The organism is Gymnodinialimonas sp., from assembly GCF_059726805.1.
On the sequence record NZ_AP041059.1, the window covers coordinates 608,864 to 663,998 of the forward strand.

Annotated in this window: 55 protein-coding genes (2 of these 55 cut by a window edge); 19 read left to right on the forward strand and 36 right to left on the reverse strand. The window is 65.8% G+C overall.

Annotated elements, in window-relative coordinates; translation table 11 throughout:
* A protein-coding gene (locus AC6I9R_RS03060; protein WP_461429103.1) for a uroporphyrinogen-III synthase crosses the window boundary here: on the reverse strand, positions 1-177 show its start. Its footprint begins 519 nt before the window's first position; the window shows 177 of its 696 coding nt (coding positions 1-177); the start codon lies at positions 175-177; the stop codon falls past the left edge of the window.
* A gap of 168 nt (positions 178-345) precedes the next feature.
* On the opposite strand from AC6I9R_RS03060, the gene tsaD reads away from it, so the two are divergent.
* Genes tsaD through AC6I9R_RS03080 form a run of 4 tightly spaced genes read left to right on the forward strand, consistent with a single transcriptional unit; the run spans position 346 to position 3,034 of the window.
* The gene (tsaD, locus tag AC6I9R_RS03065; protein ID WP_461429104.1) at positions 346-1,410 is read left to right on the forward strand and encodes a tRNA (adenosine(37)-N6)-threonylcarbamoyltransferase complex transferase subunit TsaD; all 1,065 of its coding nucleotides are present in this window, start codon (positions 346-348) and stop codon (positions 1,408-1,410) included.
* Positions 1,407-2,330: an NAD(P)H-dependent glycerol-3-phosphate dehydrogenase gene (locus tag AC6I9R_RS03070; protein ID WP_461429105.1), complete on the forward strand. Its 924-nt coding sequence runs from the start codon at positions 1,407-1,409 to the stop codon at positions 2,328-2,330. The genes tsaD and AC6I9R_RS03070 overlap by 4 nt, the downstream gene beginning before the upstream one ends.
* A gap of 18 nt (positions 2,331-2,348) precedes the next feature.
* Positions 2,349-2,621, forward strand: a complete 273-nt coding sequence (locus AC6I9R_RS03075; protein WP_461429212.1) for a YciI family protein — start codon at positions 2,349-2,351, stop codon at positions 2,619-2,621.
* Complete coding sequence (locus tag AC6I9R_RS03080) at positions 2,621-3,034, forward strand: EVE domain-containing protein (protein WP_461429213.1); 414 nt, start codon at positions 2,621-2,623, stop codon at positions 3,032-3,034. The genes AC6I9R_RS03075 and AC6I9R_RS03080 overlap by 1 nt, the downstream gene beginning before the upstream one ends.
* Positions 3,035-3,061: 27 nt before the next feature.
* Here AC6I9R_RS03080 and AC6I9R_RS03085 read toward each other — a convergent pair whose 3' ends face one another.
* The 6 genes from AC6I9R_RS03085 to ahcY all read right to left on the reverse strand — a co-directional run bounded on the left by AC6I9R_RS03085 (position 3,062) and on the right by ahcY (position 8,608).
* On the reverse strand, positions 3,062-3,484 hold the full coding sequence (locus AC6I9R_RS03085; RefSeq protein ID WP_461429106.1) for a DM13 domain-containing protein: 423 nt from the start codon (positions 3,482-3,484) through the stop codon (positions 3,062-3,064).
* 351 nt (positions 3,485-3,835) lie between these two features.
* The gene (locus tag AC6I9R_RS03090; protein ID WP_461429107.1) at positions 3,836-4,177 is read right to left on the reverse strand and encodes a DUF2853 family protein; all 342 of its coding nucleotides are present in this window, start codon (positions 4,175-4,177) and stop codon (positions 3,836-3,838) included.
* A gap of 212 nt (positions 4,178-4,389) precedes the next feature.
* The gene (locus tag AC6I9R_RS03095; RefSeq protein WP_461429214.1) at positions 4,390-4,965 is read right to left on the reverse strand and encodes an HD domain-containing protein; all 576 of its coding nucleotides are present in this window, start codon (positions 4,963-4,965) and stop codon (positions 4,390-4,392) included.
* A 23-nt stretch (positions 4,966-4,988) separates the two neighbouring features.
* Complete coding sequence (locus AC6I9R_RS03100) at positions 4,989-5,849, reverse strand: phytanoyl-CoA dioxygenase family protein (protein ID WP_461429108.1); 861 nt, start codon at positions 5,847-5,849, stop codon at positions 4,989-4,991.
* A 485-nt stretch (positions 5,850-6,334) separates the two neighbouring features.
* A complete protein-coding gene (locus tag AC6I9R_RS03105) occupies positions 6,335-6,997 on the reverse strand; it encodes a PRC-barrel domain-containing protein (protein WP_461429109.1) in 663 nt (220 codons plus the stop codon).
* A 225-nt stretch (positions 6,998-7,222) separates the two neighbouring features.
* Positions 7,223-8,608, reverse strand: coding sequence for an adenosylhomocysteinase (gene ahcY / locus AC6I9R_RS03110; RefSeq protein WP_461429110.1), 1,386 nt, complete (start codon positions 8,606-8,608; stop codon positions 7,223-7,225).
* Between the two features lie 178 nt (positions 8,609-8,786).
* On the opposite strand from ahcY, the gene AC6I9R_RS03115 reads away from it, so the two are divergent.
* From AC6I9R_RS03115 to AC6I9R_RS03125, 3 genes are all read left to right on the forward strand, one after another.
* Positions 8,787-9,815, forward strand: coding sequence for a zinc-dependent alcohol dehydrogenase (locus tag AC6I9R_RS03115; RefSeq protein ID WP_461429111.1), 1,029 nt, complete (start codon positions 8,787-8,789; stop codon positions 9,813-9,815).
* 398 nt (positions 9,816-10,213) lie between these two features.
* Entirely contained in the window at positions 10,214-10,810 is a 597-nt protein-coding gene (locus AC6I9R_RS03120; protein WP_461429112.1) for an HD domain-containing protein, read from the forward strand.
* Positions 10,807-11,286 (forward strand): GNAT family N-acetyltransferase, encoded by a 480-nt coding sequence (locus AC6I9R_RS03125; RefSeq protein WP_461429113.1) that lies wholly within the window; start codon positions 10,807-10,809, stop codon positions 11,284-11,286. Before AC6I9R_RS03120 ends, AC6I9R_RS03125 begins: the two co-directional genes overlap by 4 nt.
* A 54-nt stretch (positions 11,287-11,340) precedes the next feature.
* Here the strand turns inward: AC6I9R_RS03125 and AC6I9R_RS03130 are convergent, their stop codons facing one another.
* Entirely contained in the window at positions 11,341-11,577 is a 237-nt protein-coding gene (locus tag AC6I9R_RS03130; protein WP_497863059.1) for a hypothetical protein, read from the reverse strand.
* Positions 11,578-11,596: 19 nt separating this feature from the next.
* Between AC6I9R_RS03130 and AC6I9R_RS03135 the strand changes: the two genes are divergently transcribed.
* Complete coding sequence (locus AC6I9R_RS03135) at positions 11,597-12,505, forward strand: LysR family transcriptional regulator (RefSeq protein ID WP_461429115.1); 909 nt, start codon at positions 11,597-11,599, stop codon at positions 12,503-12,505.
* Positions 12,505-12,912 (forward strand): hypothetical protein, encoded by a 408-nt coding sequence (locus tag AC6I9R_RS03140; protein WP_461429116.1) that lies wholly within the window; start codon positions 12,505-12,507, stop codon positions 12,910-12,912. Before AC6I9R_RS03135 ends, AC6I9R_RS03140 begins: the two co-directional genes overlap by 1 nt.
* 89 nt (positions 12,913-13,001) lie before the next feature.
* Here the strand turns inward: AC6I9R_RS03140 and AC6I9R_RS03145 are convergent, their stop codons facing one another.
* From AC6I9R_RS03145 to regB, 10 genes are all read right to left on the reverse strand, one after another.
* Positions 13,002-13,352 carry a hypothetical protein gene (locus AC6I9R_RS03145; protein WP_461429117.1) on the reverse strand — a complete coding sequence of 117 codons (351 nt, stop codon included), beginning with the start codon at positions 13,350-13,352 and terminating at the stop codon, positions 13,002-13,004.
* 14 nt (positions 13,353-13,366) lie between these two features.
* Positions 13,367-13,927 carry an ActR/PrrA/RegA family redox response regulator transcription factor gene (locus AC6I9R_RS03150; protein ID WP_461429118.1) on the reverse strand — a complete coding sequence of 187 codons (561 nt, stop codon included), beginning with the start codon at positions 13,925-13,927 and terminating at the stop codon, positions 13,367-13,369.
* 153 nt (positions 13,928-14,080) lie between these two features.
* Complete coding sequence (gene trxA / locus AC6I9R_RS03155) at positions 14,081-14,401, reverse strand: thioredoxin (RefSeq protein WP_461429119.1); 321 nt, start codon at positions 14,399-14,401, stop codon at positions 14,081-14,083.
* A 63-nt stretch (positions 14,402-14,464) separates the two neighbouring features.
* A complete protein-coding gene (addA, locus tag AC6I9R_RS03160; protein WP_461429120.1) occupies positions 14,465-17,833 on the reverse strand; it encodes a double-strand break repair helicase AddA in 3,369 nt (1,122 codons plus the stop codon).
* Positions 17,826-20,789 (reverse strand): double-strand break repair protein AddB, encoded by a 2,964-nt coding sequence (gene addB / locus AC6I9R_RS03165; RefSeq protein ID WP_461429121.1) that lies wholly within the window; start codon positions 20,787-20,789, stop codon positions 17,826-17,828. Before addB ends, addA begins: the two co-directional genes overlap by 8 nt.
* Positions 20,779-21,456: a nucleotidyltransferase family protein gene (locus AC6I9R_RS03170; RefSeq protein ID WP_461429122.1), complete on the reverse strand. Its 678-nt coding sequence runs from the start codon at positions 21,454-21,456 to the stop codon at positions 20,779-20,781. The genes addB and AC6I9R_RS03170 overlap by 11 nt, the downstream gene beginning before the upstream one ends.
* Positions 21,453-22,379 (reverse strand): aminoglycoside phosphotransferase family protein, encoded by a 927-nt coding sequence (locus AC6I9R_RS03175; RefSeq protein ID WP_461429123.1) that lies wholly within the window; start codon positions 22,377-22,379, stop codon positions 21,453-21,455. Before AC6I9R_RS03175 ends, AC6I9R_RS03170 begins: the two co-directional genes overlap by 4 nt.
* The gene (gene tsaE, locus AC6I9R_RS03180) at positions 22,376-22,906 is read right to left on the reverse strand and encodes a tRNA (adenosine(37)-N6)-threonylcarbamoyltransferase complex ATPase subunit type 1 TsaE (RefSeq protein WP_461429124.1); all 531 of its coding nucleotides are present in this window, start codon (positions 22,904-22,906) and stop codon (positions 22,376-22,378) included. Before tsaE ends, AC6I9R_RS03175 begins: the two co-directional genes overlap by 4 nt.
* Before the next feature lie 54 nt (positions 22,907-22,960).
* Positions 22,961-24,616 (reverse strand): PAS-domain containing protein, encoded by a 1,656-nt coding sequence (locus AC6I9R_RS03185; protein ID WP_461429125.1) that lies wholly within the window; start codon positions 24,614-24,616, stop codon positions 22,961-22,963.
* A 121-nt stretch (positions 24,617-24,737) separates the two neighbouring features.
* A complete protein-coding gene (gene regB / locus AC6I9R_RS03190; RefSeq protein WP_461429126.1) occupies positions 24,738-26,162 on the reverse strand; it encodes a sensor histidine kinase RegB in 1,425 nt (474 codons plus the stop codon).
* 102 nt (positions 26,163-26,264) lie between these two features.
* Between regB and AC6I9R_RS03195 the strand changes: the two genes are divergently transcribed.
* Positions 26,265-26,897, forward strand: coding sequence for an SCO family protein (locus AC6I9R_RS03195; protein WP_461429127.1), 633 nt, complete (start codon positions 26,265-26,267; stop codon positions 26,895-26,897).
* A gap of 57 nt (positions 26,898-26,954) precedes the next feature.
* Here the strand turns inward: AC6I9R_RS03195 and AC6I9R_RS03200 are convergent, their stop codons facing one another.
* The 3 genes from AC6I9R_RS03200 to AC6I9R_RS03210 form a co-directional block, all read right to left on the reverse strand.
* A complete protein-coding gene (locus tag AC6I9R_RS03200) occupies positions 26,955-27,740 on the reverse strand; it encodes a prephenate dehydrogenase/arogenate dehydrogenase family protein (protein WP_461429128.1) in 786 nt (261 codons plus the stop codon).
* Between the two features lie 253 nt (positions 27,741-27,993).
* Positions 27,994-29,301, reverse strand: a complete 1,308-nt coding sequence (locus AC6I9R_RS03205; protein WP_461429129.1) for an ammonium transporter — start codon at positions 29,299-29,301, stop codon at positions 27,994-27,996.
* Between the two features lie 53 nt (positions 29,302-29,354).
* Positions 29,355-29,693, reverse strand: a complete 339-nt coding sequence (locus AC6I9R_RS03210) for a P-II family nitrogen regulator (protein WP_461429130.1) — start codon at positions 29,691-29,693, stop codon at positions 29,355-29,357.
* A gap of 307 nt (positions 29,694-30,000) precedes the next feature.
* Between AC6I9R_RS03210 and AC6I9R_RS03215 the strand changes: the two genes are divergently transcribed.
* Positions 30,001-32,304 carry a transglycosylase domain-containing protein gene (locus AC6I9R_RS03215; RefSeq protein ID WP_461429131.1) on the forward strand — a complete coding sequence of 768 codons (2,304 nt, stop codon included), beginning with the start codon at positions 30,001-30,003 and terminating at the stop codon, positions 32,302-32,304.
* A gap of 107 nt (positions 32,305-32,411) precedes the next feature.
* On the opposite strand, the gene AC6I9R_RS03220 is transcribed toward AC6I9R_RS03215, so the two are convergent.
* From AC6I9R_RS03220 to AC6I9R_RS03230, 3 genes are all read right to left on the reverse strand, one after another.
* On the reverse strand, positions 32,412-33,980 hold the full coding sequence (locus AC6I9R_RS03220; protein WP_461429132.1) for a gamma-glutamyltransferase family protein: 1,569 nt from the start codon (positions 33,978-33,980) through the stop codon (positions 32,412-32,414).
* A 449-nt stretch (positions 33,981-34,429) separates the two neighbouring features.
* Positions 34,430-34,966: an ATP-binding protein gene (locus AC6I9R_RS03225; protein WP_461429133.1), complete on the reverse strand. Its 537-nt coding sequence runs from the start codon at positions 34,964-34,966 to the stop codon at positions 34,430-34,432.
* 67 nt (positions 34,967-35,033) lie between these two features.
* Positions 35,034-35,381 (reverse strand): STAS domain-containing protein, encoded by a 348-nt coding sequence (locus AC6I9R_RS03230; RefSeq protein WP_461429134.1) that lies wholly within the window; start codon positions 35,379-35,381, stop codon positions 35,034-35,036.
* A gap of 88 nt (positions 35,382-35,469) precedes the next feature.
* Here AC6I9R_RS03230 and AC6I9R_RS03235 point away from each other — a divergent pair, with 88 nt between their 5' ends.
* Both AC6I9R_RS03235 and AC6I9R_RS03240 read left to right on the forward strand, forming a co-directional pair.
* Positions 35,470-36,633, forward strand: a complete 1,164-nt coding sequence (locus AC6I9R_RS03235; protein WP_461429135.1) for a thiolase family protein — start codon at positions 35,470-35,472, stop codon at positions 36,631-36,633.
* Positions 36,634-36,752: 119 nt separating this feature from the next.
* Positions 36,753-37,202 carry a GAF domain-containing protein gene (locus AC6I9R_RS03240; protein ID WP_461429136.1) on the forward strand — a complete coding sequence of 150 codons (450 nt, stop codon included), beginning with the start codon at positions 36,753-36,755 and terminating at the stop codon, positions 37,200-37,202.
* 51 nt (positions 37,203-37,253) lie between these two features.
* Here AC6I9R_RS03240 and AC6I9R_RS03245 read toward each other — a convergent pair whose 3' ends face one another.
* The 9 genes from AC6I9R_RS03245 to AC6I9R_RS03285 all read right to left on the reverse strand — a co-directional run bounded on the left by AC6I9R_RS03245 (position 37,254) and on the right by AC6I9R_RS03285 (position 49,009).
* Positions 37,254-38,414, reverse strand: coding sequence for a DNA recombination protein RmuC (locus AC6I9R_RS03245; RefSeq protein ID WP_461429137.1), 1,161 nt, complete (start codon positions 38,412-38,414; stop codon positions 37,254-37,256).
* Positions 38,411-40,243 carry a DNA mismatch repair endonuclease MutL gene (mutL, locus tag AC6I9R_RS03250; protein ID WP_461429138.1) on the reverse strand — a complete coding sequence of 611 codons (1,833 nt, stop codon included), beginning with the start codon at positions 40,241-40,243 and terminating at the stop codon, positions 38,411-38,413. The genes AC6I9R_RS03245 and mutL overlap by 4 nt, the downstream gene beginning before the upstream one ends.
* Positions 40,244-40,340: 97 nt before the next feature.
* On the reverse strand, positions 40,341-41,660 hold the full coding sequence (locus AC6I9R_RS03255) for a M16 family metallopeptidase (RefSeq protein WP_461429139.1): 1,320 nt from the start codon (positions 41,658-41,660) through the stop codon (positions 40,341-40,343).
* Positions 41,657-43,030 carry a M16 family metallopeptidase gene (locus AC6I9R_RS03260; RefSeq protein ID WP_461429140.1) on the reverse strand — a complete coding sequence of 458 codons (1,374 nt, stop codon included), beginning with the start codon at positions 43,028-43,030 and terminating at the stop codon, positions 41,657-41,659. The genes AC6I9R_RS03255 and AC6I9R_RS03260 overlap by 4 nt, the downstream gene beginning before the upstream one ends.
* A 187-nt stretch (positions 43,031-43,217) precedes the next feature.
* Positions 43,218-43,724 (reverse strand): DUF3035 domain-containing protein, encoded by a 507-nt coding sequence (locus AC6I9R_RS03265; protein ID WP_461429141.1) that lies wholly within the window; start codon positions 43,722-43,724, stop codon positions 43,218-43,220.
* 60 nt (positions 43,725-43,784) lie between these two features.
* On the reverse strand, positions 43,785-44,258 hold the full coding sequence (lspA, locus tag AC6I9R_RS03270; RefSeq protein WP_461429142.1) for a signal peptidase II: 474 nt from the start codon (positions 44,256-44,258) through the stop codon (positions 43,785-43,787).
* Between the two features lie 70 nt (positions 44,259-44,328).
* Positions 44,329-45,939, reverse strand: coding sequence for a bifunctional phosphoribosylaminoimidazolecarboxamide formyltransferase/IMP cyclohydrolase (gene purH / locus AC6I9R_RS03275; RefSeq protein ID WP_461429143.1), 1,611 nt, complete (start codon positions 45,937-45,939; stop codon positions 44,329-44,331).
* A 46-nt stretch (positions 45,940-45,985) separates the two neighbouring features.
* Positions 45,986-47,737, reverse strand: coding sequence for a heparinase II/III family protein (locus tag AC6I9R_RS03280; protein ID WP_461429144.1), 1,752 nt, complete (start codon positions 47,735-47,737; stop codon positions 45,986-45,988).
* A 39-nt stretch (positions 47,738-47,776) separates the two neighbouring features.
* Positions 47,777-49,009, reverse strand: coding sequence for an RsmB/NOP family class I SAM-dependent RNA methyltransferase (locus AC6I9R_RS03285; RefSeq protein ID WP_461429145.1), 1,233 nt, complete (start codon positions 49,007-49,009; stop codon positions 47,777-47,779).
* A 73-nt stretch (positions 49,010-49,082) separates the two neighbouring features.
* Here AC6I9R_RS03285 and AC6I9R_RS03290 point away from each other — a divergent pair, with 73 nt between their 5' ends.
* A complete protein-coding gene (locus AC6I9R_RS03290) occupies positions 49,083-49,256 on the forward strand; it encodes a DUF1674 domain-containing protein (protein ID WP_461429146.1) in 174 nt (57 codons plus the stop codon).
* A 99-nt stretch (positions 49,257-49,355) separates the two neighbouring features.
* On the opposite strand, the gene AC6I9R_RS03295 is transcribed toward AC6I9R_RS03290, so the two are convergent.
* Entirely contained in the window at positions 49,356-49,712 is a 357-nt protein-coding gene (locus AC6I9R_RS03295) for a dihydrodipicolinate reductase (RefSeq protein ID WP_461429147.1), read from the reverse strand.
* A gap of 52 nt (positions 49,713-49,764) precedes the next feature.
* Positions 49,765-50,574 (reverse strand): 4-hydroxy-tetrahydrodipicolinate reductase, encoded by an 810-nt coding sequence (gene dapB, locus AC6I9R_RS03300; RefSeq protein ID WP_461429148.1) that lies wholly within the window; start codon positions 50,572-50,574, stop codon positions 49,765-49,767.
* A 114-nt stretch (positions 50,575-50,688) separates the two neighbouring features.
* On the opposite strand from dapB, the gene rbfA reads away from it, so the two are divergent.
* The 5 genes from rbfA (at position 50,689) to AC6I9R_RS03325 (ending at position 54,315) form a co-directional block, all read left to right on the forward strand.
* Complete coding sequence (rbfA, locus tag AC6I9R_RS03305) at positions 50,689-51,108, forward strand: 30S ribosome-binding factor RbfA (protein ID WP_461429149.1); 420 nt, start codon at positions 50,689-50,691, stop codon at positions 51,106-51,108.
* The gene (locus tag AC6I9R_RS03310; RefSeq protein ID WP_461429150.1) at positions 51,105-51,857 is read left to right on the forward strand and encodes a phosphodiester glycosidase family protein; all 753 of its coding nucleotides are present in this window, start codon (positions 51,105-51,107) and stop codon (positions 51,855-51,857) included. The genes rbfA and AC6I9R_RS03310 overlap by 4 nt, the downstream gene beginning before the upstream one ends.
* A gap of 31 nt (positions 51,858-51,888) precedes the next feature.
* On the forward strand, positions 51,889-52,794 hold the full coding sequence (truB, locus tag AC6I9R_RS03315) for a tRNA pseudouridine(55) synthase TruB (protein ID WP_461429151.1): 906 nt from the start codon (positions 51,889-51,891) through the stop codon (positions 52,792-52,794).
* 126 nt (positions 52,795-52,920) lie between these two features.
* Positions 52,921-53,430, forward strand: a complete 510-nt coding sequence (locus tag AC6I9R_RS03320) for a DUF1643 domain-containing protein (protein ID WP_461429152.1) — start codon at positions 52,921-52,923, stop codon at positions 53,428-53,430.
* Positions 53,431-53,433: 3 nt separating this feature from the next.
* Positions 53,434-54,315 carry an alpha/beta fold hydrolase gene (locus AC6I9R_RS03325; protein WP_461429153.1) on the forward strand — a complete coding sequence of 294 codons (882 nt, stop codon included), beginning with the start codon at positions 53,434-53,436 and terminating at the stop codon, positions 54,313-54,315.
* 11 nt (positions 54,316-54,326) lie between these two features.
* Here the strand turns inward: AC6I9R_RS03325 and AC6I9R_RS03330 are convergent, their stop codons facing one another.
* A protein-coding gene (locus tag AC6I9R_RS03330) for a calcium-binding protein (RefSeq protein ID WP_461429154.1) crosses the window boundary here: on the reverse strand, positions 54,327-55,135 show its end. Its footprint extends 850 nt past the window's final position; the window shows 809 of its 1,659 coding nt (coding positions 851-1,659); its start codon lies beyond the right edge, outside the window; the stop codon is at positions 54,327-54,329.

Below are 55,135 nucleotides of genomic sequence, written 5' to 3' on the forward strand. Positions count from 1 at the left end.
AGCCTCGGACGTCAGGATCAACCCCGCCACGCCGTCTAGCGCGATGTCTGTGCCCGTGCCGATGATCTCCATCAGTGGCGCAATCACTACGTCGGCGCCCTGCACGCCGGTCGCAAACCGCTCGGACGCGAGGCGCGGGCGGGTCAGCAGAAGCGTGGGCGTTTGGTGGACTTGCATGGGCGGCAGTGTTACCTCGCAGGCCACAGCCACACAATGCAACCCCGCGCTCAAGTAGCGAAGGGATAGCGCATAGAAGACCCCCGCGCTCAAGCAGCGAAGCGAGAGCGCGTAAAAAGCCCCCTCGCTCAAGCAGCGAAGCGGTAGCGCATAGACGAGAACACGCCCATGTCCCTGACGATCCTTGGCATCGAGAGCAGTTGCGACGACACGGCCGCCGCCGTCCTGCGCGGGTCGGGTGACGACGCGGCGATCCTGTCCAACGTCGTCTCCTCGCAAACAGACCTGCACGCAGCCTTCGGCGGCGTAGTGCCCGAGTTGGCCGCCCGCGCCCATGCCGAAACGCTGGATCTGGTGGTGGAAGAGGCGGTGGCCGTGGCAGGCATATCTCTGCGCGATGTGGATGCCATCGCCGTCACCGCCGGGCCGGGTTTGATTGGGGGTGTGTTGTCGGGGGTCATGGCCGCGAAGGGGTTGGCGATGGGCTTGGGAAAACCTCTGATCGGCGTGAACCACTTGGCGGGCCATGCCCTGACGCCCCGGCTGACGGATGATTTGGCATTTCCCTACCTGCTGTTGCTCGTTTCGGGTGGCCACTGTCAGTTCCTGCGCGTTGAAGGACCGGAGACGTTCATGCGCCTGGGCGGCACCATTGACGATGCGCCGGGTGAGGCCTTCGACAAGGTCGCGCGCCTTCTGGGCCTGCCCCAGCCCGGGGGGCCGTCGGTGGAACGCGCGGCGCGAGATGGGGATGCGGCGCGGTTCAAACTGCCGAAACCGCTGCTGGACCGCCCCGGATGCGACCTCAGCTTCTCGGGCCTGAAAACGGCGGTACTGCGGCTTCGGGACGGGTTGGTGGAGGCGAATGGCGGGTTGACCGAGCAAGACCGCGCCGACATTTGCGCCGCGTTCCAGGCGACCGTGGCCCAGGTCCTGGCCGAAAAATCGCGCCGCGCGCTGGCTTTGGGCGAGGTCACGGCCTTCGCCGTGGCCGGCGGCGTCGCCGCGAACCAGACCCTGCGCGCCGCTCTGGAAGACGTCACGGACCTGCCCTTCGCCGCACCGCCCCTGGCGCTTTGCACGGATAACGCCGCGATGATCGCCTACGCCGGGATGCTGGCGTTCGAGGGCGGGCGCGTGGACGGGATGGACCTGGTCGCCCGGCCCCGCTGGCCGCTGGATACGGCGGCGGCACCGATGATCGGCTCGGGCAAGAAGGGGGCCAAGGCATGAAGCTCGACGTGATCGGCGCGGGGGCCTTCGGAACGGGCCTCGCGATTGCCTACGCGCGGGCCGGGGTCGACGTGACCCTGTGGGCGCGGGATGCGGGCGCGCTGGATGGCGGGGAAAGCCCGCGGTTGCCGGGCCATGCATTGCCGCAGGGCGTGCGTGTGACGGGAGATCTGAGCGCCTGCCGGGCTGAGGTCGCCTTGATCGCGATCCCGACCCAAAGCATGGGGCGTTTTGCGCAAACCGCGCGGCTGAACGCGCGCGTCGCGGTGTCCTGCGCGAAGGGCATCGACCTCTCCTCGGGCCGTGGTCCCACGGCCCTCCTCGCAGGTGTCACGCCTTTTGTGGCGCAGCTCACCGGCCCCAGTTTCGCGGCAGATATTGCGCGGGGCCTGCCGACGGCGCTGACCATTGCCTGCGCCGATGCGGGCGAGGGCGCGGCGCTGCAAGACGCGCTCAGCACGCCATCGCTGCGGCTTTACCGGACGGAAGACGTGATCGGCGCCGAACTGGGTGGCGCCTTGAAGAACGTCATCGCCATCGCGGCGGGCGCGGTGATCGGCAAGGGCCTGGGTGACAGCGCACGCGCCGCGCTGATCGCACGCGGCTTTGCCGAGATGACGCGCTACGCCACCGCCAAGGGCGCGCTGCCGGAAACGCTCACGGGGCTCTCGGGCCTGGGGGATCTGGTGCTGACCTGCGGCTCCACCCAGTCGCGCAACTTTCGCTTTGGTCACGCGCTGGCGACGGGTGATACGCTCCCCGAAGGGACCACCGTGGAAGGCCTGCACACGGCGCGGCAACTGGCCGCCTCGCCCGAGGATACGCCGATTGCCGACACCATAGCGGCGCTGGCCGATGGCACCCTCGACATCGACGGCGCGCTCAGTCACCTTCTGTCTCGTCCCCTCAAACCGGAGTAACCGCCCATGCCCGAGAAAATGCTCTGCGCCCTGATCGCCACCGACAAACCCGGTCACCTGCAGACCCGCCTCGATAACCGCGACGCGCATCTGGCCTATGCGCGTGACAGCGGCAAGCTGGTCATGGCCGGGCCCTTCATCGACGACGAGGGCGCGATGTCCGGCACGCTTCTGGTGATCGAGGTCGAGACGATGCAAGAGGCCTACGATTTCGCCGGTAACGACCCCTACGCCAAGGCGGGCCTGTTCGAGAAGGTGCGGATCGAGCAATGGAAGAAGGTGATCGGCTGATGGCCTATTGGTTGTTCAAATCAGAACCCAACGTCTGGAGCTGGGACGATCAGGTCGCCAAGGGCGACGCGGGTGAGGAATGGGATGGTGTCCGCAATTACCAGGCCCGCAACTTCATGCGCGAGATGGCGGTGGGCGATCAGGGCTTCTTCTACCATTCGCAGAAAGAGAAATCCGTCGTCGGCATCGTGGAAGTCTGCGCCGAGGCGCATCCCGACAGCACCACCGCCGACGATCGCTGGGAATGTGTGGACATCAAGGCCGTAAAACCGCTGCCCACCCCCGTGACACTGGACACGATCAAGGGGACGGACAGCCTTGCGGATATGGTCCTGGTGAAGAACTCCCGCCTCTCGGTCCAACCCGTGACAGAGGCGGAGTGGAAGGTGGTCTGCGAACTGGGCGGGGTGTAGGGCGGGAATTATCCCGCCGTCCTTGCGCTACCGAAGCGACGCGGTGGCGAACAAGACGCTGAAATCCTCGCACCAGATCACCACGCTGCCGTAGGCGGTGGCATCCACGTTGGACGGGATCTCATAGGTCTGCGCGCCGCTGGCCGATTGCAGCGAGCCGAGCGAGACCCATTGGCTGGCCAGCACGGCAGCGGACGTGCCGGGCGCCTCATCGACGACCAGCCAAACCTCAAGGTCCGGGCCGGGCGTGACCGAGAATCCCTGGAACTGCAGCACTGTTCTGCCGTCAGAGGTCTGCGCCAGAACAGCCGTGCCCGCGCCCTGGTGGCGCGCGTCGGCATCCTGGAACTGGCCCGAGGCGACAGCGGTTGCGGTGGTCTGTGCTTGGGGGGCGGACGCGAAAGCGCCCAGGCCCGCGCAGAGGGCAAGGGTGGGAAGTAGAAGGCGCATGGGGGGTACTCCAAAGACTAAGGTTGGAGGCAGGCTACGCTTTGCCGATAGCCAAAAGCTATTCACATCTACGGCAAGACCCTGTGATGCGCTGCGCCGGTGGTACGGCTGATCGCGTACAAAAAAATGGGGGGTCCCGACCCCTCAGGACCCCCCATTCACCCACGCGTGGCCTCGCTCCACTCGTGTATCTGAATCTGGGTCCGCCGTGCTGGCCGGACGCCGCGTATGTAACGGCAAACCCTCGGGGGGCGCAAAGGAAATGCCCGCCGCATTTTAGTCAAAGGCTTCACGACAAAAGAAAAAGGCCCGCCCAATCTGGACGGACCTTTTCTTCAAGAGTTAGGCGGTTCAGCCGTAGACGCTCTCTTTGCCGAAATGCTTGGTCAGCATGTAGTAGACAACGGCGCGGTATTTGTTGCGCTCGGACTTGCCATAGGTCTCGATCACCGAATGGATGGCTTCCATCAGGTTCGGGCCGTCGGGCAGGCCCAGTTTCTTCATCAGGAAATTGGTCTTGACCGTCTCCAGCTCGGACGGCTGAGAGCCCGCCACCGTCGAGGCATCGGCGTTGTAAATCGCCGGGCCGCAGCCGATGGTCACCTTCTCAAGCAGCGCCATGTCCGGCTCCATCCCGCATTTGTTGCGCAGGTCGTCGGCATATTGTGCGATCAGTTCGTCACGTTTTCCCATTGGATTGTGGTCCCCCGTTGGTGGTTTTGTTTCTCGCACCTGACCGCTTGGGCCAAGCTTGGGCCGCACGTTAACCGCAGGGCGCGGGGGCGTGAAAGGAAAACTTGCGGGGACAACGATCCCGGCGCTCCCCTGCGTTTGTTAGGCAACAAGCCACCTGTGAATGGGGAGCGAGAGGCCCGCGCTTATGGCGCGACAAGCCCCTAGCGCGCCTACGGCGCGACCAGCCCCGAGACCTCGCCTTCCTTCACCACCGCAGGGTCATAAGCCTTGCGCGCGAACACCGCGCGGACCATCGGCTCAAAATGCGAAAGCGGCTGGCTGTCGTAGTCCGGGTCGAAACTCGCCTGATCCCAGCGCTCGCAGAAGGTGGCGCAGCTGTCGAAGCAGGGGTGATCGCGGTAGCGGTCGCGCGCGTTGGGGTCCCAGTTGTAGTGATGCGCGTAGTAGAGCATCTGGAAGATGCCATGGTGTTCCACTACCCAGGCCACGTCCCAACGCACGAAGGGGCGGATCACTTCCGCCGACATCCGGTCATGGTTCTGGGGCGCCAACCCATCGCCGATATCATGGAGCAGCGCGCCCACGATCCAGTCGATGTCCGCGCCGTCCCGCTCCGCCCGAGTGGCGCTTTGCACCGCGTGCTCCAACCGGGTGACGCGGTAGCCTTCCAGCGTGATGTGCTCTTGCCGTCGCAACTCTTCCAGCACCCGGTCGGCGGTCAACGCCAGGAACGGTTTCTCCAACCGCTCCAACAGCGCGTATTCTTCCTTTGTCCCGTCCTTCATCTGGGTGAAGCTGACCTTACCCGTCACAGCTCTGCCCCTTGATACATCGCCACGTCGCCCTCTGCCCCGGCCGCAAGTGCCACGGATTGCGCGGCCAGAACCTCTTCGTAAAGCGCCAGATCGCGGGCGTCGAACAGGCCCCTGGGTCCGGCAAGGTTGATCCATCCCTGCGCCGCGTCCTGGCCACGCACCAACATGGCGTAGTCGCGGTGCAGGCCCTGCCGCACCTCGGGCGTCACATAGCGGATCGCGCAGCCGATCCTGCGGTCGTCCGAGCGGTTGGGGGCAGAGGCATGGAAGCAGCGCCCATGGTGCAGCGACATTTCACCGGGCCGCAGCGGGCCGGGCACTGCCGCGCTCTCATCCACGCCTGCAATCTCCTGCCCGCGCGACAGCAGGTTGTCGTTCGAGAAGGTGTCCTTGTGGTCCACGATGGCGCCCGTGTGGCTGCCGGGGATGAACCGCATGCAGCCCGCCTCTACGCTCACATCCGAAAGCGCGACCCAGGCCGTGACCTCTTCATCGGTCTCGCCCATGCCCCAGTAGGTCAGGTCCTGATGCCAGCTGACCACCGTGCCGTCGCCGGGTTCCTTGATGAACAACTCCACCGACCAGACCAGCAGATTGGGGCCGAGCAGGCTTTCCACCGCATCCAGAATGGCCGGGGTCCGCGCCAGATTGGCCAGAAGCGGGATCACCAACTGTCCGTTGACCCGGAAGAACTGCTTCAGGTCATGCCCGCCCGCGCCCGCTGCGTGCTGCGCCTCCAGCGCCTCAACCGCTTGGCGTGTCGCGCGGGTTTCGGCCTCCGACAACACCGGCACGGGGTACACGACGCCGTCCCTCCCATAGGTGGCGACCTGCGACTGATCCAATCCTGCCATCTGAGCCTCCGCTTGCTGTACCGCCAGCAAAGCGCTGCCGGTGGCAGAGGTCTTTCCTGAAATCGACCGACGGAGTGTCGGTTTTTACCGATCCCGTTAACGTTTTCTCAACCCTGCCACAGGACAAAGCATGTCGGTTAACCGGTGCGGTGGGCTTTCAACCTGCCCGCACACCCCCGACGATGGTCTCTCGCCTGACCCCTCAGACCACCCCCACCCCCAATTCGGGCCGAACGGGTGCAGGATCACAGGCTCGGAACCGCGCATTTTTCCGGGCGTTTGGGGCACTTCACCCCGGGCGTCAGCGATTGTCGCATGACGCGGCGCCGCGTTCCCTTACAACTAGCATGCTCCACAAGCATTGCGCCCGAGCCTCCAGCCCCCGTCACGGGGGCCGTCAGACCGGGCGCTTCACGCAAGAACCCGGACATGTCGCCATGCCCGGGCCCCGTCCTTCGTGTAATCAACACGGAAAGCGCAAAGCGTTAGCCGATCACATAGTCACTCGGCAGCGCGTCCAGCTCGCTCTCGTCGATCTCGGGCATCGCTTCCAGCTCGGCCTCCGTATAGCCCTCGATGATCAGTTGGTTGTTGTCTTCGCTGACCGAAAAGGCGTCCAGCGGCAGGGCGACGGTGTATTCACCCAGGCCCAAGATACCCCCGATCCCGATCACGGCCTCATAGCCACCTTCGGCTTGAATGATGTAGTCGATCTCACCCACGTCGTTGTCCGAGGTTGTGTGCACATCCATGCCCACGATGTCGGCCACGGTCATGCCGCCCAAAGCGGTGGGCACGGCGGCTTCGTCCATGTCCATCGGCATGGCGGTGCCAGCGGTCAGCATGCTTTCAGTGGCCAGATCCGTCTGCGCGGAGGGCGCGTCGGTTTCACCCATGCCAGCGGTCATCTCAGCCTCGCCGTCCATGTCGATATCGCCCATCTCATCGGCGAATTCCTCGGCGGAACCGTCAAAGGCGGCGCCTGCCTCCATGTCGCCGTGCACCTCGCAGCCGGCGGGCATCGGCGCGCCCTCGGCCACCGTGCAGGCGCCCTCACCGGTCAGGCCGACCGAGCCGGATTGTGCGACGGCGGGGAAGGCCAGAGCCAGGGTTGCAACGGTGCTCAACAGAGTGGTTTTGAAGGTCATCATAAGTCTCCCGAATTTAGGATGCCGGACGTGTCCGGCGTATGAAGACCAAACCGCTTTCACCGCGATTCCGTTCCCTGAATTTTCGAGAAAATCATGATTTATCAATAGGGTGCGATAAGCCCGAAAAAGATAACGCCAAGATCGCGCCTTAGGTTCCCACAAAGAAACGCCGCCCGGGGGTCTCCCACGGGCGGCGCGATGTCTTGGGTCTGGGCCGGGGCCTCAGTAGCGGTAATGCTCGGGCTTGAAGGGGCCGTCCTGGGGCACGCCGATGTAGTCGGCTTGCTCTTTGTCCAGCTGGGTCAGCTTCACGCCGATCTTCGCCAGGTGCAGGCGGGCCACTTTCTCGTCCAGCTTCTTGGGCAGGATGTAGACCTGGTTCTCATACTCATCGCCGCGCAGCCACAGCTCCATCTGCGCCAGCACCTGGTTGGTGAAGGACGCGGACATCACAAAGGACGGGTGACCAGTGGCATTGCCGAGGTTCAGCAGACGACCTTCCGAGAGCAGGATCAAGCGATGCCCGTTGGGCATCTCGATCATGTCCACCTGCTCTTTGATATTGGTCCACTTGTGGTTCTTGAGCGCAGCGACCTGAATCTCATTGTCGAAGTGGCCGATGTTGCCCACGATCGCCATGTCCTTCATCTCGCGCATATGCTCGATGCGGATGACGTCCTTGTTGCCGGTGGTGGTGATGAAGACGTCGGCGTCCGCCACAACATCTTCCAGCAGCACAACCTCGAACCCGTCCATGGCGGCCTGCAGCGCGCAGATCGGATCGGCTTCGGTCACCTTCACGCGGGCACCGGCACCGGCCAGCGACGCGGCAGAGCCTTTGCCCACATCGCCGTAGCCCATCACGACAGCAACCTTGCCGGCCATCATCGTGTCGGTGGCGCGGCGGATGCCGTCGACCAGAGACTCCTTACAGCCATACTTGTTGTCGAACTTCGACTTGGTCACAGAGTCATTGACGTTGATCGCCGGGAACGGCAGCTGGCCGTTCTTCTGCAGGTCGTACAGACGGTGCACACCAGTGGTTGTCTCCTCGGACACACCAACGATCTGCTCTTTCATCTTGGTGAACCAACCGGGGGACGCCGCCATGCGCTTGGCGATCTGCGCCTTGATCGCGACTTCTTCCTCGGATCCTGGCACCGGGATGATCTCTTCCCCGGCTTCCGCGCGGGCACCCAACAGGATGTACAAAGTCGCGTCGCCGCCATCGTCGAGGATCAGGTTCGGGCCGTCTTCAAACAGGAACGACTTGTCCAGGTAATCCCAATGCTCTTCGAGCGACTGCCCCTTGATCGCGAACACAGGCACGCCCGCCTGGGCAATCGCCGCCGCCGCATGATCCTGGGTCGAGAAGATGTTGCACGAGGCCCAACGGACGTCCGCACCCAGTTCAACCAGCGTCTCGATCAGAACAGCCGTCTGGATCGTCATGTGGAGCGAGCCCACGATACGCGCACCCTTCAGGGGCTTTTCCGCACCATATTCCTCGCGCAGCGCCATCAGGCCCGGCATCTCGGTTTCGGCGATGTCCAATTCCTTGCGGCCGAACTCTGCCAGCGCGATATCCTTGACGATATAGTCGTCCATTTATTTGCCTCCTCGGGCGCGTAATTACATTTTGATCGCCACATAGCAGCACGATGCCAAGCGGGCAATGCTGCGATTGCAAAGGCGTCGCGGCGTCGTGCTCGATCTGATCCATGTCAACAAACTGCCATCTAAGTCGTGCAACAATCGTTGCAACTTCAACGAAAGGAGACCCCGCATGAGCCTGCCTAAAACCATGAAAGCTGCCGTCGTTCCCGGTCTCGGCCAACCGCTTGATATCCGCGAGGTGCCGGTGCCGGAAATCGGCCCCGGTCAGGTCCTGATGCGAGTCCGCGCGTCGGGCGTGTGCCACACCGATCTGCACGCCGCGATGGGGGATTGGCCCGTGAAACCGACCGCCCCCTTCATCCCCGGCCATGAGGGCGTGGGAGAGGTCGCAGCCCTCGGCGCCGGTGTCACTCACCTCAAGGAAGGCGACCGGATCGGCGCGCCTTGGCTGCATACCGCCTGTGGCCGGTGTGAGCATTGCGTCGGCGGGTGGGAAACGCTGTGCCCGGATCAGCAGATGACCGGCTACACCGTCAATGGCGGCTACGCGGAATACGTCGCCTGCGATGCGAACTACGTGGGGCAACTCCCCGACCGGCTGGATTTCGGCGCCGCCGCGCCGCTCCTTTGCGCCGGTGTCACCGTCTACAAGGGCCTCAAAGAGCTGGAGCTGAAGCCCGGCGATTGGGTCGCAATCTCGGGCATCGGCGGCCTGGGTCACATGGCGGTGCAATACGCCAAGGCGATGGGCCTGCATGTCGTGGCTGTGGATGTACACCAGGACAAGCTAGACCTCGCCAAAACCCTCGGCGCGGACATGACCTTCCATGCGGTCGACCAGGATCCGGTGGCTGAACTGCAGACGATGATGGACGGCGTCCACGGGGTGCTTGTCACCGCCGTCTCCAACAGCGCCTTCAGCCAGGCCGTTGGCATGTTGCGGCGCAAGGGCTTCATGTCGCTCGTGGGCCTGCCGCCGGGCGATTTCCCGCTGCCCATCTTCGAGATCGTGCTCAAGCGGATCACCGTGCGCGGCTCCATCGTCGGCACCCGCAACGACCTGCGCGAAACCCTGGCCTTTGCCGATGACGGCGCGGTCGCGGCCCATTTCGCCTGGGACAAGCTGGAAAACATCAACGCGATCTTCGACAAGATGCGCGCAGGCCAGATCGATGGCCGCATCGTGATGGAAATCTGACGCCGCCACGGCACCAAGTAGGAACGAGAACGGGCCGCCCGGAAATCGGACGGCCCGCCATAGCCTAAAGCACGCTGTCTAAAACAGGTTGCGCCTACTTGGCGCCGCCGTCTTTGTCGTGGTCCGGCTTCACCGGGGCACCTTTGCCGGCGCCGTCTTTTTCATCTTTGGACATGGGAAAATCCTCCTAACTAATGCGTAATTGCGCAGCCATGCTACGTCTGAACCTGCAAATTTGCCTAGACCTTTTCTAAAATGCGCGGCGCTCCGCTTCATCTTGCCAGAAAAACTCCCCCCGGAGGGTCCGCCGTTTCAGGCTGCGCCCACGTCGACAATGAGGGCTGGTCCGCCGGACCACACTTGTTACAAACGCGTCATTGACGTTCGGAGCCCACCCCATGGCAAAATCTCAACCCCGCGCGTGGCAACGCATGCTCTCGGGCCGCAGGCTGGACCTGCTGGACCCGACGCCGATGGATATCGAGATCGAGGATATCGCCCACGGCCTCGCGTTCGTGGCGCGTTGGAACGGCCAGACCCAGGGGGATTTCGCCTATTCCGTGGCCGAGCATTCCATTCTCGTCGCCGATATCCATGCCCGTCTGGCCCCCAATGCGCCGTCGAAATGGCAGCTGGCAGCGCTTTTGCACGACGCCCCGGAATATGTGATTGGCGACATGATCTCGCCCGTCAAAGCCGCCGTGGGCCCGGATTACGGCGCGCTCGATGACCGCCTGGCCGCTGCCATCCACCTGCGCTTTGGCCTGCCCGCCGTCCTGCCGAAATCGGTGAAGACCACGATCAAACGGGCCGACAAGATCTCCGCCTGGCTGGAGGCCACGCAGCTGGCCGGGTTCGAGCCGCGCGAGGCTGACAAGTTCTTCGGCCACCCCGATGACAAGATCATCGACGGATTGCACCTGCACCTGCGCCCACCGTCCGAGGTTCGCAAAGACTTCACCGACCGCCACACCCATCTGATGAGCCAAGTATGATCATTCGCCCCGCCCACGACCTCGACGCCGGCGAGACGGCGGCACTGCTCAACGAAATCATCGCCATCGGCGGCACGACGGCGATCACCGGGCAGGTCAGCCGCGACGATATCCTGAAGTGGATGGCGCGCCCGAATGGCGCGTGGCACGTGGCCGAAACCGAAGAGGGAGAGATCCTGGGGTTTCAATACATCGCCCCGGGGGGCGATTACCTGCCGCCGGAAGCTGCTGAAATCGCGACCTTCGCCAAGCCCGGCAGGCAGGGCCTGGGCATTGGCTCGAAACTGTTCGAGGCCACGCGCCGGGTCGCCAAGGACATGGGCTACACGTGGATCAACGCCAATATCCGCGCCGATAACGAAAGCGGGCTGGCCTATTACCAGTCCCGCGGGTTCGAGGATTATGGCAAGATCGAGGGCTATCGGATGGCCGACGGGAGAGTTGTCGACAAGATCCTCAAGCGCCTCGATCTTTAGGGCAACCTGTCCGACAGGGACCGGTACGCAGGTTGCACGGGGCTGGTGTCAGACTTACATCATGCCGGTCTGGCGCAGCAGCCGGCGCCGCTCGGCGGCGTCACGCTCTTTCTGGGCCCGGGTGCGGTGGTCGAAGACATCCAGCGGGCGCGCAACGCTCCAGTTTTCACTGGTACGAACGGCGGTTTTCAGGGTTTTTGCAAGAATTCCGAACATCGTCTTTTCCTTTCCTAAGTGATGCCCCTTGATACCCCCTTGCGGCGCCTGTGCCGAATCCGCAATACTGACCACATGTTAGATCAGGTGACAGATGGATTGGCGTGACATCCCCTCCCTCTCGGCGCTGCGCGCGTTTGAGGCAGCCGCAAGGCTCGGGTCGCTCTCGGAAGCGGCGCGCGCGCTCAACGTGACCCATGCGGCCATCGCGGCCCATGTCCGCGCGCTGGAGGCCGAGTTTGGCCAGCCGCTTCTGCGCCGCGCGGGACGGGGCATGGTGCCGACGCTGGCCGGCGCCGAACTATCCCGTGACCTGGGCAATGGCTTTGCCGAGATCGCAGCGGGCGTGCGCGCCCTGAAACAAGGGCGCGAGGATCGGCCCGTGGTCCTGACCACCACGCCCAGTTTTGCTGAGAACTGGCTGATGCCCTGCCTCGCCGCCTTCTGGTCCGCCCATCCCGACGTGCCGCTGACCGTGCAGACCAGCCAGGACACGGTCGACCTGCGGCGCGAGGGTGTGGACCTTGCCATTCGCCACGGCACCGGGCCCTGGCCCGGCCTTGAGGGGATCGTGCTGACCCATGCCAAGATGGTCGTCGTCGGCCAGCCGGGCCGCTACGGGCCCAGTCCCAAGGACCTGCAAAGCCAAGAGGCATGGGACCGCGTGCTGACCCTGCCCTGGCTGCTGGACCAATCCCATTCGGAGTTCAACAAACGCCTCCTGCGCCTCGGTGTCGACCCGAACACTCTGACGGCCACGTCGCTTCAATCCAACGCGCTGTTGCTGCCCGCCTGCCGCGCGGGCGCGGGCGTTTCGGCGCAGCCCCACGCGCTGGTGGAAACCGACATCGCCGATGGCAGGTTGGAAGTGCTGGCCGAGGAGGTCGACACCGACTACGCCTATCACCTGCTGCATCTGCCAGGGCCGCTGTCGCGCCGCGCGCAAACCTTCGTCACCTGGTTGCGCCGCGACTCGCGCTGCATCGCCGGGGGGGCGTGCTGATGTCCCGCTACCACGGCTTCACCCGCGTCGCCGCCAGCTTTGACCCGATGGAGATTCGTATGGCGCTTGCGGCGCTGGAAGGCGCGGATTTCCTGGTGATCGCGCCGGGGCTGGAGACGACGTCAACCCTGCCGATGAACGCCCTGGCGTTCGGCCCGCTGGAGATCTACGTGGTCGACCGCCAATATGACGACGCCGTCGCCCTGCTGGAGGCGATCGCCCGGGGCACTGTCATTCCCCACGACCAGCGAGATCTGATCGAAGACCCGGAAGATGACGTCGCACCGCCGCGCAAAAGCTGGTTGTCGAACCTCTTTGGCTTCCTGCTGGCGGGCGTATCCTCGCCCCTCAAAGGCCTGTCGGTGGAACGTCGCAAACGCGACAAAAGCGTTCCGCCAAAAACCTGAGCCACGGCTTTTGGGGAAGCGCTGTGCAAGGTTTGATCGGTGCACGCGCCCCGCCTCTATCTGATGTCTCTGGTCAAAGGCGGGACGCTTTAGACGGGGCTGATGGGCGTGCAGCTTAACCCTTGCGTGCCCGCGCCCGTCGCGGATTGCGCAAGGTCCGGCGTGCTCCATCCGACGAAATCATCATCGCGGAACACCAGAAGCGGGCCGTCCTGCCAGCGGTAGGCGGCGCGGCGGCTGTCATCGCAGGGCAGTGGCGTCGGCGCGCTGCCTTGCAGGCGGGTCATCGTCTCGATCACACCGGCACGGTCGCGGCCAAAGTCGATGCGTTGCCCGGTGCCGACCGCTTCAATCCCGCCCGTGTCGAAACGGATCGATACGACCGGGCCCGGCGCAACCGGCGCGGGGCCGATGCTTACGCAGCCGGTCAGAAGGATCACAAGGGCAAGCGCCCTCACCGAGGCGAGCGCTTTGCGAGGATGCGCTGCAGCGTGCGGCGGTGCATGTTCAGCCGCCGCGCCGTTTCGGACACGTTGCGATCACAGAGCTCATAGACGCGCTGGATATGCTCCCACCGGACGCGATCTGCGGACATCGGGTTTTCGGGCGGGGGCGGCATTTCCTCTTCCTCGGCCAGCAGCGCCGAGGTGATGTCATTGGCGTCGGCGGGCTTGGACAGGTAATCCGTCGCGCCCATCTTGACCGCCGCCACCGCCGTCGCAATCGCGCCGTAGCCTGTCAGCACCACGATCCGCGCGTCAGGCCGCTTCTCGCGCAGGGTCTCCACCACGTCCAGGCCGTTGCCATCCTCCAGCCGCAGATCGACGACGGCATAGGCGGGGGGCCGGGCCGTGGCGATCGCCGTGCCCGCCGCTACAGAGCCTGCGGCCTCAACCTCGAACCCGCGTTTTTCCATCGCACGCTCCAGGCGGCGCAGAAACGGCTCATCATCGTCGATGATCAGCAGGGACTTATCCTGCCCGATGTCTCGGAGGTTGCGGTCGGTCGTGGCCATGGCGTCGTCTCCCGTGCGGTCTAGCCTAAGTTATAGGAACAAAAGGGATTTGGTCAAACCGTCGCAGATGAAACAATCGGCATTCTGCAATGAAAACGGGCGCCGCCGACAAGAAATCGGGGCGCCCGTCCAAATCGTCGGTGGAAACGGGCCTTAGACGGCCTCGTCGATCCACTTTTGCAGCGCCGCCTTGGGGGCTGCGCCGACCTTGTTGGAAACGACCTCGCCGCCGTTGAACATGAACAACGCCGGGATGCCGCGCACGCCCAATTGCATCGGCGTGGAGCCGTTTTCATCCACGTTCAGCTTCACGATTTTCACGCGGCCCGCGTATTCGTCCGAAAGCTCTTCCAGCGCCGGGCCGATCTGCTTGCAGGGGCCGCACCATTCGGCCCAGAAATCGACGACAACGGGAATGTCGGACTGCATCACTTCGGATTCAAACGTCGCGTCGGTAACAGCGGTGGTTGCCATGGGTCAGGCCCTCCAGGGTGGCGTTATGTCGGGGGCAGAACCTATGGACGCGGGATGGGGGCGTCAAGCAGTGGTTGCGCGTTTCAGCGCGCCAGACACGAGATCGTGTGGCAGTTCCATCAATGTGGCGCTGCGCGACCACAGGATTGCGGTGGTGATATCGCGGTCGGGATAGATCGCTTGCAGGATCTCGGCATAGGCGCCCATCTGGCGCAAAACACCTTCGGGCGTGTCTTGCGGCGTGGCAGGGACGGTGGCGTTGGTCTTGAAATCCACGGCGGTGACGCGGGTGGGTGTGACGATCAGCCGGTCGATGATGCCGATCACATCGGCCTGCAACGTGTTGGAATGCCCGGTGATCTCGACCTCCGCCAGGGACGCCTCGGTAAACAGCGGCGCCAGATCCGGCGCTGTCAGCACGGCCGTGGCCTCTTCCAGCATCGGGGCGAGAACCTCGGGCGACACATCGGCCTCCAGCGCCGCGATGCCAGGGGCGGCAGAGGGCCAGGCGGGCTTGGGCAGGCGCGGCAGATGTTCCAACAGAAGGTGGGTGATCGTGCCGCGCTGCATCGCCGTGGCAGTGTCATCGCCCACGCCCGGCAAGGCCTTTGCGCCGCCAAGATCCGACGGATTGCGCGCGGGCTGGTCCTTGACCGGCGCGGGCGCGGGGGTGGTGGCGTAGGTGGGCAGAGCGGCCCGCGCCGTGTCGGCATCGCTGGGTTTCGTGCCGTCCGGCCAATCGCCCGTTTGCAAGCGCCGCCCAGTGTCGTCCAGGCCCGCCACGGTCAACGGCTGCGCGCCCATCCCCGCCATCGCGTCTTCGACCACCTTGTACCAAGATGCGTCGTCGGCACTGCCCAACTGCCCCGAAGCGGCGATGATCAGCCAGCTTTCGGCCCGGGTCAGCGCCACGTAAAGCAGGCGGTTCGCCTCTTCCGCCTCGCGCTGTTTCTTGGCCTCGGCGGCCTCCAACACTGCGTTGGTCTCGTCGCCCTTTCCAGGTGCCCAGACAAGCGGTGCGCCCTCGGGCTGCAACAGTTTGACCGAGCCGCCACGGCTGTAATGCTGCGCGCAATCGGGCAGGATCACCACGGGGGCCTCCAGCCCTTTTGCACCGTGAACGGTCATCACGCGGATCTGGCCGGTGGCCTGGGACAGGTCGCGTTTCACCTGCACATCGCCCGAGTCGAGCCAGCCCACGAAGCCCGTCAGCGAGGGCACCTCCGTTGCCTCATAGGCCAGCGCCTGGGCAAGCATCGCGTCGACGGCGTCCTCGGCCTCTGCCCCCAACCGCGCGATCAGGCGCCGCCGCCCGTCATGGCGGATCAGGGCGCGTTCCAAGAGGTCGTAGGGTTTGAGGAAGTCCGCCTGATCGCGCAGGTCTTTCAGGATCGCGTGGGCCTCGGCGAAATCTTCGGCCCGGTCGCGCAGGGCAGACCACAGGAACCCGGGGCGGCCGAGGGCCAGGTCATAAAGCTGCGCCTCCGACAGCCCGCACAGCGGCGAGCGGAGCACGCAGGCCAGCGATAGATCATCCTCGGGCGTGGCGAGGAAGCGGCACAGGGCCATCAGGTCCTTCACCGCCAGCGGCGAGGTCAATTGCGAGCGGTCGACGCCCGCGACGGGCAGGTTGGTCCGCTTCAACTCTGCGATGATCTTGTGAAACAGCGGCGAGCGAGAGCGCACGAGGATCAGGATATCGCCCGCCGTCAAGGCGCGCGCCTTGCCCTCCACCTCGATCATCGGCGGCTGCGCGATCATCGCGCCGATCTGGTCGGCCAGGGTTTGGGCGAGGATGGCAGAATGGTGGTCCTCGCTGACGATATCTTGTGGATCGTCCCAGGCGGGCTTGGTGGTCTTCTCGCCCTGCGGGATATGCGGCCAGAGGTCCACACGCCCCGGCTTGGTGTCGAAAAACGCTTTGTGTTCAATGCGTTCGCCCAATCCGGGCGCGCCAAGGCCTGCTGCCACACGATCCACCAGCGCCAAAATGGGCTCGGCCGAGCGGAAGGAATGGATCAGGGCGGCGTCCTGGAACGGCGCTTCGATCTCGGCCAGCCGAGCCATGAAATGCGCCCGCATCCGGTCGAATTCCGAGGGATCCGCGCCCTGGAACGAATAGATCGATTGCTTCTTGTCGCCGACCACGAAGATCGTGCGCTGCACGTCCGGGCGCGCGCCCTCTCCGGCGGCGAAATCCTCGGCCAGGCGCTGCACGATGTCCCATTGGCGCGGCGCGGTGTCCTGCGCCTCATCGACCAGAATATGGTCGATGCCGCCATCCAGCCGGAACAGCACCCATTGCGCCACCTTGCTGTCGGACAGAAGCGCGCGGGTCTTGTCGATCAGATCATCAAAGTCGAGCCAGCCCCGCGCCTCCTTTGCCTGGGCGTAAGCCGGCAGGAAGCGGGCGGCGAACTGGTGCAGGGCGTGGGTCTTGCGAGCCGTCTCCAGCCCGGTGCGCAGCGCGCGCGCCTCGGCCACACGCTCCGCCAGATCGTTCAGCGCCTCTGCCGCGCCGCCCATGGCTTTGCGGACTTTGGCGTTGGCTATGCCGTCGATCTTGGGCCCGTAGGGTGTTTTGGCCGTCGGCCCGAACAGGAACATCCGCTCCAGCTCTTTCAATGTGTCAGGCGTCGGCGCCTCCAGATCCAGCGCCGCCAGATCATCGCCCAGTTTCACGTGGGTCTTGGTGCCGGGGTCGAGGTTCGAGCGCAGGAGGTGAAACAGATCCGCCTCATCCCCGGTGAGCACGGCGGCGAAAATATCACCCTCCGCAAGGCCCGGATAAATCCCCGCGAAATCGCAGATCGCGTCCCAATCGGCGGGCGGCGTCAGGGCCTCGGCGCGGCCTGCCACCGCGCGGGCCAGCGCGATGATGCTGTCGTCGCCCGACAGGTACGGCGCCACGAAATCGAGCGCGGTGCGGCCCGCTTCCGTCTCGGCCAGATCGTCCAGCAGATCGGAAAGCAGCCGCGCCTGCACGCGCTCGTCAATCTCGGTGAAGGCGGGGCTTACGCGGGCCTCCAGCGGGAAGCGCCGCAGGACGGAGGCGCAGAACGAGTGGATCGTCTGGATCTTCAGCCCGCCCGGCGCCTCGATCGCGCGGGCAAAAAGCGTGCGCGCGCGGTTCAACAGGTCTGGGTCCAGGCGCGAAACCGGTACACCAATCGCGGTCAAGGTCTCGCCCAGGCCCGCGTCGCCTTTCATCGCCCAGGCGCCGAGGCGCGAGAACAGGCGGTTCTGCATCTCCATCGCCGCGGCCTTGGTGTAGGTCAGGCAGAGGATGCGCTCGGGCGGGACGCCGTCCAGCAACAGCCGCGCCACGCGGTCGGTCAACACGCGGGTCTTGCCCGAGCCCGCATTGGCCCCCAGCCAGGTCGAGGTGGCGGGATCGGCGGCGGTGGTCTGGGCGCGGGTGGCGTCATCCATGGGGTGGCTCCCCGACCGGGATTACCAGCGCGTCCATCGTCTCGTCCCATTCCCCCAACCGCGCGAGGTGATCGTAATCGCCCGCGTAAGTCGTCTGCTTCGGCGAACGGCGCGAGGTGAAGCCAACCGCGCCCTGGCGATAGTGCCGGATCAACTCGTGTAGACCGGCCAGCGTCTCGTCCAGCAGCGCGCCGTCAAAGTCCTGCACCCGCACCTCGGGCTTGGTGCCCAGGCCCACATAGGCCAGCCGCGCGACGTCCAGCGGACGTTCCGCAAAAGCACCACCGCGGCCCATTAAAGCAAGCAATAACAGCTGCTTGTTATAGGCAATCTCGACCTTGTCGGTGGGCAGATTGCCGGTCTTATAGTCGTAGATCGCCACGCGCCCGTCGGGCAGTTCGTCGATCCGGTCCGCGATGCCCGAGAGCGTGAGGGACAGGCCCGGAACCTCCCACTGCTTGCGTTCCTCCAGCACCCAGGGCTCCGCCAGATCGCGGAAACCGGCCTCTTGCGTCAGATACCACGGGAGGAGCTTTTGCAGGCGGTTGCGCCAGAGGTGGCGGGCGGCGGGCCAGGGGGCCTCGTCCGAGAGGATGGCCTCGGCGATCTGCATGAATTGCGCGGCCGCGTCGGGGGGCAGGTCCACGGGCGTGGCCTTGATGAACCGCTCCAGGATCTTGTGGATCACGTTGCCGCGCAGGCGCGCGTCGGGGCTGGCGCGCAGGGGATCGAGGGCGCGCAGGTTCAGCATGCGGGCGGCGTAGATGGCGTAGGGGTCGCGGATCAGACGCTCCACATCCGTAACCGACATCGCGGTGAGGCGGGCGATGTTTTGGGGCGCGGGGGCGGGGCGCGGGGCGGGATCAACGGCCTTGTCGGGCGTGGTCAGCGTCTCGGCCAGCGCCAGCCACGCGTCGCCGCGTTGGCGCATGTCGTCGATCGCCTGTGCCGCCTCAGCACTGGCCCCGCCCAGAAGGTTCACCAGCCGGTTCAGCCAGCGGGCGGGCACGGTATCGGTCTCATCATCGCGCTTGGCGCGCGACAGCCAGACCTCACCGCCCGCGATGCCTTGCTGAAAATCATGCGCCGAGAGGCCGATGACCCGGTCCGGCAGGCGCAGCCCCGCTTGCGCCCGCAGGGGGCGGTTCAGCCAGGGGTCTGCGCTGGCGGCTTGCGGCCAAGTTCCCTCATTCAGGCCCGCGAGGATGGTGACGTCCGCGCCTTGAACGCGGGCCTCCTGCGTGCCCCATATCAGCACATCGGCATGGGGGCGCAGGGCGAAGCGGACCTCTCGGTCATGGGCGAGCGCGGCGAAGAAATCCGCGTAGTCGCGCGCGGACATCGCGCCGCCGGAAGGTGCATCTTCCGCCAGATTGGTAAGCAGTTTGACCGCCGCCGCGCCGGGCTCCTTGTCGTAGAGCTCTCCCGATCCCTCCTGATCCGCACCCGCCGCCAGCGCATCGGCGCGGGTTTTGTGCAGGGCGAGGCGCTCGGCCAGGGGCATCGGCGCGCGGTCCACGGGGTCCAGCAAAAACGTGGCAATCCAGGCGGCCCAGGCAGGCGCACCATCATCGTCCTTGCGCTCCCCGGCCCATTCGGCCAATGCCGCGCGGGTGGGAAAGGCGAGGCCTTTGCGCAGGACCTGAAGCTCCAGGTCCTGGGTCCGAAGTTGATGCGTGCCGCGATCCGCGCCGGAATGGCACAGCGGGTGTTTCAACAGCGCGACCATCGCCTCTGACGTCACGGGGGCGCACATCGCCTCGGCCACCTGTCGCAGGAAACGACCCGGCGCGGTCTGGGCCAGGACATCCCCGGCGCTGTCGTCGGGCTTGATCCGCCAGCGGTCGAGCTGCGCGGTGACCTTGCGCGCCAGCCGCCTGTCGGGCGTGACCAGCGCAACCCGCTGACCGTCGTCAACGGCCCGGCGCATGCGCAGGGCGATGGCCGTCGCCTCCATCTGCGGCGAGGGCGCCTCCATCAGGGTCACGCCTGCCATGGCGCCGGTCAAATCGCGCAGCTTTGGCCCTTCCGTCCGCCATTGATTGGTGACGGGCGCGGGCCGCAGGGCGAGGGACACCACCGCGTTGCGGGCCGGAACGGCGGGCGCGGCGGGGCCCCAAAGCGGCACCTGCGCCGGGTCGAGGTCCATGGCGTCGAGCAGTTTGGCGAGGCGAAACTGCGGGTGGTCTTCCCCGGCCAATCCGCTGCGTCGCCCGTCCAGAAGGCCGCGCCAAATGGCGGCTGGCATGTCGCGGTCGATGCCGGGCAGGATCACCGCGCCCTGGGGCAGGCGGGCGACCGCCTCCATCAGCCGAAACGTCGCGCGCCGCGACCCGGTGGAGCCTGCGACGATCACCGGATGGGCGGGCGGGGTGTTGCGCCACTCGGCGATCAACCGGTCCACGACCATCGCTTGCCGCGCCTCCGGCGTCGGCTTGTCGCCCGCCGCAATGACCTGCTGCGCGATGTCCAGGAAGTCGCGCGCGCGGGTCCAGTGATCAGAGTGATCGCCCATGTCGAGGGACGCGATATCCTCGGGCGAGACGCCTTCCTCCACCATTTCGCCCATGAAATCGGCGAGGCTGTCAGCGAGGTCATAGAGCGCCGCGCGCGGGGCGAGATCGGGGTTGGTGTCGATCAGCTTGGCGATCAGTTGCGCCAGCTTTAGCCGCAGGGCGAGGGGGGATATCGCAGGCGGCAGCCCCTCCAGATCCGCGGTTTCGGCCAGGGAAAGGACGGGTCGGATGCGAGGCAAAAGGCCGGGGCCGCGTTGGGTGTAGAGCGCCTGCAGGCGGCGCTGCATCCGGGCGTTGGCGACGTGGATTTCGACCCGCGCCAGGGCCTCTGGCCCCTGACCGTCGAGCGCTTGGGCGAGCCCGTCGATGAGCGATGCGCAGAAGTCGACGCCAAGGGGCGTCGCGAAGACACGGGCGTGGGGGCTGGGGTCAAACAGCATGGAGCATATCCTCGGCGATGCGGATGCCCTCGGGGTGGCCGACGTCGGCCCAACGGCCTTGATGGACCAGGCCGAAAAGCCTCCCCTGGGCCGCGTAATCCTGCCAGATATCGCGCAGCGAGAAGACGTCGCGCGGGTCGTTCACGCAAGGCGCAGGGTCCAGGATCTGCGCGCCGGTGTAGACGTAGGTGTCGGCGGATTTGTCAAAGGTCAGCCGCCCGTTCGGGGCCATCGCGAAATCGCCGCCGCCGATGCGCCCGATGGCCTGCGCGCGCGGGGTGAGGAGCAGCAGCGCCCCCATCTTGGCCGGGTCAAAGGCCGCTTGCAGTTGCGGGACCGGGGCGGTGCCTGTCCAGACGTTGTCGGCGTTGAGCGTGGCCATGGGGCCCTTGAGCCCCTGGGCGGCCCGTTTTACCGCCCCGCCGGAATCGAGGATCTTTGGTTGTTCATGCTGGATGGTGATGCCCCGCCCCGCCAGATGCTGTGCGATCTGGTCGGCGTGGAAATGGGCGTTCACGGTGATCGGGCCAGCGCCCTCTGCAGCGTCCAGCGCGTGATCGAGCAGCGTTTGCCCGGCCACGTCGATCAGCGGTTTTGGCCGGTCCGCCGTCAGCGCGCCCATGCGGGTGCCGAACCCGGCGGCGAGGATCAGGCAGGGCAAGCTCATGGGGTGGTCCAATGGGCGGTGCGGGCAAGCAGCTCGGCCACCGGCGGTTGCAGGGTTGGCAACGCCCCGGCGGCGCGAGAGATCAGCCTGCGGGTGCGGGGCAGGAAGGCGGCGTATGCGGGTTTGCCGAAATCGGTCGAGAGGCGGCGAAAGATGCCGAGGATGCGCAGGTTGCGCTGCAGCGACAGGGTGGCGATGCGCGCGGGGGTGCTGTGGGTGGCGATCAGCTCGACGCGCCAGGCCTCCGGCACCTCGCGACGCGGGTCGTCGAGAAGCGAGGCCAGGTCGTAGCCGTCCGGCAGCAGCAGCGCGTCCTGGAAATCCAGCAGGCCGACGCGGGCGTGGCCTGCGCGGTCCGGCAACCACAGCAGGTTCTCGGCGTGGACATCGCGGAGCGACAGGACCGGGGGGCCGGGGGCGTGGGTGCTGAGCGCCTCGGCCAGGTTCCCCAGGGTGTCAGCGCGCAGGGCGTCACTTTCGGGGATGAAATCGAAGGTGAGCGCAATCATCTGCGCCATCTCGGCGGGGCTGGGTGCGGCGAGGCCTTCGGACGGATGCGCCTTCAGGCCCGCGAGCAGTTCGGCCGTCGCCCCGTAGGCCTTATGCGCCGTCGCGGGGTCTTGTTCCAGCAGGCGGGCGAGCATCAGATCACCCAGATCTTCCATCAAGATCAGACCTTTGGCGGGGTCGGCGGCGTATTCCTCGGGCGCAGAGAGGTCCAGGCCCCGCAAGTGCGCGCGGATCGTGCGGAAGGCGCCAAAGCTGGTGCGGTCGGCGGCTGTCGCCATCGGCGCATCCATCAGGATCGCGGTGCGCTCGCCGAGGCTGAGCCGCGTGTAGCGCCGTTTGGAGGCGTCCCCGGCCAGCGGTGTGGCCACCGCGTCGGCCCACCCGGCGGCCTTCAGAAAACTGCCATGGCTCATGGGTGCAGCACCGCCAGAAGACGTGCGGCCAGCGGTGTTTCGGAGGCCGCATGGAGCGCGATGGTCCGTGTGTCATCGCCGTGGCGCGAGAGGTGCAAAAGCACCGCGCCGCCCGGCCAATCGGGGGCCAGACGGTCGGGCCATTCGATCAGGCAGATGGCATCGTCCAGCGCCTCGTCAAGGCCAAGCTCCTGGGCCTCAGACCCGTCGCTGAGCCGGTAGAGATCCGCGTGCCAAAGGGGGCCAGCCCCGGCCTCATAGGTTTGCACGAGGGTGAAGGTGGGGCTTGGAACAGGCTCATCGGGGCTATCCAGCGCCGCGCGGATCAGGGCGCGGGCGAGGTGGGTTTTGCCGGCCCCAAGCGCGCCGGACAGGAGCAGCGTGTCGCCCGGGCGCAGCACTGTCGCGAGCCGCGCAGCGAGGGCATCCGTCGCCTCGGGCGTGGGCAGGGCGCGCGTGGTCAGCTGCGGCCAATCGGGCAGCTGGGGGGCATCGGTTTCGGGCAAGGGGATCATGGGCTGCGTCATCGGTCGGCAGCCTAGACGGGATCGTTGGGGAATTGAATCGAAACCGGCGCTGACTTAGGCGCGGCGTTGCGCGCCGCCGTTGGCCTGGGCCCGGGCCGCATCCAGAAGCGGTGTTGCGGTTTGCACGCCGAGGTCGGCCAGGGGATCGGAGAGGCTGACATCGAGGGGCAGGAATTGCACCACGGTGGCGCGCCCGCGCGTGGGCGCCATGCGCACGGCGAGGCGCAGGCCGTCCAGTGTCTCGACCTCTTCAACCCAGGGCGCGCGCTCCACCTCGTGGCCGACGAACTGGCGGATCTCGCCCCAGACGCGGCTGGGTTTGCAGCCTTCGGCCCATTCGGCGCAGGCCTGGTTCAGGTGTGGCATCTGCGCGAGGATCTGCGGATCCTTGCCCCAGAGACGTCCGTATCCTTCGTTGGCACCGATCATCGCGCCATCGGCCTGGAACACCGCAATCGCGGCGGGAACGGCATCGAGGATGGCCTGGAACATCTCCAGATCCGCGCGGAACTGGCGGGTGAGCGAGACTTCGGCACTGATATCTTCGAACATGAAGGCGATGGCGCCGTCGGGGTGTGGGCGGCCCATGACGCGGAAGGTCTTGCCCTCGGGCAGCTCCCACAATTGGCGGTAGGTGCCGTTCTCCGCGCCTTCTTCGAGCTGCGCAATCTCATCGCGCCAGGACCGGTAATCGCGCGGCTCGGGCATGCGCTTCTTCTCGCGCAATTGGTCCAGAAAGGACCGCAGATCGGGGCGGGCCGACAGGAACTCCGCCCCCGCTTGGGTCAAGGCCACAAGGGCAGGATTGAAGGTGACGAGCTGGCGCTTGCGGTCGAAGACGGCAAGGCCCACGGGCAGCGCGGCGAAGGTCTTGGTGGTGGTCTGAAGGAACTCTCGCAGGCTGGTTTCGGCCCGCACCAGACGGTCGGCGGGCTGCGCGGTGAACAGGGCCGTGCCGCCGGGCAGGGGATCGCGGCTGATCTCGTACCAGGTCGGCTCATCACGGTCGGGCATGGCGATTTTGCAGCGGCGGATCGTGCCTTCGGAGGGGGCATGTTCCAGCTCGGACGCGAAGATCCGGGGCAGGGGCCAGCCCGGCGCCTCGCCATCGCGCAGGCGTTCCACCAGCTCAAAGTAGGCGGCATTGGCCCAGGTGACGCGGGTGCTGTCATCCTCCCGCCACATCGGGACGACGCCGGTGTCGAGCGCGGCGCGCAGATCCGACAATTCCGATTGCAGCGCGTTGAGCGTGGCGGCCTCCACGGCCTGGCGCCCTTCGCCGTCGCCCGCAGGCCCGACCGAGAGGGTCAGGACATCCTCATCCTCCAGCCTTCCGGCGATAAACACGGCATCCGCGCCAATGCGCCCGTCGATCAGGAAAGCATCGCCGCGGTCTTGCAGGGCGGCCATGCGCGCGGGCAGATCCGGGCTGAGGGGGGTCAGCGTGGACACCAGACGCCGGAACGCGAAGGAGCGGTCGACGCCGGGGTCAAGGAAGGCGTCATCGTCCTCCACATCTGACAGCATATAGCCCTCTCGAAACCGGTAGCGGCGCAGCACATCGGTGCCGCTGGCCCGGCCTGACGGTCCCGTCGCCGCACGTGGCGCGGTGGCGCGGTTGGCGAGAAGTCGCGTGGTCAGCACCACGGCCATGGCGGCAGTGGTGAAGGTAATCGCGATGAAAATCAGTGTCGTGGCGTTGTCCAACACCCATACCCCGTTATTTTTCTGCCCCGTCGGCGAGGATGGGGCAAAACGGTTAACGGTCCGTTAATGGGCGCGGAGGGTGTTCAGGGCTGTTGTTTCCGTAGTGGAAACAATCCCCGCCGGATCAGTCAATTATCGGCATATTCGGCCCCAATGCCCCGCTGGATTGCGGATCGGGCGACTGGATGGAGGCCTCGGGCCAGACCACCTGAACCCGCGCGCCAGAGCGTCCGTGGGTGTCGTCTTCGGTCAGGAAGGGGTCTGCGACGTTGACGAAATGCACCTTCGCACCGGAGCGTTCGAGCAGGGTCTTGGCGATGAAGAGGCCCAGGCCCATCCCCTGATACCCCGGGCGCAAATCCTGATGCACGCGGTTGCGGCGGCGCAGGAATGGGTCACCCAGACGCCCCAGCAGATCCGGCGGAAACCCGGGCCCATCATCAGTGATGGTGATACGCACGAAACCGTCGCCCCAATCGGCCTCAATCCAGACCTGCCCGGCGGCGAAATCCACCGCGTTCTGGATGAAGTTGCGCAAGCCGTGGATGACCTCGGGTTTGCGCCAGATATGGGGTTGTTGCGCGGGGTCGAGGTCGTCGATGCCTTCGACCGGGTGGAAATCATAGTGCAGCTCGATCCCGCGGTCGGCGTGGGGTTCGGCTGATTCCTGGATGACCGAGCCAAGCGGCGCGCTGCGCAGAAGGATGTCGTCCTTCCCGGCCCGCCCCATGGAACGCAAGATGTCGCGACACCGGTCCGCCTGATCGCGGATGAGCGCCGCGTCTTCGGCCAGGGTCGGCTGCTCGGAGAGGTCGTCCAAAAGCTCGGTCGCGACCAGTTTGATCGTCGCCAGCGGTGTGCCCAACTCATGGGCCGCTGCCGCGATGACGCCGCCCAGGTCGGTCAACTTCTGCTCCCGCGCCAGGGCCATCTGGGTCGCCAGTAGCGCCTGGTTCATCCGCTGCGTCTCGGACGCGACGCGGCGGGCATAGGCCGAGAGGAACAGGATGCCGATCACCAGCGAAACCCAGAAGCCCAGGATGAACAGGCCGGGCAAGGCCAGGACTTCTCCGGTCAGGGTTGTCAGGGGCAGATACCACAGGCCGAGGCAGGAGATCAGGAAGATCGCCAACAGGCCCAGGATGACGGTGGAGCGCATCGTCAGCGCGGTGGCCGAGATCGTTACGGGGGCCAGGATCAGCAGCGAGAAGGGGTTGTTGAGCCCCCCGGTCAGGAACAGAAGAAACGACAGCTGCGCCAGGTCAAACAGCAGCGTCAGCATGGCGTCGCGGTCGCTAAGGCGCTGATTTTCAGGGAATATCGAGAGCGCCACAAGGTTCGAGACGACGGACGCCCCGATGGCAAGGAAACATAATCCCAATTCGACCCGCAGGCCCAGGTAGAACGACGCCGTCACCACGGCCACGGTCTGCCCGAGGATCGCCAGCCAACGCAGAACCAGAAGCGTGCGCAGGCGCACCCAATCCACGCGGCTGTCCTGTTGCAACAGGATCAGGGCCGGGTCCTGAGTGGGTTCTACAAGGGCCATGGGGCGGGGCATCCTGTCACATTAACGCGGTCGTGAATTGTTAGGCGGGCGTGACTAGGTAATCAACGTGGCGACTTATCCACCTTGAGGGGATCTTGGAACATGACACGGACCTACGCACTCGCCTCGGTTGCGCTGATTGGCGCGCTGATGGCTGGCACCGGCGTTGCCGTCTACCTCGCAAACGCGGGCAGCGGTGACGCATTCGCGCAATGCCGCCAGGGCGTCGTGGCCGGCGGTGCGGGCTCCATCGGCGGACCGTTCGAGCTGGTCTCCGAGACCGGAGAGACGGTGACGGACGTGGACGTCATCACCGAGCCGACGCTGATGTACTTCGGCTATACCTTCTGCCCCGATGTCTGCCCGCTCGACACCGTGCGCAACGCGGAGGCCGTGGATATCCTGGAGCAGGGCGGGCACAGCGTGCTGCCGACGTTCGTGACGGTGGACCCCAACCGCGACACGCCCGAGATCGTCGCCGCCTTTACCGAGAACATCCACCCGCGCATGTTGGGCCTGACGGGCACCGAGGATCAGACCCACGCCGCCGCCAGCGCCTACCGCGTCTATTATCAGAATCACGACGACGGGACGGATCCCTATTACCTGGTGGATCACACGGCGTTCACGTATCTGATGATGCCCGAGATCGGATTCGTGGAGTTTTTCAACCGCGACGTCTCTCCGGTGGATATGGCCGAGCGGACAGCGTGTTTTATTGACGCGGCCAGCTGACCCGTCGCGATAGCGGCGTGGTGTCACGGACCGCCCGTGGATGCTGTCCTTTCAACGTCAGGCCTCGTTGTGGGACGGTGTCCTGGATGCTGTTTCCAGCTCGACACTTAACCCAGCGGCGAGATCGAAGAATTGCCTACGCACGGTCTCGGCGTAGGGATTGGCCTTCTCGATGGCTTCAAACACTTCGGGCGCGTCATGCTGAACCATGGAAATCGCCTCGGATAGCAAATCAAAGCTGCGCGTTGTCATGCGCGTTGGCAGCGGCCCCATCCTGAGCAGCACCTTGGCGATCAGGTGCGTCAGCCCCTGGACGATGGCCGCTTCCTGGTCGTGATCTTCCGGCGTCGTCATGATGACCCTCAGGCCGAGCGCCTTGCGCAGGAATGCCGCCAGCTTGCTATGTCGGCTTCCCTGAATCGGGCAGACCGCGATTTTCAGACCCGCGATACCGGACGTGGCACTCTGCGGCCCGAACAGAGGATGCGTCGCGACAATGTCGACGTGGTTGGGGAGGAGCCGCCGCATGATCTCGCAGGGCACGACTTTGACGGAGCCGACATCAACGATCAGCGCGCCGGGTGTGCAGGCCGCTGCGATCTTACGCACAACCTGCTCAAACGACGAAACGGGGGCCGCGATAAGGACCACGTCGGCCTGCGCTACCGCGTGCAATGACGTCAGGCGCACGCCCATCTGCGCTGCGATCTTGGCGACGTCTGGAGACGGATCGTAGGCTGAAACCTCGAAATGCGCGCCGAGATGGCGGGCGGCGAGTTGTCCGAAGGCCCCAAAGCCCACGATGCCGAGGGACGTGGTTTGGCGTCTGCTGTTGTTGTTCATCTGTCGACCCTTGAATGTGCCGCCCGGCACAAGGTCGAATGGATTTTGACCGCTGTCGGGGGCAGCGGAAAAATCATGGCAAATCACCCGCAGCTATGAGGGCTGAGGATAATAGTCCTGCGATGCGAAGAACGTGTTCACCATGGCGGCAGGCGTACGGCACTCGGGAGAAGAGTGTCAACGGTGTTGCGGGTGATCCGCCCAATGAAAAAGGGCGCCCTAAGGCGCCCTTTCGTGTTTCTGGACCCAAGGCTTAGCCCTTGGAGAACTCGGGGTAGGCTTCCATGCCAAGCTCGGCGACGTCGAGGCCGTTGATCTCTTCCTCTTCACCGACGCGGATGCCGACGGTTGCGTTCAGGATGAACCAGACGATCAGCGAGGTGACGAAGACGAAGATGCCGATGGCTGCGATGCCGAGGATCTGAGCGCCCCAGTTGCCGGTGTAGAAGGCTACGGCGAGCGTGCCCCAGATACCGGCAAACAGGTGCACCGGAATGGCGCCGACGACGTCGTCGATTTTCAACTTGTCCAGCAGCGGCACCGTGAAGACCACGATCACACCACCGACCGCACCGGTCAGAAGCGAGCCGAAGAGCGACGGAGCCAGAGGCTCGGCCGTGATGGAGACCAGACCGGCAAGCGCACCGTTGAGGACCATCGTCAGGTCGACCTTGCCGTACATCACCTGGGTCAGGATCAGCGCGGCAACGGCACCGGAAGCAGCCGCCATGTTGGTGTTGGCGAAGATGCGGGAGACGTCAGCGACATCACCAATCGTGCCCATCGCCAGCTGCGAGCCGCCGTTGAAACCGAACCAACCCAGCCACAGGATGAACGTACCCAGGGTTGCCAAGGCGAGGTTCGAGCCGGGCATCGGGTTGACGCGGCCGTCCTTGTACTTGCCCAAGCGAGGGCCAAGAACGATGGCACCAGCCAGCGCTGCGAAACCGCCTGCTGCGTGAACGAGCGTGGAGCCTGCGAAGTCGGAGAAGCCCGCGTCAGACAACCAGCCGCCGCCCCACTGCCAGGACGCCTCGATCGGGTAGATGAAGCCCGTCAGGACAACAACGAAGATCAGGAAGGGCCAGAGCTTGATACGCTCAGCGAGGGTACCGGACACGATGGAGGCCGTGGTGGCACAGAACATCAACTGGAAGAAGAAGTCGGAACCAACGGAGGCGTAGTCCAGCGCGGTTTCGGTGTCGGCCAGGCCCACGGGCTCCAGCGAGGTGATGGCGAAGAACGGACCCAGCCAACCTTCGATCAGCCATTCGGCCGGGTACATGATGCCGAAACCCACCAGCCAATACATGATGGCCGCGATGGAGAAGAGCGCGATGTTCTTGGTCAGCTGCATCGCCACGTTCTTGGAGCGGACAAGACCGGCCTCCAACATCGCGAAGCCTGCGGCCATCCAGAACACCAGGAAGCCGCCCACAAGGAACAGCAACGTGGTGAGGATATACGAGGTGTGAAGCGCGGCCTCATCTTGGGCCAGTGCCACGCTTGGCAGCGCGATTGCACCCGCGGCCAAGACTGGAAGAAGATACTTATTTTGCATAGGTTTAGTTCCCTTACCCATCAATGCTTACAGTGCGTCGCGTGGATACGCGCTTACAGGGCATCGTCGTTGGTTTCGCCGGTCCGCACGCGCACGGCGCTTTGGACGTCGAGCACGAAGATCTTGCCGTCGCCGATCTTGTCGGTCTTGGCCGTGTTCTGGATCGTCTCGACCACCTGATCGGCCATGGAAGCGGCGACCACGATCTCCAGCTTCACTTTCGGCACGAAGTTCACGGCGTACTCGGCGCCGCGGTAGATCTCGGTGTGGCCAGACTGAGAACCGAAGCCCTTGATCTCGGTCACCATCATGCCGCGCACGCCGATGGAGGTCAGCGCTTCGCGGACTTCCTCCAGCTTGAACGGTTTGATTGCTGCAATGATGAGTTTCACTGTTTGTCACCCTTTTGCGGTTGGTTTGCTGTCCCTCACGCCCCGGACGGGCCGCGTATGTCCGGTAAAACAGGGCGGTTGACCCATGAGGGCAACGAAGTGCGGCTGATTCAGAGGCCGCTTTCGTGCCCATTTGCAAATTTTTTGCGCAAAAAGATGAAGATGCCGCTTTTTTGTGCGGATTGGGAATGGGCGGTGGTTCGCTGCCCCCTTCGCTTTCGACTCGAATTTCGGTATGACAGTTCCCAAATGAGGTAGGTCCCGGCGTGAAGCCACAATCGGACCCCCGAGGCGAGGCGAGAGTGATATGAGCCCTTCTGGCAATGGCAGGCGGCGTCTGGTGGCCGAGCGACGTGCAACGCCGCAACCCAAACGCACGCGCAGCGGCGGGTCTGGTGGTGGGGGCGGCGGGCGCAAGCCGCCCAAGCGCAAGACCGCGCGGCGCAAGCGGCCGCAGCGCGGCGGCATCCTGGGGTTCTTCGCGCGCATCATCCGTTTTATCGGGGGTCTGATCTGGAGCGTGATCTGGCGCAGTGCCGTGGTCGTCTCGCTGATCCTGGCGCTGGCCACGGGCTATTATTATGCGCAATTGCCGGAAGTGACGGATCTGCTGGACGCGCGCCAGCGCGGCTCGGTCACGATGCTGGACCGCCATGGAGAGGTCTTTGCCTGGCGCGGAGAGCAGTTTGGCGGTGCGATTGATCCAACGAATACCTCGCTGCATCTGGTCAACGCCGTGGTCGCCACGGAAGATCGCCGATTCTGGCGGCATCTGGGCATCTCGCCACGCGGCATCGCCTCGGCCATTCGCATCAACCTGTCTGAAGGGCGTGGGCCGCTGTCGGGCCACGGCGGGTCGACGATCACGCAACAGGTGGCGAAACTGCTGTGCCTGGGACGCGGGTTTGATCCCGAGGAATACGAGTCCGAGGCCGCCTATGAGGCCGACTGCCGCCGCACGACCCTGTGGCGGAAGATCCAGGAAGTGCCGTTCAGCTTCGCGATGGAGCTGCGCTATTCCAAGGCCGATATCCTGTCCATCTACATGAACCGCGCCTTCCTGGGGGCCGGAGCGCGCGGGTTTGAGGCCGCGTCGCAGCGCTATTTCGGCATCTCCTCGGCGGATGTGAACCCGCAGCAGGCGGCGATGCTGGCGGGCCTTCTGGCCGCGCCCTCGCGGTTTGCGCCGACGCGCAACCTGCAACGCAGCCAGGAACGCGCCAATGTGGTGCTGAACCTGATGGAGCGTGACGGCTACCTGAGCGAGGCCGCCGCCGACCGTGCGCGCGCAAACCCCGCGACCTTGTCGGAGGCCGCCAACCAGGACACCGGTGGGTATTTCGCCGATTGGATCATGCAGGTGGGCCCCGATTTCCTGACCGGCGACACGACGGAAGACGTGATCATCCGCACCACCTTTGACCCCGAGATCCAGGCCGCGGCTGAGGCATCGATCCGCAACGTTTTTGCCAACCAGGTCCGCGAAGGGTCCGAGGCGGAAGCCGCGATTGTGGTGATGAGCGCCGACGGCGCCGTGCGCGCGATGGTCGGCGGGCGCGATCTGGCGGGCGGCGGGTTGTTCAACCGCGCGGTGCAGGCGTTGAGGCAACCGGGAAGCGCGTTCAAGCCCTTCGTCTACGCCACGGCGCTGGATCTGGGCTGGCGTTTTGACGACATGATCCTGGACGCGGAGTTGACCATCAACGTGCCCGGCTCTGGCGCCTACAGCCCGACGAATTACACCAACCAATTCTACGGCATGGTGACACTGACGGAGGCGCTGCAATCCTCGCTCAACACCGCCGCCGTGCGCCTGTCCGAGGAAGTGGGCCGGGACCTCGTGCGGCAAGTCGCGGGTGATTTCGGAATCGAATCGGATCTCGCGGCGGGCCCGGCGCTGGCCTTGGGCGCGTCCGAATCGACGTTGATCGAGATGACGGGCGCCTATGCAGGCATCCTGAACGGCGGCTCTGCGGTGCGGCCCTACGGCATGACGGAGTTGCGCCTGCTGGGGGAAAGCGAGCCGATGTTCCAGCAGGAAACCGGCATCCGTGAGCGGGTGATCACGGAATCCTCGGCCCGGCAGCTGACCTACATGATGAGCCAGGTGGTCGCCGCAGGCTCTGGCCAGCGCGCGGCACTGCCGGACCGGCCCGTCGCGGGCAAGACCGGCACCACGAACTCGGCCCGCGATGCGTGGTTCGTGGGTTTCACCGCGGATTACGTCGCGGGCGTCTGGATGGGCTACGATGACAACCGGCCGCTTTCGGGCGTCACCGGCGGCGGCCTGCCGTCCGAGATCTTCCGGCAAGCGATGGAAGAGATCCACCGCGATCTACCGCCGCGCCCGCTACCGATGATCGACCCGATTGCCGAGGCCCGCCCCCCGGCCGAGCAGGACTTCTTCATCGGCACCGACGGACAGCCCTTGCCGATCAACCCCAACACCGGGCAGGTGCTGACCACCGACGCCGATGGCGTCATTCGGGGGCCGATCACGCCGCAGGGCACGCGGATCCCCATCGGGGATCTGCAGGGTCAGGGGCAGGGGGGCGATATCGGAAACGCTGTGAACAACGTGCTGAACCGGCTGTTCGGTCCGCGCCAGTAGGGGATATTTTTTAACGCGCTACCGCCCGGCGGGCTACTTGAGCGCGGGGTTATGTGCGACAGCGCGCGTTCAGCCGGCGACGGCGGGGTCAAACCCCGCCCTACGGCCTAGTAGCCGAGCGCGATGCCGTCCTTGCGGGGGTCCGAGCCGCCTTCCAGCACCCCGTCGGGGCGAATGCGAATGGCCTGTGCGCCGCCGATGGGGGCGGCGGGCGTGGTCAGGGTATGGCCCATCTCGGTCAGGGCCATTCGGGCGTCGGCGCCGTAACCCCGCTCGATCTTCAGCTCACCCGCCTCGACAAAGGACCGCGGCGCGTCGATGGCGGCCTGGGGGTCCATGCCGTAATCCACAACGTTCGACACAAAGCGCGCATGGCCCGTTGCCTGATACGCGCCGCCCATGACGCCGAAAGGCATCAGGGACCCGTCGGCCAGTTTCAACATGGCGGGAATGATCGTGTGCATCGGGCGTTTGCCCGGCCCGGCCTCATTCGCGTGGCCCTTCTCCAGCGTGAAACCGCCGCCCCGGTTCTGGAATAGCACGCCATACTTCTCGGAGGCAAAGCCCGAGCCGAAGGAATGGAAGATCGAGTAGATCAGACTGACCGCGCGCCGGTCCTTGTCGACGACGGTGATATAGACGGTGTCCTTGTGGATGTTGTCCGAGGCGGCGCGGGGATCGGGCATCGCCTGATGCGCATCGATCAGCCCCGCAAGGCGTGCGGCGGTGTCTTTGGACAGAAGGTGGTCCAGCCGCGTGACGTGATCGGGATCGGCAATGAAACGATCGCGGGCATCATAGCCGAGCTTCGTGGCCTCGGCCTCCAGATGGATCCGCAGGGCGCCGAAGGGGTCTTTCTGCGGGCGCATCTTCTCCAGCATGTTGAGGATCAACATGGCGGCCGCGCCCTGGCCGTTGGGCGGCAGCTCGATCAGTTCGGCGTCGCGGTAAGTGGAACGGAGGGGCGTGACGTAGTCGCAGCGGGTCTGGGCGAAATCCTCTTCCGTGTGGGTGCCGCCGAGCGCCTGGAGGGAGGCCAGCATATCGTCGCGCACCTCGCCTTCATAGAACCCGGCGCGCCCCTCAGCGGCGACGCGGCGCAGAACCTCGGCCTGGCCGGGGGCCTTGAAACGCGCCCCGATCTCAAGCGGCTGGTCGTCGTGGAGGTAATGCCGCCGCCCCGCGCCTTGCAGGACATCAGCGGATGCGAGGTAGTCCAATGCCACGCGCGGCGCGATTGGGATGCCCGCCTCTGCATAATGGATCGACGGGGCCAGGACAGCGTCGAGGGGGAGCTGCCCGTGGTCATCGTGCAAGCGGCATAAGCCGTCAATCGCGCCGGGCACGGTCACCGCGCTGATATCATAGAGCGGCATGGTGTCGTGCTGGGCGCGGATCGCGTCAGCGTCCAGCCCCGCCGGGGCGCGGCCCGAGGCGTTGAGGCCCAGAATCTCGCCACCTGGTTGTGCGACAAGCGCGAACATGTCGCCGCCGATGCCGGTGCTTTGCGGCTCACACAGGCCCAGAAGGATCGCGGCGCCGATGGCGGCGTCCACCGCGTTGCCGCCCTGTTGCAGGATCGAGACTGCGGTCTGCGCGGCCAGCGGGTGAGACGTGGCGCACATACCCTGGTCGGCATAGACGGTTGACCGCCCGGGTCGGTGAAAATCGCGCATGTTGTCCCTCCGTCGCTTGCGTGGCTGGACCCTAATCCGCTTGGCGCTGGGGACAAGAGGCGTTGTGGTTTGGGGGAGGGAGGGTTTGTGGCCGCAGAGAACCTCGACATCGCGCACTGGGTGGGGGCTTTGATACGCGGTGTCGAGGGAAGCCTCTGCAGCTACGAGGAGGGGTATGACGGCGCATCGCGGCGGCGGTTGGGAGAAAATGGGGCACTTGTGTGGCGCGGCGGTTTTGAGCGGGGGACCGCGCGAATGGGGCTTGTTTTACAGGGGCTTTGAGGGGTGTTCCCGTGGGGAAGGTTTTGCGGCGCGGTGCTGTAGACGGCCTTTTGAGGTGCGAATCACTGCGGCTGAACGCGGGTTTTGCGCCCTGTGGGATCGGGAAATGGTTGGACAGCATGGCGGCAGCCCATGCGTGCGCGGGAAGGCCAGACCCGCCGCGCCGTTCAGGAAGGCTGCGTGGGAATGAGAAACAAGAGCGCGTTGCAGCCGTCCACGCGGAAATACTGCAGCTCTTGGGTCAACTCCCGCACCATGGCCCAACCAAATCCGCCCTCGGGCAAGGCGTCCCGGTCTGTGGCATCGATGGCGGCGCTGACGCCCGCCGGCGGGACGCCATTGGGCATCGGTGCGCCTTGGTCGTGGATCTTGCACCAAAGGCCTGCGTCCGTCAGCCAGATCGACAGTTCGATCGGGTGACCTTCTTCAAAGCGGTAGGCGTGTTCGACCACATTGTTGAGCACCTCTCCCAGAATGATCTGGGAAGTGTCGCAGGTGGCCGTGTCGATCTGAGCGGCTTGGGTCGCCGCGCGGGTCTGATCGAGGGCCTCGCGGACCTGCACGGTGCCCGAGGTGAAGCGGTGGAAGATGTCGGGCGTTACGGCTGGTGACGTCCCGGTCTCTGACGTCTCGGCCTCTGACGTCTGGGGTGGTGACGCCTTCTTCGGGGACCCCTCATCCGGGGACGCCTTACTCAGTGACATTGTCCGATCCTCCCGTCGCGCCATTGGATCATTCTCTGCGCTGCCAGCGCATGCCGCCGAGCTCATGTTACTCTGCCGCTGTGGGGCCTGCGGCGGCAAGTCCGGCCTCCAGCGTTGGGAAAATCGCGAAGACGGCGTTCATCCGGGTCAGGGTCATGACCTTTTCGACCGGCGGTTGCAGGCCTGCCAGCGCCATATGACGCCCGGTGCCCAGGGCCTTATAGACGGCCACAATGGCGCCGAGGCCACTGGAGTCGAGGAATTCCACATCGGTGAGGTCCAGGATCACATCCCCACCATCGGCGGTCAGCGACCGGAACGTTTCCTTGAACTGGATCGCAATGCTCGCGTCGAGGCGGGTATCAGCGATGTGAACGACACCAACGGTGTCATGTTGGGTGTAGGTCAGATTCATCGGATGTTCCTCGTGCTCTGGATTTGTTAGGACCGTAGCGAGCAAAGATTACCATTTCGTTTTCACAAAGCCGCCAATTGGAGGATCGATGGAACAAATCGTTATTACCGGCGCCGCGCGCACGCCTATGGGCGGTTTCCAGGGGGCGCTTTCGCCCCTCACGGCGGCAGAAATGGGCGGTGCGGCAATCAAGGCCGCCATCGGCAACGCACAGGTAGACGAGTTGTTGATGGGCTGCGTGCTGCCCGCAGGCCAGGGCCAGGCCCCGGCGCGGCAGGCGGGCTTCCACGCGGGCCTGGGCGAAAGCGTGCCCGCTACGACGCTCAACAAGATGTGTGGATCGGGGATGAAAGCCGCGATGATGGCCTATGATGCGCTGGCGTTGGGCCAGGCCGATGTGATCGTGGCAGGCGGCATGGAGTCGATGACCAACGCCCCCTACCTGATGCCCGCGATGCGCGGCGGCGCGCGGATCGGCCACCAGAAAACGCTCGACCACATGTTCCTCGACGGGTTGGAGGACGCCTACGATAAGGGCAGGCTCATGGGCACTTTCGCCGAAGATTGCGCCGAGGCGTTCCAGTTCACCCGCGAGGCGCAGGACGCCTACGCCTTGGGCTCGCTGGAGAATGCGCTGTCGGCGATCAACTCCGGCGCTTTCGACGGAGAGGTCGCGCCGGTGACGGTGAAGACCCGCAAGGGGGCCACGGAAGTCTCCACCGATGAACAACCCGGCAACGCCCGCCCCGACAAGATCCCGCAACTCAAACCCGCCTTTCGCGAGGGCGGCACGGTGACGGCGGCCAACTCCTCCTCCATCTCCGACGGGGCCGCTGCCCTGACCCTCGCGCGCGCGTCCGTTGCCGAGGCGCAAGGCCTCACCCCCCGCGCCCGCATCCTCGGCCATGCCTCCCACGCCCATGCACCTGCGCTCTTCCCCACGGCGCCCGTGCCCGCGACCCAGAAACTCCTCGCGAAACTCGGCTGGACAACGGACGACGTCGACCTTTGGGAGGTCAACGAGGCCTTCGCCGTCGTCCCCATGGCCTTCATGCACGAGATGAACATCCCCCGCGAAAAGATGAACGTGAACGGTGGCGCCTGCGCGCTCGGCCACCCCATCGGCGCGTCCGGTGCCCGGATCATCGTCACGCTTCTGCATGCGCTGGAGGCCCGCAACCTCAAGCGCGGCATCGCCGCGATCTGCATCGGCGGCGGCGAAGGCACAGCTATCGCGATCGAGCGCCCATGAGGCCCCGTCTTCCCGATTCCCCCGTTCTTCAAATATCCCGGGCATGTGACCCTTATCTTCGATAAAGGCACAGGAGGGGCTGGCCCCTCATGTCCACCAATACCCATAGGCACCCCCCCATGGCCGACTACACAATGCTCGCCAAAACCATCGCGTCCCTTACCGAAGGCGAGACGGATACCGTCGCCCTGATGGCGACCCTCGCGTGTGAGATCCACCACGCCGACGACCGCTTTGACTGGACCGGTTTCTACCGCGTGACTGCGCCTGAACTGCTGAAAATCGGCCCCTACCAAGGCGGGCACGGCTGCCTGCAAATCCCATTCTCCCGCGGCGTTTGCGGGGCCGCCGCGCGCACGGGGCAGGCGCAGTTGGTCGCTGACGTGGACGCCTTCCCGGGCCATATCGCCTGCGCGTCCTCGACCCGGTCCGAGATCGTCCTGCCCGTGCGCGATGCCAAGGGCGACATCATCGCCGTCCTCGACATCGACAGTGACCAGCCCGACGCCTTTACTGGCGATGACGTGGCCGCACTGGAGGCGATCCTGTCGGAAACTTTCGCGCGCTGACGATTTTCGAAAATCGTCAACAGAGCCTTCGAAGGCTCTGGGCGCTTGGGGTTAGCGGGGCAGCGGCACGACCTCCGCCCCGTCGGGGGCGATGTCCTCGAAATCGAAGTTATCCAGCCGCTCCGCCCGTTTTCCGGCGCGGGCTGACGCGGTCAATATCCCCGCCACATCCTCCCCCGCCTGCCGCAAATGCGCCTCCAACTTGCCCGCGCGCTCGCCCACCAGCTCCACATCCCGGTGCAACTGACGCAAGGCCTTGCGGATCTCTCCGGCCTGCTCCCGCATCCGCGCGTCCTTCATCACCGCGCGCATGGTGTTCAGCGTGGCCATGCAGGTGGTGGGCGAGACGATCCAGACCCGCGCGTCAAAGCCCGCGCGCACCACGTCGGGCAGGCGGGCGTGCAACTCGGCGTAGACGGCCTCGGAGGGCAGGAACATGAGCGCGCCGTCGGCGGTTTCGCCTTCAATGATATACTTCTCGGCGATGGCTTTAATGTGCACCCGCACTGCCGCGCCGAGGTCGCGCAAGGCTCGGGCCTGAGCCTCGGCATCGGGGGCGCGCATCAGCGCTTCATAGGCCTCCAACGGGAATTTCGCGTCGATCACGATGGGGCCGGGTGGGTTCGGCAGGCGTATCAAGACGTCCGCGCGCTTGCCGTTCGACAGCGTGGACTGGAACGCATAGGCGTCGGGCGGCAATGCCCCCGAAACGATGTCGTTGAGCTGGATTTCCCCGAACATCCCGCGACGCTGCTTGTTTGACAGGATATCCTGCAGGCCCAAGACATCGCCTGATAGCTTCTCGATCTTCGCCTGGGCGCGGTCGATCTGGTCCAGCTTCTGCTGCAACTCCCCCAGGCTGCGCGCGGTGCGGGTGGAGGTTCCGTGGAGCGTCTCGGACATGCCCTTTTGCACCTCTTCCAACCGCCGCTCCATCGCCTCCTGCATACTCGCCTGGGCGCGGGCCTGATGGTCCGAGACCGACGCCAAGCCGCCCGCCAAGCGCTCTTGCCCCTGCCCCAGTGCCTGCACTGTCTGGCCGAGAGCGGCCATGTGGTGCGCCAAGGGCTCTACCGCTTGCGCCGAGCGCTTGGCGGCTCGGAGCGCCGAGAGGATCAGGAGAAGCAGCAGAACCAACAGAGCCGCGCCGCCCAAGACGGCCAGGGTCAGGGGATCGCCAAGATCCACCACGAAATCGCCCACCTGGATCACGTGCGCCCGAAGAGCCGCTCGATATCGGCCAGTTTCAGCTCCACATAGGTGGGCCGCCCGTGGTTGCACTGCCCGGAAAGGGGTGTCGCCTCCATCTCGCGCAAGAGCGCGTTCATCTCATCGGCGCGCATCTGGCGGCCTGAGCGGATGGAGCCGTGGCAGGCCACGCGGCTGAGCACCGCCTCCACCCGCGCCTGCAAGGTCTGGCTGTCGCCCAGATCGGCCAATTCATCGAGCACATCGCGCAATAGCGCTTCCGCGTTGATTTCGCCCAGGATCGCCGGGGTTTCGCGCACGGCGATGGTCCCGGGGCCGAAGGGCTCGATCATAAGGCCGAAGCGTTCGAGTTCCGCCGCGTGGTCCAAGAGCCGCTCCGCATCTGCGCCGAGGGTGATGATCTCGGGGATCAACAGGGCTTGCCGGGCGACGCCGGTCTCGGCCATCTGGGTCTTGAGACGCTCATAGACCAGCCGCTCATGGGCCGCGTGCTGGTCGACCAGCACGATGCCGCCCGGCGTCTGGGCGATAATGTAATTCTCATGGACCTGCGCGCGCGCCGCACCCAGGGGGCCATCGCTGTCGATCACCGCCTCATCGACTCGCGCCGACGGCGCATCCCACGTCGGCGTGTGCTCGGCAAATCCGGAGGAGAACCCGCGCGGCTGCCCAAGGCGGTCCATCTGGTACACACGGGGCGGCTGCGAGGAAGGGGCCTCGCCCAGAGGCCCCTGAGGAGGGGCGCGCATCGCCCCCAAAGTCGCGTCAGCAACGGTGGATGACGCCCGGTGCCCCGCCTCGGCCAAGGCGTGGCGCAGGCCGGTGACGATCAGGGACCGCGCGACGCCCGGTTCCCGGAACCGCACCTCGGACTTCGCGGGGTGTACGTTCACGTCCACCCTCTCGGACGGACAGCTGATGAAAAGAACCGCCGCCGGATGCCTATCGCGGCTGAGCACATCCATATAGGCGGCCCGCAGCGCGCCGATCAGCAGTTTATCCCGCACCGGACGGCCATTGACGAACAGGAACTGCGCCACGGCGGAGCCGCGCGAATAGGTGGGCAGGGCGGCGTAGCCCGTGAGGCGCAGCCCCTCGCGCTCCGCATCGATGGCCAGCGCGTTGTCGGTGAACTCCCGCCCCATGATCGACGTGAGCCGACCGCGCAGCGCGTCGAACAGATCGCCGCTTTCGGGATCGACGCGGAAGGTCACGCGCTCGCCGTCTGTCACGTCCTTCAACGTGAAGCCCACGGACGGCTCTGCCATCGCCAGGCGTTTTACCACGTCCGTGATCGCCTGCATCTCGGCCCGGTCGGTGCGCAGAAACTTCAGGCGTGCGGGCGTGGCGAAGAACAGATCGCGCAGTTCGACCACCGTGCCCCGGTTCAGGGCGGCGGGCTTTACGGCCTCCTGCGCGCCGCCCACCACGCGGATCATGTGGCCCGCACCGGAGGCCCGCGAGGTGATCGTCAAGCGCCCGACAGAGCCGAGCGAGGGCAAAGCCTCGCCCCGGAACCCGAAGGAATGGATGTTCAAAAGGTCCGTGCCGTCGATCTTGGAGGTCGCGTGGCGCGACAGGGCCAGGGGCAGGTCTTCTGCCGCCATGCCGCAGCCGTCATCGGTGACGCGGATCAGGGTTTTGCCGCCGTGCGCAATCTCGATAACGATACGCCGCGCGTCCGCGTCGATGGCGTTTTCCACCAGCTCTTTCACGGCAGAGGCGGGGCGTTCCACGACCTCACCCGCCGCGATGCGGTTGATCGCCGCCTCGTCGAGTTGCCGGATCACCGGGCGCATCTGGGCGCTTATGTTGGGGTCTGCGACGGCCATGACGCTACTTGTAGCATGGCTGGGGTCCGAGAGGGAACCGATTCTGGCGGGCGCGAGGCGGCGACGGGCGGCGGGACTTATCCCGCCGCCCCGGTGTTCAGTTCGACGGCTCAAGCCCCTCGGGCTGGCCCACGACCACGAAGCGCAAGGCGTCGGTCGAGATCACCTCAGCCGCGACGCGCGCGATGTCTTCCACCGTTACCGCCAGCACGTTGTCGTTGCGGGTGGCGATGTAGTCGATGGGCATGTTGTCGGCCTGCATCGCGGCCAAGATGCCCGCGATGGTGCCGTTGCCGTCAAAGCGCAGCGGGTAGGATCCGGTCATGTAGCGCTGCGCGGCCTGCAGTTCTTCCACCGTCACGCCGTTCTCGGCCAGGTCGGCCCACTGGGCCTGCACCACGGCAATCGCCTCGGCCACCAGATCGTTGGACGATGAGAAGCCGCCCTGGATCATCGGGGCCGATTTGCTGAGGCTGACCCAGGTGCTGATGCCATAGGTCAATCCGCGGGCCTCGCGGACTTCTGCCATCAGGCGAGAGCGATAGCCGCCCGCGCCGAGGATCTGGTTGGCCACGAAGATCGGGAAGAAATCCGGATCGTCACGGGCCACGCCCCGGTGGCCGAAATAGACGGAGGATTGCGGCGTGGCGAAATCGATCACCGTGATCCCGCCGGTGTCCGCGACCTCTGCCAGGCCCGGCAGGGGCACGTCCGCCTCGGGCAGATCACCCAGAAGCGCGTCGAGGATCGGGCCGAGGTCTTCCGCGGTCATGTCGCCCGCCACGCCGACGGAGACGCGGTCGCGCACGATGGCGCTTCGGTGGGCGGCAAAGAGGTCTTCGCGGGTGAGCGCCGCGACGCTTTCCAGCGTGCCTTCCAGGCGGCTGGCATAGGGATGGTCGCCGAAGGTGAGCGCGTTGAACTCGGCGCCTGCGATGGTGTCGGGGTCGTTGGCGTCGCCCTCCAGGATCGAAAGAACCTGGCCGCGCACGCGTTCCACCGCATCTTCGTCAAAGCGGGGTTCCATCAGGACATCGCGCAGAAGCGCCAGCACCTCGTCGCGGTTCTGGGTCAGCATCTGGACGGAAATCACCAGCTCATCGCGGTAGACGTCGAAGCTGAAGGACGCGGCCAGCCCCTCCAGCCGCTCGGCGAAAGAGGTGGCGTCCAGATCGCCGGAGCCTTCCTCCAGCAGCGCCGTCATCAGATGCACCGCACCGCGTGCGCCCGGCGCATCGATGGAGCCGCCGCCGTCAAACCAGAAGTCCATGGCCACAAACGGAATGGAGGTGTCTTCGACCAGCCAAGCCTCGATCCCGCCGTCGGAGGTGACGGGCTCGATATCGATGATGTTGGCGTGAACAGGCACGGCAAAAGCGAGGGCCGCCACGAGGGGTGTGAGGAAACGGGCGATCATTGGGACACCTCTGCGGTTTCTTCGGGAGTGGGGCGCATCAGGTAGCCGGTTGTCGTGGCCCCCTGGCTGAAGATCGCGCGGGCGGCCTCCATGATATCGTCGGTCGTCACGGCGGCCAGCACGTCGGGCCAGGCCTGCACGTCGGCCACGGTCAGGCCCGAGGTCAGGGCAGCGCCATAAACGCGGGCCAGGCCTTCAACGTCATCCTCGTCATAGATCTGGGCGGCGAGGATCTGGAAGCGGATCCGCTCCAGCTGCGCCGGGTCGATGCCCTCTTCCAGGAACTCATCGATTTCGGCCAGAAGATCGGCCTCGGCCTGTTCCAGCGGCGTGCCGGGCAGGGGCAGGTTGATCAGGGTGAAAGTCGTCGTATCCAGGCTGGTGCCGCCATAATAGGCACCCACAAAGAGGGAGCGTTCGTCTTCCAGCTGCAACTCGCGCGGCAGCACGGAGGTGAAACCGGAGCCTGCAAGGACCTCGGCCAGCAGCGTCAGGGCGGCGGCCTCTTCCTGGTCGCCCGCGTTCCGCTCGGGCGCGAGGTAGTTGATCGAGACATAGGGGTTGGCGACGCGGGCATCCTCAAGGATCACCCGGCGTTCGGCGATATGGGGCGGCTCGGACGGGCGCTCGCGCGATTCCGTGGCGGCGATATCGGGATGCGCGGGGATCGGCCCGTAGTGTTCCTCGGCCAGGGCGCGGACTTCTTCGGGCGTGGCGTCACCGGCCACAACAAGGATGGCGTTGTTGGGATGGTAGTGCGTCTCGTACCAGTCGCGGGCATCTTCCAGGCTCAATTCTTCCATCTCGTGGCGCCAGCCGATGATCGGGCGACCGTAGGGGTGGTTAAGGTGGATCGCGGCGGCGAGTTGTTCGTTGAAAAGGCCCCCCGGCGAAGTGTCCGTGCGTTGGGCACGCTCTTCCAGGATCACCTGGCGTTCGGTCTCGACCTCGGCGGGGTTGAGGACCAGATCGCGCATCCGCTCGGCCTCCATCTCCATCATCAGGCCCAGGCGGTCGGCGGCGACACGCTGGTGGTAGGCGGTGTAATCCCAGGAGGTGAACGCGTTGTCCGAGCCGCCGTTGGCTTCCACTACGCGCGAGAACTCGCCGCTTTCCAGATCATCCGTGGCCTTGAACATCAGGTGTTCCAGGAAATGTGCGATGCCGGATTGGCCGGGCATCTCATCGGCGGACCCGGCGCGGTACCAGACCATATGGGTAACGGCGGCACTGCGGTGATCTTCGATCACGACGACCTGCATGCCGTTATCAAGCGTGAACTCGGTGACTTCACCGGCGGCGCTGGCTGCAAAGGGCAGGGCGGCCAGACCGAGGGCGAGGCTGGCGCCTGCCAGGTGGGGGCGGATCATAAATGGCATCTCCGGGACGGTTGATCGTTGGGGAGGAATGTATGGGGATTCATCGCCGCATCAACAGTTCTGACGCAGACGTTATGGATGCGCGTTTGGCAAAAGGCTTTTTTGGCGCAACGGCCCACCCGCCCTCCCCCGTCGCGCCAAAAAAGCCTGTGGCGCGTTGGGTGTTGGCGGCGCGCTGTCAGAGCCCTGGGGGCGGGGCGGACGGCGTTTGCACGCCGGACCGGCGCAGACGCTCCAACTCGGCGTAGCGATCAAGCGACTGCTCGCGGTAGGCGCGGAAATAGACGGTGGTGCCGAACACACGCTCGAGCAGACGGCCCTGGTTGTTGCCGCGGAACTCCAGGTCCTCCGCCGCCAGGGTGCCGCGGATGTCGGGCGCGACGCCGAAGCGGGAGGCGTGGTTGACCAGTCCGCCCGCGCTGCGGTTGGCGCGGGTGATGTCGCCCCCCAGGGCCGCGATGGCGTCGGCTTCGGGGTTGGGGTCGGCACGGTTGGTGCCGCCACGCGTGGGCGTCGGCAGGGTGGTGCGATCTGCGGGCAATTCCAGCTCGTTCGTGGGCACGATGGCGAATTCATCGGGCCCGGATTCCGTGTTGCGCAGGTTCATCAGCGTCGGCGTCCCTTGCGAGCATGCCGTCAGCCCAAGGGTCGTGATCATCACCAGAAGTGTTGCGCGCATCGCCATCGAATTCTCCTTGCGCCCTTGGTCTAGCGCATCTTCAAACGCCCGTCACGGGGTATATCTTCAGGTCGCTTTCTTCTCGGCTTCCGCAAAAACGATCAGCCCCACGGCGCCCACGACAACCCCGATATCGGCAATATTGAAGGTGTAAGGATTCTGGAACCCACAGCACGACATGTTGAGAAAGTCGATCACCGCCCCGTGGATCACGCGGTCCAGCGCATTCCCCAACGCGCCGCCCACTACCGCGCCCGCGCTCAGCAGCGCCAGGGGCCGCGTCAGCCCGGTCCTGGCCCAATAGAAGATCCAGCCGCAGATCAACAGCGCCAGCACGATGAGGCCATAGCGCGTGACCTCTGGCCCCCCGGCCAGAAGGCCAAAGTTGATCCCGGTGTTCCAGCCCAGGTGGAACACGAGGAACGGCCGGAAGACCTCCAGATGGATCCGCTCGATCAGGTTGAGGCCATAGAGCACGCCGTATTTCGACCCCTGATCGATCAGGAACCAGAACAAAGCGCTAAGGTAGAAAAACCGCATGGGACCTCATTGAACTAATTGCCGCTGCGAGGAGCGTAAGCGAGGAGGGGCGGTGCCCTTCGCAGGCACGTTAGTGCCGGAAATGGCGCATCCCCGTAAAGACCATGGCAAGCCCGGCCTCGTCAGCCGCCGCGATCACATCGGCGTCGCGCATCGATCCACCGGGCTGGATCACTGCCGTGGCGCCTGCCTCTGCCGCTGCCAAGAGGCCATCTGCGAAGGGGAAGAACGCGTCCGAGGCCACCACCGAGCCCTTCGCGGGCGTCTCAGCCAGCCCGCATTCCGTGCCCATCCGCGCCGCCTTCAGCGCTGCAATGGTGGAGCTGTCCACCCGGCTCATCTGCCCCGCACCGATGCCCACGGTCGCCCCGCCCTTGGCGTAGATGATGGCGTTGGATTTCGTGTGTTTCGCGACTGTCCAGGCAAAGCGCAGGTCCGCCATCTCCTGGTCTGACGGTGCGCGCTTGGTGACCACCTTCAAGTCACCTGCCGGGACGAAGCCCGTGTCCTTGTCCTGCACCAACAGCCCACCGGCGACTTGCTTGTAGGCCACCGAGGCCGCGCGCGGGTCGGGCAAGCCGCCCGTCGTCAGCAGGCGCAGGTTCTTCTTGGCCGCGAAGATCGCCTTGGCCGCGTCGTCCGCATCCGGCGCGATCACCACTTCGGTGAAGATCTGCACGATTTCTTCCGCCGTCGCCGCGTCCAGCTTCTGGTTCAGCGCGACGATGCCGCCGAAGGCCGACGTCCGGTCGCAGTCGAACGCGGCCTTGTAGGCCTGGGTCAATGTCGCACCCCGCGCCACGCCCGAGGGGTTGGCGTGCTTAATGATCGCCACCGCCGGGCCGTCCTTGGGGTCGAACTCCGCCACCAGCTCGAACGCCGCGTCGGTGTCGTTGATGTTGTTGTAGCTCAGCGCCTTGCCCTGATGCTGCTCGGCTGTGGCCACCCCGGGCCGCGACGAGCCATCGAGGTAGAACGCCGCGTTTTGGTGCGGGTTCTCGCCGTAGCGCATTTCCTGGGCCAGCGCGCCCGCGAAGGCGCGGTGGGGGGGCGTGGCGATCTCGGCGGCACTCGCCATCCAGCTGGACACCGCCGCGTCATAGGCCGCCGTGCGGGCGTAGGCGGCCTGGGCCATGCGTTGGCGGAACGGGAAGGACGTGCCTTTGTGCGCGTCCAATTCCTCCAGAAGACCCGCGTATTGGGACGGGTCGGTCAGCACGGACACGGCGCCGTGGTTCTTGGCCGCCGCGCGGATCATTGCGGGGCCGCCAATGTCGATATTCTCGATGCAAGTGTCATAATCCGCGCCTGCCGCAACGGTCGCCTCGAACGGATACAGGTTCACCACCAACAGGTCGATCGCACCAATGCCGTGTTCCTCCATCGCCGCGACATGGGCGTCGTTGTCGCGCAGCGCCAACAGACCGCCGTGGATCATCGGGTGCAGAGTCTTGACCCGCCCGTCCATCATCTCGGGGAACCCCGTGACCTCGGACACATCGCGCACCGCCAGCCCGGCCTCGCGCAGCGCCTTGGCGGTGCCGCCGGTCGACAGAAGCTCCACACCGCGCGCGGCCAGATCAGAGGCGAAATCAATCAGCCCGGTCTTGTCGGAAACCGACAGGAGCGCGCGCCCGACTTGAGCAATATCTTGGGGGGCGGGATCGGACTGGGTAGGCATGGGGCAGGCTTTCATGATTTTTTCTGGGCTGCATCCCGGCGATGGCTCACAAGGACAGGTCGGGGGCGGGCAAAAGCGCAGAAGGGCGCGCGATGGACCAGCTGACAGCCGCTCCATACCCCCTGACGCGGGACGTTAAAACGATCTGTTTTGTCGCGCGCGGCTTCAGGCGGGTGGTGTCGAAGTAAATCGAGGGCATGATGTCCAGCTTCGCCTCGCCGCCGTGGCGGAAGACCCAGACCTCATCGGTGGGCAGGGTGAGCGAAATGGCGGCCCCGCCCATGTCGAGTTCCACCAGCACGTCGGGGTGCAGGTGGAAGCGCGCCGCAAAACGCAGGCCTACGTCCGAGGGCAGGTTGCGGTTAACCCGCGTGAAGCGGTCCCGGTCGTGGCCGTCCAGCGCGGCTAGCCCGTCTTCCCCGCGCAAGAGGTTGCCGTGATCTTCAAGCGTGAGCGAGCGCAGATGCACCAGGCCGTGGGTCCGTCGCCAACCGTCGTGGGACAGTACGATGCCTTCGCCGCCGGTGATCTCGGAGACCTGGATCGAGACATCGCTGGGACCCTCGGCGAAACCCTGCCGCTCGGGCGGCACGTCCGAGGCCTTGTAGGCAAACCGGGACGAGGAATAACCCTCCAGCGACACGGTGGAATGGCTGACGGTGGCGCGGCCCGCGCGGCGCCATTCCGGCCCAAACGCGGCACCCGAGCCCGCGTTGACGATCAGCGGGTGATTGGCAGAAGCCATCTCGAACGCCAGCGTGCCCGCATGGGCGTTGGTGGAGCCCGGTCCGATCATCGGCGGCGCGGCGTCGGCGATCACCGTGACCCGGCCCGAGGCCATGCGCGCGTAACCCATCGCCAGCCCCTTGATCCGCGCGGGTCGCACGCCCGATTGCACCAGCGCGCCGATCAGCCGCCCCGGCGCGCCGCGCCCGCCGCCGTGGGCGCGCACGAGGCTGCCGTCGGCGTGGCGCAGCGCACGGAGGGTCGGGGCGACGCGAAGGATCGCGGTGTCCACCGCAGGGTCTGCCTGCTTGCCGGTTTCCTGCAGGATCTGCGCAATCCAGGTGAGCAGCACGAAGACCTCCAGCAGTTCTTCGGGGTTGCGGGTGACGATGCCGCCCTGGGCGTCGATCTGCGTGGCACATTCCTGGGCCAGGGCTTTCAGGGCCGGGTTCAGCCCGGTCTCCATCCCGATCAGCGCACAGGTGGAATAGATCAGGCCCGTCAGCGCCTCGAACCGGGGCAGGCCCGGCGTCGTGCGGGGCCAGCGCTTGATCAGGAAGTTGGTCTGGCGGGACAGGGTCCGGTGAAACGCCTTGCCGTCGGGGGGACGCTGCCCGTTCATCAGAAATAGGGCGTGGGTGATCCAGCGGATTTGCCGGCGGCCCGTCAAATCGACGCTCCAGCCCGGCCCGCTGCCCTTGCCGTATCGCGCGATCCACTCTGCCAGCCAAAGTTGAGCCAGGGCCCGGCCCGCGCCATCCGGGACTGCTGCCAGATCGTCGAGCCAGGCGAAGCCGTGCAGCGCGGCCTCAAAATCGTCATTGGGGGGCGTGATGTCCCAGGGGCTGGTGTCCGGCGCTTCGATCAGCGTGCCGCCAAGCCGGAAGTTGCCCGCCAGAAGCTGCCGCCCGCGCGCCGCGGATCCGGGAAAGCGCGGTTCCGGCTGCCACAAAAACCCCTGCATCCGCGGCCCCAACCCCGCGACCAGAGCGGCCCACCTGCGGCTGAGCCGCGCCCCGGCGCTGTCGCGCGGGCGGGGCCTAGCGGGGGACGGGGGGATCGGCTCGGACATGGGGTGCGGGTGTTTCTTGGCGAGGTCAGCGGGGGGATATCACGCCAAGCGCAGTGCGGCCATATAGAAGCCGTCCATGCCCCCTTTGTCGGCCCACATCGACGGCCAAAGGCGCAGGCCGCCTTCTTCGCTGGCCCAACCGGCATCGCCGCCGAGGGCCGTGGGATCAGCGGGAAGCACGCTGAGGGCGTCGTGGCGGTTTAGGGCCGCCTTGACCTGGAACTCGCCTTCGACGGGCAGCAGAGAGCAGGTACAATAGACCAGCGTTCCGCCGGGTTTGAGTAAGGTCAGCGCGTGGTCGATCAGCTGCATCTGCAGCTTGGTCAGCGGCTCGATCTCGGAGCCGTCCTTGACGATGGGTAGGTCGGGGTGGCGGCGGATGGTGCCGGTGGCCGAACAGGGTGCATCCAGCAGGATGGCGTTGTATGTGCCTTTGTGTTGGAAGGCATCCTCGGTCACCAGCGTGGCGTTCAGGCCCGTGCGCGCGAGGTTTTCGGCCACGCGGCGCAGGCGCGGGCCGGAGATGTCCAGCGCCGTGACCTCGGCGCCCGCCGCGGCCAGTTGCAGGGTCTTGCCGCCCGGCGCGGCGCAAAGGTCCAGCACGGATTTGCCTGTGACCTCGCCCAGTAGCCTGACCGGAAGGGCTGCGGCCGCGTCCTGGACCCAGAACTTACCTTCCGCATAGCCCGGCAGCGCGCTGATTTGCGGATGGTTGTGCAGACGCAGTGAGCCCGTGGGCAGTACATCCGCGCCATCGAGGGTGAAATTCGCGTCGCGCGGTGTCAGGTCAATCGGCGGCGTCTTTGCCTGGGCGCGTTCGATGGCTCTGATCCCCTCGGCCCCGATCCGCTTGCGCAGCGCTTTGTCGAGCCAAGGCGGCAAGCGCTGCGGCGGGGCCTTGGCGAAGGCCTCCGCCCCTTCCACGGCGATCTTGCGCAGGATTGCGTTGACCATGCCGGACGCCTTGCGCGTATGGGGCTGGGTCTTGGCGATGCCCACGATGTCACTGACGACGCCGTGGGCGTCCTCGCCATTCACCAGCAGTTCCACCGCGCCCAGACGCAGCAGGTTGTGGACGCCCATCTGTGGTTTGCGCGTCGTGTAGGGTTTGATCACCGCATCCACGGCACCCAGGTTGCGCAACACCGTCAGCGCCAAACGGCTCGCGCGCGCGGCATCGGCGCCCGTTGCGGGCACCTCGACCTGCCCCAGGATCTGACGCTCACGCAGGACGGCGTGAAGCAGGATAAGGGCGGCGGGGCGCGCTTTCATGGGGCAAATCCTTGTTCCGAGAGCTTCGCCGCGTATATCAGGTAGGCAAGACACACAAGCCGGAGACCCCGCGATGAGTGAGCCGAAAGACCTGAGCCCCGAAGCCCAACGCGCTTTGGCCGAAGCGGAAGAACGCCGGGCGAAGGCGAAAGCCGCTGAGATGCCGAAGGAGCTGGGGGGGCGCGATGGGCCCGAACCGGTGCGCTATGGCGATTGGGAGCGGAAGGGCATTGCCGTCGATTTTTGAGGCGCTGCCGGCGCGGCCAGGCCAGATCCTTGGAAGGATCTGATCACGCCCCTGAAGGGGCGTGGGAAAACTCTTGCAAGAGTTTTCGGCGCCCAGGTGTTACCGGATGCGAAAATCGGCGATGTCGCCGGTGCCCTGGTCGGCGTGGAACCGAATGCTGCTGGCGTCGGCGCTGACGACCTGGCAGTTGCGGGCAAACTGCCTGTCCCCGGCGTCCAGAGTGCGGCAGAACATGCCGCCCTCCCAGGTCCAGGTGCCGGTGACGTCGCGCCCCAGCGCCCGGCCCGAGATCGATCCGTTGGGCGCAACCCGCAGGCTGATGCCAATGCGGCTGAGCTCTCGGCCCTGCACGGCGCTGACGAATGCCGCGCGGTCGGTGATGCGGGCGAGGTCCGCGAAGGCGGGCAGGGGCGCTGCGGCCATGAGGACCGCGAGGGCGGTGATGCGTAGTGACATGGTGGTGCCTCCGATCAATAGGATCGGTTAGCTAGGCCAACGGGGGGACGCTTCAAGCGAGCCCCAGCACCGACATCATCGAGTAATGCCCTGGCGCGCGGCCCTGACCCCAAAGTGCGGCCTTCAGCGCGCCGCGCGAGAAGATGGCCCGGTCCGTGGCGAGGTGGCGCAGAACGATGCGTTCGCCATCGGCGGCGAAGATCACGTCATGCTCGCCCACCACATCGCCGCCCCGGATCGCCGAGAAGCCAATATCCCCCCGGCCGCGCGCGCCGGTGATCCCGTCGCGCCCGCTGTCTTTCACGTCGCTCAATTCGACGCCGCGGCCATGGGCCGCGGCTTCCCCCAGCATCAAGGCGGTGCCGGACGGCGCGTCGACCTTGTAGCGATGGTGGGCCTCCACGACCTCGATGTCGAAATCCTCGTCCAGCGCGGCGGCCACCTGTTGGGTCAGCCGCACCAGCAGGTTCACGCCGAGGCTCATGTTGCCCGCGCGCACGATGCAGGCGTGGCGGGCGCAGGCGTCGAGCACCTCGATATCCGCCTCGCTCATCCCCGTGGTGCCGATCACGTGGACCGCGCGGGCCTGGGCGGTCAATTTCGCGTGAGCGACCGTGGCCGCCGGAGAGGTAAAGTCGATCACCGCCTGGGCCTTCACGATAGCCTCCAGCGGATCATCCACCACCGGCACGCCTGTGGCCGCGCCGCCAAGCGCCTCACCCAGATCAGAGCCCACCCAATCATGGCCCGCCCGTTCCGTGACAGCGACAAGATGCGCACGGTCGGAGGCGGTGATCGTTTCGATCAACATCCGGCCCATCCGGCCCGACGCGCCCATCACGGCAATGCCAATTGTGTCCATGTGACCCTCCATCCGCTTCGTTGTCGGTCGTAACGGAACCTTGCCGAACAAGGAAGCGCCAGCTTGCGGGACGGCCCCTCATGGCCTACCTCTGGGGTGAGGGGAAATCGAGCCATGGCACGCAGCAAGAACCAGAACGGTCCGAGCAAGTCGCAACGACAGCTTCGGGTTGGCGAATTGATCCGTCGCACGTTGTCGACGGTCCTGGCGCGGGCCGAGGTCCACGACCCGGTTCTTAACGCCATGTCGATCACGGTGGGGGAGGTGCGGACCTCGTCGGATCTGAAGATCGCGACGGTTTACGTGATGCCCCTGGGCGGATCGGGCAAGGACGAGGCGATTGAAGCGCTCAAGCGCAACAAGGGCGAGTTGCGGCGGTTGTTGGGTAAGGACCTGAAGCTGAAGTACCTGCCGGACCTGCGGTTCGTGATCGACCAGACGTTTGACCAGATGGACGCCACCCGCGAAATGCTGTCGCGCGCCGAAGTGCGCCGCGACGTGGAAAAGGCCGAGGAAGAAGGAGGAGAGGTATGATCCGCGCCGTTGCCCTGTTCACCTTCCTTTTCGCGCCCACCATCAGCGGCGCCCAATGCGAGACGGTTCTGTTTGACGGCGCTGAATTCACCGCCTGCGAAGTCGAGATGACACAATCCGATGTCCGCCTGTTCCTGCGCGATGACGCGGGCAACGTGTTGGGCACCTTCGGCCGTGTCGACAGCGCCCTGCCCGAGGGCGCGCGGCTTGCGATTGCGATGAACGCGGGGATGTTCCACGAGGACCGATCCCCGGTCGGGCTTTATGTCGAGGATGGCGAGCAGGAGATGCGGATCATCACCTCGGACGGGCCGGGGAACTTCGGTTTGCTGCCCAATGGCGTGTTGTGCCTGGGTGAGGGCGAAGCGGCGGTGATCGAGAGCCGCCAGTTCGAACAAAGCCCCCCCGCCTGTCGTCACGCCACGCAATCGGGTCCGATGCTGGTGATCGACGGCGAATTACACCCAAGGTTCCTGCGCGACAGCGACAGTGTGAACATCCGCAACGGTGTGGGCGTGAATGCCGAGGGCGATCGGATGTGGATGGTGATCAGCGATCAGGCGGTCAACTTCCACCATTTCGCCCGGTTCTTCCGCGATCACCTGCAAACCCCCAATGCGCTTTACTTCGATGGCCGTGTCTCGCGGTTGCATGCGCCCGAGATCGGACGCTCGGACCTGGGGTTTCCCGTGGGGCCGATCATCGGCGTTGTGGTTGATGCGGTTGACGGGGGCCAGGGCGACGGGTAGCTCGCCGCTCTGATCTGGAGGGGAGCGGCCCATGGCACGCAGAAAAAAGGGCCGCGATATCTCGGGCTGGGTGCTGGTGGACAAGCCGGCGGGGCTGACCTCGACAGCCGTGGTCAATAAGGTGCGCTGGTGCTTTGACGCCAAAAAGGCGGGCCACGCAGGCACGTTGGACCCGGATGCCACAGGGATGTTGCCGGTGGCGCTGGGGGAGGCCACGAAGACGATTGCCTATATGGGGGACGACCTGAAAGCCTATGAATTTCGGGTGCGGTTGGGCGTGTCTACCAAGACCGATGATGCCGAGGGCGAGGTGCTGGAAACCTCGGACGCGCGCCCGTCGGACGCGGAGATTGCAGCCGCTTTGCCCGCGTTTGTGGGCGACATCCAGCAGGTGCCGCCGCAGTTCTCGGCCGTGAAGGTGGCTGGCGAGCGGGCCTATGACATCGCGCGCGGGGGCGGCGAGATGGAGCTGGCGGCGCGGGATTTGTACGTCGAAAGCCTGTCAATGATCGCGCGCCCCGATGCGGACCATGTGGATCTGGAATTTGTCTGCGGCTCGGGCGGTTATGTGCGGTCCATCGCGCGGGATCTGGGGCACGCCCTGGGATGTCTGGGCCATGTGTTGTGGCTGCGGCGGACCTGGGTGGGGCCGTTTGACATTGAGGATGCGGTTGGATTGGACCGGGTGGAAGTACTGGCGCGCACCGAAGAGATCGACGCGCTGTTGCATCCGGTGGGCATGGCGCTGCACGCGCTGCCGGAATTGCGCGCCACGGACGCGGGCGCGGCCCGGTTGCGCAACGGGAACCCCGGGGGTGTCTTGCCCGGGGCGGTGGAATATGGCGATCTGGCCTGGGCGTCCTTGAACGGGGTGCCCGTGGCCGTTGGGCGGTATCGGTCCGGCGAGCTGCATCCCGAGCGGGTGTTCAATTTGTGAGGCCGGGACGGGCCGTCACGCGCCGCCCGCCCACCCACCCCGTCGCGTGACGGCCCGGCGCGCAATTGTTGATGTTCGGGCGTTTGGTGGATGTGGGTGTTTGCAGAATGACGAGGGGAAAGCGCCATGATCGAGCGAGAGCATCTGAAGGGGGATGCGGCCTCTGTGGCGGTGTACTCGGACTGTGAGTTGTACCGCTACGCACTGACGCGGGTGTGGGACCGGGAGGGTGCGCGGGCCGTGTTCATCATGCTGAACCCCTCGACCGCGACCGAGGTGCAGAATGACCCAACGGTGGAGCGTTGCGAGCGGCGGTCCCGCGCGCTGGGGTTTGGCGCGTTCCGGGTGCTCAACATCTTCGCCTACCGCGCCACGGACCCGCGCGACATGCGGCGGGCGCAGGACCCGGTGGGGCCCGGCAACGATGCGGCGATCCTGGAGGGGCTCGACTGGGGCGCCTCGGTGATCTGCGCCTGGGGCACCCACGGGGAACACCTGGGGCGGGGGCCTGAGGTGGAGGCTTTGCTGCGCGGCACCGGGCGCGAACTGCTGCATTTGGGCCTGTCCAAGGCCGGTCATCCGAAGCATCCTTTGTACATTGGCTATGCGGTGCAGCCGCAGATCTGGGAGGCATAGGGGATGGCGATCGAGGGATTTGCCGCGTCGCGCGTGGCGTTGAGCGGCATTGAGCTGAGTGTGCATCGGGGCGGATCGGGGGCGCCGTTGATCCTTTTGCATGGGTTTCCTCAGAACCACCGCTGCTGGGAGAGGATCGCACCGCGTCTGGCAGAGCACTTCGACGTGATCGTGCCGGACCTGCGCGGCTACGGCGATAGCGATGCGCCCGAGGGTATCGACGCCTATTCCAAGCGCCAGATGGCGCTGGATATCGTCGGTTTGATGGATGCTCTGGGGCTGGAGCGCGCCCATGTGTTGGGGCACGACCGGGGCGCGCGGGTGACGTACCGCCTGGCGCTGGATCATCCGGATCGCGTGGAGCGCTTGGGGATTATCGAGATCGTGCCGACGGGGGATTTCTGGGCGGCCTGGGACGCGGAGCTGGCGCTTGCCGCGTATCACTGGACCTTCCTGGCGCAGCCCGCCCCGCTGCCGGAACGGATGATCCTGGCTGATGGGCGGGGCTATATGGATTGGACCTTGGACGCCTGGTCGAAGGCGCCGGGCCTCAGCGCGTTCGGGTCCGATGCGTTGGACAGCTACCGCGCCCAGGGCGCTGATCCTTTGCGGGTCGCGGCCATGTGCAACGACTACCGGGCCGGGGCCACGGTGGACCGTCGCATCGACGCGGAAAGCCAGGCGGCAGGCTTGAAGATCAAAGCGCCGCTGTTGTTTTTGTGGGCAGCAGGCGGGTTTCCGGCGCGCACCGGCGACCCGCTTGGGGTTTGGCGTGACTGGGCGGAGGATGTCACCGGGCAGGAGATCGACGGCTCGGGCCACTTCATGATGGAAGAGGTGCCCGAACCGGTTCTAGCGGCAGTGTTGGCGCATTTCGCACCCTAGGTGCCGAGCCCTCAGGCCATCGCCCGCAGATCGATCATGTTCGGGTCGAGGCCCTGGGCGCCCGCAACGCTGAGGATGACCTCACCGTTCAGGATGATGTCCGCCCCGCTGCCGTCGGCAAAATCGATCACCTCAAGCGCGGGATCAGGGCTTTCCTGGGGATCAAAAATCACTTCGATGCGGTCTTCGACAGGGTTGAAATCGGTCACATGGCCCGCGAACTCGGCATTCTCGACGTATGCGCCAGTGGTGAACGTATCCGCCCCTTCGCCGCCGTGGGCCGTGTCGCCCTGGCCGATGATCAGATGATCATCGCCCGCGCCGCCCCAAAGCACATCGGCATCATCCATGTCACGGTTGCCGTCGCCGAAGACCCCATCCAACACGTCATCGCCAGAGCCGCCGTTGAGCATATCCGCGCCCATGCCGCCTTGCAGGAAGTCATTGGCCGCGCCGCCGTACAGCACGTCATCGCCGTCGCCGCCAAACAGAAGGTCGCGATCGCCGCCGCCGTCGAGCGTGTCCTGACCCTCGCCGCCGTCAAGGAAATCAACGCCCTGCGCGCCTTGCAGATCATCGTTGCCGATGTCGCCGTGGATCTCATCATTGCCGGGCCCGGCCATCAGCGTGTCATCGCCTTCATTGCCGAACAATGCGTCCTGCCCGTCGCTGCCGGTGATCATCTCGTCGTTGAGGGACCCGGTCAGGGCGTCTTCGCCGCCGGTGCCGAAGGCGTCGTCGATGCCGGTGCGGGCGTCCAACATTTCCTCAACGCCTCCAGCGGAGGTCAACTCACCCGTTACCTGATCCAGAAGGGCAT

Excerpts from the sequence above, each read along its gene's own strand:
- tsaD (WP_461429104.1), top strand. The coding sequence starts at position 346 with ATGTCCCTGACGATCCTTGGCATCGAGAGCAGTTGCGACGACACGGCC.
- AC6I9R_RS03070 (WP_461429105.1), top strand. The coding sequence starts at position 1,407 with ATGAAGCTCGACGTGATCGGCGCGGGGGCCTTCGGAACGGGCCTCGCG.
- AC6I9R_RS03075 (WP_461429212.1), top strand. The coding sequence starts at position 2,349 with ATGCTCTGCGCCCTGATCGCCACCGACAAACCCGGTCACCTGCAGACC.
- AC6I9R_RS03080 (WP_461429213.1), top strand. The coding sequence starts at position 2,621 with ATGGCCTATTGGTTGTTCAAATCAGAACCCAACGTCTGGAGCTGGGAC.
- AC6I9R_RS03085 (WP_461429106.1), bottom strand. The coding sequence starts at position 3,484 with ATGCGCCTTCTACTTCCCACCCTTGCCCTCTGCGCGGGCCTGGGCGCT.
- AC6I9R_RS03090 (WP_461429107.1), bottom strand. The coding sequence starts at position 4,177 with ATGGGAAAACGTGACGAACTGATCGCACAATATGCCGACGACCTGCGC.
- AC6I9R_RS03095 (WP_461429214.1), bottom strand. The coding sequence starts at position 4,965 with ATGAAGGACGGGACAAAGGAAGAATACGCGCTGTTGGAGCGGTTGGAG.
- AC6I9R_RS03100 (WP_461429108.1), bottom strand. The coding sequence starts at position 5,849 with ATGGCAGGATTGGATCAGTCGCAGGTCGCCACCTATGGGAGGGACGGC.
- AC6I9R_RS03105 (WP_461429109.1), bottom strand. The coding sequence starts at position 6,997 with ATGACCTTCAAAACCACTCTGTTGAGCACCGTTGCAACCCTGGCTCTG.
- ahcY (WP_461429110.1), bottom strand. The coding sequence starts at position 8,608 with ATGGACGACTATATCGTCAAGGATATCGCGCTGGCAGAGTTCGGCCGC.
- AC6I9R_RS03115 (WP_461429111.1), top strand. The coding sequence starts at position 8,787 with ATGAGCCTGCCTAAAACCATGAAAGCTGCCGTCGTTCCCGGTCTCGGC.
- AC6I9R_RS03120 (WP_461429112.1), top strand. The coding sequence starts at position 10,214 with ATGGCAAAATCTCAACCCCGCGCGTGGCAACGCATGCTCTCGGGCCGC.
- AC6I9R_RS03125 (WP_461429113.1), top strand. The coding sequence starts at position 10,807 with ATGATCATTCGCCCCGCCCACGACCTCGACGCCGGCGAGACGGCGGCA.
- AC6I9R_RS03135 (WP_461429115.1), top strand. The coding sequence starts at position 11,597 with ATGGATTGGCGTGACATCCCCTCCCTCTCGGCGCTGCGCGCGTTTGAG.
- AC6I9R_RS03140 (WP_461429116.1), top strand. The coding sequence starts at position 12,505 with ATGTCCCGCTACCACGGCTTCACCCGCGTCGCCGCCAGCTTTGACCCG.
- AC6I9R_RS03150 (WP_461429118.1), bottom strand. The coding sequence starts at position 13,927 with ATGGCCACGACCGACCGCAACCTCCGAGACATCGGGCAGGATAAGTCC.
- trxA (WP_461429119.1), bottom strand. The coding sequence starts at position 14,401 with ATGGCAACCACCGCTGTTACCGACGCGACGTTTGAATCCGAAGTGATG.
- addA (WP_461429120.1), bottom strand. The coding sequence starts at position 17,833 with ATGGATGACGCCACCCGCGCCCAGACCACCGCCGCCGATCCCGCCACC.
- addB (WP_461429121.1), bottom strand. The coding sequence starts at position 20,789 with ATGCTGTTTGACCCCAGCCCCCACGCCCGTGTCTTCGCGACGCCCCTT.
- AC6I9R_RS03170 (WP_461429122.1), bottom strand. The coding sequence starts at position 21,456 with ATGAGCTTGCCCTGCCTGATCCTCGCCGCCGGGTTCGGCACCCGCATG.
- AC6I9R_RS03175 (WP_461429123.1), bottom strand. The coding sequence starts at position 22,379 with ATGAGCCATGGCAGTTTTCTGAAGGCCGCCGGGTGGGCCGACGCGGTG.
- tsaE (WP_461429124.1), bottom strand. The coding sequence starts at position 22,906 with ATGACGCAGCCCATGATCCCCTTGCCCGAAACCGATGCCCCCCAGCTG.
- regB (WP_461429126.1), bottom strand. The coding sequence starts at position 26,162 with ATGGCCCTTGTAGAACCCACTCAGGACCCGGCCCTGATCCTGTTGCAA.
- AC6I9R_RS03195 (WP_461429127.1), top strand. The coding sequence starts at position 26,265 with ATGACACGGACCTACGCACTCGCCTCGGTTGCGCTGATTGGCGCGCTG.
- AC6I9R_RS03200 (WP_461429128.1), bottom strand. The coding sequence starts at position 27,740 with ATGAACAACAACAGCAGACGCCAAACCACGTCCCTCGGCATCGTGGGC.
- AC6I9R_RS03205 (WP_461429129.1), bottom strand. The coding sequence starts at position 29,301 with ATGCAAAATAAGTATCTTCTTCCAGTCTTGGCCGCGGGTGCAATCGCG.
- AC6I9R_RS03215 (WP_461429131.1), top strand. The coding sequence starts at position 30,001 with ATGAGCCCTTCTGGCAATGGCAGGCGGCGTCTGGTGGCCGAGCGACGT.
- AC6I9R_RS03220 (WP_461429132.1), bottom strand. The coding sequence starts at position 33,980 with ATGCGCGATTTTCACCGACCCGGGCGGTCAACCGTCTATGCCGACCAG.
- AC6I9R_RS03225 (WP_461429133.1), bottom strand. The coding sequence starts at position 34,966 with ATGTCACTGAGTAAGGCGTCCCCGGATGAGGGGTCCCCGAAGAAGGCG.
- AC6I9R_RS03230 (WP_461429134.1), bottom strand. The coding sequence starts at position 35,381 with ATGAATCTGACCTACACCCAACATGACACCGTTGGTGTCGTTCACATC.
- AC6I9R_RS03235 (WP_461429135.1), top strand. The coding sequence starts at position 35,470 with ATGGAACAAATCGTTATTACCGGCGCCGCGCGCACGCCTATGGGCGGT.
- AC6I9R_RS03240 (WP_461429136.1), top strand. The coding sequence starts at position 36,753 with ATGGCCGACTACACAATGCTCGCCAAAACCATCGCGTCCCTTACCGAA.
- mutL (WP_461429138.1), bottom strand. The coding sequence starts at position 40,243 with ATGGCCGTCGCAGACCCCAACATAAGCGCCCAGATGCGCCCGGTGATC.
- AC6I9R_RS03255 (WP_461429139.1), bottom strand. The coding sequence starts at position 41,660 with ATGATCGCCCGTTTCCTCACACCCCTCGTGGCGGCCCTCGCTTTTGCC.
- AC6I9R_RS03260 (WP_461429140.1), bottom strand. The coding sequence starts at position 43,030 with ATGATCCGCCCCCACCTGGCAGGCGCCAGCCTCGCCCTCGGTCTGGCC.
- AC6I9R_RS03265 (WP_461429141.1), bottom strand. The coding sequence starts at position 43,724 with ATGGCGATGCGCGCAACACTTCTGGTGATGATCACGACCCTTGGGCTG.
- lspA (WP_461429142.1), bottom strand. The coding sequence starts at position 44,258 with ATGCGGTTTTTCTACCTTAGCGCTTTGTTCTGGTTCCTGATCGATCAG.
- purH (WP_461429143.1), bottom strand. The coding sequence starts at position 45,939 with ATGCCTACCCAGTCCGATCCCGCCCCCCAAGATATTGCTCAAGTCGGG.
- AC6I9R_RS03280 (WP_461429144.1), bottom strand. The coding sequence starts at position 47,737 with ATGTCCGAGCCGATCCCCCCGTCCCCCGCTAGGCCCCGCCCGCGCGAC.
- AC6I9R_RS03285 (WP_461429145.1), bottom strand. The coding sequence starts at position 49,009 with ATGAAAGCGCGCCCCGCCGCCCTTATCCTGCTTCACGCCGTCCTGCGT.
- AC6I9R_RS03290 (WP_461429146.1), top strand. The coding sequence starts at position 49,083 with ATGAGTGAGCCGAAAGACCTGAGCCCCGAAGCCCAACGCGCTTTGGCC.
- AC6I9R_RS03295 (WP_461429147.1), bottom strand. The coding sequence starts at position 49,712 with ATGTCACTACGCATCACCGCCCTCGCGGTCCTCATGGCCGCAGCGCCC.
- dapB (WP_461429148.1), bottom strand. The coding sequence starts at position 50,574 with ATGGACACAATTGGCATTGCCGTGATGGGCGCGTCGGGCCGGATGGGC.
- rbfA (WP_461429149.1), top strand. The coding sequence starts at position 50,689 with ATGGCACGCAGCAAGAACCAGAACGGTCCGAGCAAGTCGCAACGACAG.
- AC6I9R_RS03310 (WP_461429150.1), top strand. The coding sequence starts at position 51,105 with ATGATCCGCGCCGTTGCCCTGTTCACCTTCCTTTTCGCGCCCACCATC.
- truB (WP_461429151.1), top strand. The coding sequence starts at position 51,889 with ATGGCACGCAGAAAAAAGGGCCGCGATATCTCGGGCTGGGTGCTGGTG.
- AC6I9R_RS03320 (WP_461429152.1), top strand. The coding sequence starts at position 52,921 with ATGATCGAGCGAGAGCATCTGAAGGGGGATGCGGCCTCTGTGGCGGTG.
- AC6I9R_RS03325 (WP_461429153.1), top strand. The coding sequence starts at position 53,434 with ATGGCGATCGAGGGATTTGCCGCGTCGCGCGTGGCGTTGAGCGGCATT.